The organism is Vibrio sp. La 4.2.2, assembly GCF_027586995.1.
GTDB classification, from domain to species: Bacteria; Pseudomonadota; Gammaproteobacteria; order Enterobacterales; family Vibrionaceae; genus Vibrio; species Vibrio mediterranei.
The window spans coordinates 1-57,498 of sequence record NZ_JAPPTJ010000006.1 but is presented as its reverse complement, the minus strand read 5'-3'; the positions used below and the strand labels follow the sequence as shown (position 1 = coordinate 57,498).

Below are 57,498 nucleotides of genomic sequence, written 5' to 3'. Positions count from 1 at the left end.
AAAGTGGCTAGGCAAAAACCTAGTGACTTACCAAACAGACGCCAATGGTCAGCCAGTTACAAAAATCCTAGTAGAAGAAGCATCAAATATTGCTAACGAGCTGTACCTTGGTGCAGTCGTTGATCGCGCTTCTCGTCGTATCGTTTTCATGGCATCAACAGAAGGCGGTGTGGAAATTGAGAAGGTAGCAGAAGAGACACCTGAGCTGATTCATAAAGCAGCGATTGATCCATTGGTTGGCCCTCAAGCTTACCAAGGCCGCGAGCTTGCATTTAAGCTGGGCCTTGAAGGCGACCAAATCAAACAATTTGTGAAGATCTTTATGGGTCTTGGCAACATGTTTGCACAGTACGATCTTGCTCTGCTGGAAATCAACCCTCTTGTTATTACTGGCGAAGGCAACCTACTGTGCCTAGACGGTAAGATCAATATCGATTCAAACGCGCTTTACCGCCAACCTAAGCTTCGTGAAATGCACGATCCTTCACAAGAAGACGAGCGCGAAGCACATGCCGCACAGTGGGAGCTAAACTACGTTGCTCTTGATGGAAGCATTGGTTGTATGGTTAACGGTGCAGGCCTAGCGATGGGTACTATGGACATCGTAAACCTTCATGGCGGTCAACCTGCAAACTTCCTAGATGTTGGTGGCGGCGCGACAAAAGAGCGTGTTACAGAAGCATTCAAAATCATCCTATCTGACAGCAATGTAAAAGCTGTATTGGTAAATATCTTCGGCGGTATTGTACGTTGTGATCTAATTGCAGACGGTATCATCGGTGCGGTTGAAGAAGTAGGTGTTGAAGTCCCTGTTGTTGTTCGACTTGAAGGTAACAATGCGCCTCTAGGTTCGAAGAAACTGGCAGAAAGTGGTCTTAATATCATTGCTGCAAACTCGCTAACAGAAGCAGCGGAAAAAGTAGTTGCTGCAGCGGAGGGCAAATAATGTCTGTACTAATTAATAAAGATACAAAAGTTATCTGCCAAGGTTTCACTGGTGGTCAAGGTACGTTCCACTCAGAGCAAGCGATTGAATACGGCACACAGATGGTTGGTGGTGTATCTCCTGGTAAAGGTGGTCAAACTCACTTAGGTCTGCCTGTATTTAACACTGTGCGTGAAGCTGTTGAAGAAACGGGTGCAACGGCATCTGTGATCTACGTTCCTGCACCATTCTGTAAAGACGCGATCCTTGAAGCTATCGATGCGGGTATTAAGCTTATCGTGACTATTACAGAAGGCATTCCGACACTTGACCTTCTTGATGTAAAAGTACGTCTCGATGAAGCTGGTGTGGTAATGATTGGTCCAAACTGCCCAGGTGTTATCACTCCTGATGAGTGCAAAATTGGTATCATGCCTGGTCACATCCACAAGAAAGGCAAAGTGGGTATCGTTTCTCGTTCAGGAACACTGACGTATGAAGCGGTAAAACAGACGACTGATGAAGGCTTTGGTCAGTCTACTTGTGTCGGTATCGGTGGTGACCCAATCCCTGGTTCTAACTTTATCGACATTCTTAAGCTGTTTGAACAAGATCCAGAGACTGAAGCGATCGTAATGATTGGTGAAATTGGTGGTACGGCAGAAGAAGAAGCGGCGGCGTTTATTAAAGATAACGTCACGAAGCCAGTAGTGTCTTACATTGCAGGTGTTACAGCTCCTCCAGGTAAACGTATGGGCCATGCTGGTGCGATTATCTCTGGTGGTAAAGGTACCGCTGAAGACAAGTTTGCAGCATTAGAAGCTGCAGGCGTTAAAACGGTTAAGAGCCTAGCCGATATCGGTAAAGGTCTGCGTGAAATTACTGGTTGGTAATTCGACGTATAAAAAAAGCCCCTGCCTTGAAAGAGGCAGGGGCTTTTTTGTGCAAGAGCTTATATTGTAATCTACAGATTAGGCTCTCGATGGAACCAACTGCGCCAACAAGAAAAAACTCGCGGCACTGATGACCACCGATGGGCCTGCCGGCGTGTCATAAAACCAAGATAAACTCAGACCACAAAATACTGAGATGATGCCAATAAATGAGGCGGTGATTGCCATCTGCTCTGGTGTTACGGTAAATTTTCTCGCTGTCGCAGCGGGTATGATCAATAGTGACGTCATGATTAACGCGCCAACGAACTTCATACCTATTGCGATAACTAAACCTACCATCAACATAATGATAAGACGCATTAGGTCGACATTTACGCCTTCTACTGCGGCCAGATCCTCGTTGACTGTGGTAGAGAGCAGTGGTCGCCAAAAGACAAACAGCAAGGCGCCTATGACCGCCACACCAGCATAGATATACATTAAATCAGTTGGTGATACTGCGAGCAAATCACCAAACAAATAACTCATTAAGTCTACTCGAATGTTATCCAAGAAGCTGACGGCAACCAAACCTAACGATAATGCACTGTGCGCGAGAATACCGAGCAGTGTGTCAGTGGCGACCAGTCGTTGTTTTTGCAAGGTTACTAAGATGATAGCTAATGCCATGCAACAGACCGTCAGAGCTAAATAGAGATTGATATCCAGTAGGAAACCCAATGCGAGCCCCATAAGTGAAGCATGGGCCAGTGTATCGCCAAAATAGGCCATGCGACGCCATACTACAAATGAACCAAGAGGCCCAGCAATTAAAGCAATACCTATACCTGCGACAATAGAAGGTAGTAAGAACTCAATCATGACGTATGTCCGTGGTTGTGGTGAGCACATTGTGAAGCGTTACCCTTTACAGGCTCACCGGATAAATCATGATGATGGTGGGTGTGCTGATGTTGATAAAAAGCCAGTGTCTCTTTAGTCGCACTACCAAACAGAGCGATATACGATGGGTGTTGCGTAATGGTTTGCGGGCTGCCTTGGCAGCAAATATGGTGATGCAAACAGATAACGTCGTCGGACTTTGCCATAACGAGATGCAAGTCATGAGAGACCATAAAAACCGCGCAGCCAAAACGGTGACGCAATGTATCTATGAGTTCATACAGGTCAATCTGACCTTGAACATCGACGCCTTGCGCCGGCTCATCTAAAACGAGCAGGTCAGGTCTTTGTAATAGAGCGCGAGCTAGTAAGACACGTTGATTCTCACCGCCGGACAATTGATGCATATTGCTTTTCATTAAGTGCTCTGCACCAACAAGTTTGAGTGCATCTTGTCTTTCTTGCGCGCTGTATTTTCCGGCAAGTGCAAGAAAGCGTTCCACGTTAAGTGGAAGGGTGTCATTTAATTTAAGTTTCTGAGGGACGTAACCAATTCTAAGCTTTTTGGCACGGGTTATGTTTCCCTGAAAGCGAGTTTGCAAGCCAAGTAACACTTTGACTAGTGTGGACTTACCGGCACCGTTTGGGCCAATAAGCGTTAAAATTTGGCCTTTATTTATCGTGAGGTTTATGTCGTCCAAAACCTTACGTTTACTGAACTCAACGGTTACACCGCTCAGCTTTATCAGTTCAGTCATGAATAGAACTCATTTGCAATTGCTTATTGTTATAATGTAACATTTCGAATCATCACACGCTAGTAGACAATTAGAGGGCATATGTACCGTTACATTCCGATCTTGGCACTTACTACACTGCTTCCATTTAAATCGCAAGCATTTGAAGTACTTAATAGTATAAAACCGTTCGAGATGATTTCCCATGAACTGATTCTGGATGACCAAACGGCTTCTTCGTTGTTAAGCGCAAGCGCCTCACCTCATGATTATGCCCTAAAGCCCTCTGATGTGAAAAAACTACAAAGTAGTGAACTGGTCATTTGGTTTGGTAGCGACCTAGAGAGTTTTCTTGAGAAGTCTCTTGAGGGGAAAAATAACGTGCTGGAAATTCAAACTGTTCCTGGCTTAGCGTTGAGAGAATATGGCGATGAAGATGGTCATGATCACGGTCATGAAGGACACAACCACGGTAGCTACGACCCTCACGTATGGTTAGGACCTGCACAGTCGCGACAGGTCGCAAAAGCCATTACTGCGAAATTGATAGAGCTCGATCCTAATAACGAAGCGGGTTATTTGGCAAAACTCAAAGCATTTGAGGCTAACTTAGATGCAACGGAACAGAAGATACAGCAGCAGCTCAAACCAATTCAGTCGGAAGGGTATTATGTTTTCCACGATGCTTATGGCTATTTCGAAAGTTACTTCGACTTGAACAATCTAGGTCACTTTACGGTGAGCCCAGAACGCAAGCCTGGAGCAAAAACACTGATCTCGATTAAAACCACGCTTCGCGAGCAAAATGTGAAGTGCGTTTTTGCTGAACCACAATATACACCTGCCGTGATTCAATCAGTTACTAGGGGCACCAATACCTCCATCGGAACTCTAGACCCACTGGGGACCGATATTAAAGTAGCAGATGGGAGCTATTTCACTTTTCTTGAGTCAATCTCGACCAATATCGTTGATTGCATGACTCAATAATTGATCTGTGCCAGATTAATCCTACTTGATACTTGAGGTGTTGGTCGTTTTCTGAATTCTGCTGATGAGGACCATCACCTTTAGCGTGATCCAACAATCATTTATATGAGTGAAGTCACACAATTACTTTCCCTGACTAAGTAAATCTATTAAATTATCGATAATTATCGACGCAAATTAACTAGGTTTATTTTGACCCATTGCTTTCATTACTCGTCTACGAATGTCTTACCGCTACCTTATAAAAGCGGTGGAAGCAGGGTTTTTTCATCTTACTTGTTTTGCTTTATAGCAAAACTATTGAGCTTAGCTGCGCTGGCGATTTATTCCATCACTACGTTTGCCGTCGAATTACCGCCAATATTCTACCCACTCACTCTGCAAACCGAAGGAAAGTTTCTTGCTGCGAAACAGCTTTTCCCTGGAGAAGAGGGAGGGTTATGGTCTATTGATGTGCATGATAAAGTGCGATTTTTCGATGGTTCTCGTTTTGTTGAGCTCAATGGTGCGTCCTTCGATAGTCGCACCGTTACATTTGCAGATGGCCGGTTTTGGTATGCCAGAGGTAATCAGCTATTGACTCGTTACCCGCTGGGTAAAGAGCAAGTGGCCTATCAAGTAGAAATCACTGGTAGCATAAAACGTATTGGTCATAGTGGACCGCGAGTTTGGTTTGCCGATCAAAAACACCTTTACGTTCAGGATATAAATTCACAAAACTTTTCTCAAGTCGACCTAGCTATCTTTGAACGGTTCTACAGCGGTTCAAATATTGATATACGTGCCGTTTTGAAAGTTGATGGGACTTGGTTTTTAGGGACAAATGTAGGTGTGTTTAAGTGGCAAGACCAAGCCTTGAGTCAACTCAAGACTAGCCATAGAGGCATGGTTACCGAATTATTCTATTCGTCCTCAACACGCCAGCTTTTGATAGGGTATAGTACAGGCGTGGAGCAGTTTTCCTTGGTAAACCAAGAGTCACACTACTATTTACTGAATCGCGCCCATGTACTGACACTCCAAGAATCTACTCAATACTTCTGGGTTGGAACGGAGCATGGTTTGTTCCTAATTGATAAAGCAACCTATCGCGCCGAACGTGTAGAACACAACATTAATGACAAGTACAGCTTATCTGGTGAAAAGATATATTCGCTAGTATCAGACAAAATGGATGGGATGTGGATCGCCACCGATAATGGCATGCGCTATTTCTCGGAATATGGTGATCTATTTCGTCGTTTTACGGTGTCGTTAGAAGATGAACTACAGCGCGTAGAGGTGAAATTGGAAGTCGTAGCAAACCCATTGGGAGGCTACTGGGTTATTACGCCATCTGCACTCTACTCAATAGATCGCAAGGGAATCTCAACACTGGTATTTTGGGGGCGTGTTTCATCACTGACCCAACAAGACAAACAATTATGGTTAGCGACTGATAGAGGACTGTTGCAACTCGATCTCGCCAAATATCGTGTCACGGCTATTCGACAAGATATTGATAGCATCCCAACACACGTTGATCACTTGGCGATAGGGTCAGGTAATAGCCTGTGGTTGAGTGATGGACTAAGGTTGATGAGCGTAAACACAGTGACTAAAAAAGTCACAGACTTTGGTGATGAGTGGGTGGTGAGCAAGCACTTACCTGCAAAGATCACTGAAATCGAAGTTGTTAATCCAGAACTCACCGTTGTTGGGACAGACCACGGACTGTATCTGATTGAAAATGGCAAAAGTCACTTTATTAAGCAGAGTGAGCCCTTTGGCAGCGTTATCGAAATATCCTCCTCTGATGAGCAGATTTGGGTGGCGAGTGGCTATGGAGCCTTTTCGTTATCACTACCTAGTCGAGCCTTTAGGACCCTTCCTCTATTTCACGACAACATTCGTCCAGTATGTATTACGCAAGCGGATGAGCGTGTTTGGCTCGTGACATCAGCGGGGATTTCTGCCTATTCCACCTCAGGAGATATCACGAAACATTTTAGTGCGCCTTATGGGCTAATCAATAATGAGTTTATCAATGGCAGTTGTAGTTACAGTCAAAAAAGTGATGAAGTGATAGTAGGTTCACGCTACGGTATTGTCGAGTTCAGTTCGAAAGCACTACTTGATGCACAGCTGCCTTTGCCAGAAGTACTAGTGTCGAAGGTATCGATCAATAACCAACCCATTCACCTTGGTGGTGTAGCAGGATTAACACCTAAAGTGGAGTTTGGTGATTCAATTGCTTTGCAGTTAGGTTTATGGCCTTTTGCGCAAGGGAATAACTTGGTCTATCGAATCGGTGATTCTAATTGGCAGCAATTGCAGGGACAGCAGTTAAACATTGATAAGCCAAAGCCGGGCAAGCAGCATATCGAAATTGCAATATCAGGCGAGCAAGATAGTCCGAGGACCAAAGTGTTCGAGTTCTATGTACTCACACCTTGGTATATGACCGGGTGGTTTTATACCCTTCTTGGTATAAGTTTTGTTTGTGCAACGGCGATGTTTATCTACTGGCGTTCACGTCGAATACAAGCAATGAATACCGTGCTAAAAACACAAGTCGCGTTGAAGACGGAACAATTGCAACATCAAAGTCGAGTTCTGGTGGGGAATAATCAACAACTTAGAAAGGCATTTAATATACGTCACCAAGTGCTCAGAGAACTCACTGAGCAGGCGATCAGTCACTCTAAACAGTTTAAGCTAGAAAATTCCAGTTTCTCTCACAAAAGCAGTGAAGCGAGTGAAAGTCTAAAAAGTGTTCGTGCTGTGTTTGAGGATAGCAATCAAAAGCCAATGTTATGCTCGGTGACGCGGATCCTAAAGTTCACGCTGGCGGCGTGGCAGAAAGAGTTAGACAGCTATGGCATCAATGTTGAGCTGGTTAATCACGCCAGTCGCGATATTGTGTTAGTAGATAGTTGTGACTTAGACATCATATTTAATTCGATACTTGCTAACGCAATGAGACGTTTGGTTCGTGGGCAAGTCATACGTATTACTCTGGATGATGACCAAGCGAAGCTGAGCGTTTGCTTTGAAGATAGTGGTTTACCACTCCCTAACTTTAGCGAAAGTAATGCAACTCAATTGGATACGATGGCCGTTAATCAGTTGGATTTCAGTCCAAGTAGTCTTCCTTTCCATATACATCACTCTGGTGGCGAGTTGAAACCTGTAGAGCGAAACGGTCGAAATCGAATTACCATGCGCTGGACTCTGTCAGGTGAGCAGTCAACTACGGGACCGGCAGAGGAGAAGGCTCGCTCTTTACTGAATCCAGAGACGGAAACCTCATCGGTTGAAGTAAAAACCGACAAGTATGAAAGTTGGAAACGCCAAGTGACTCAGTTGGTGTCAGTACACTTCAATGACCCTGATTTTAGTACCGCTACGGCGTCTAAATCTTTGTTTATCTCCGAGCGCAGTTTTCAGCGTCGTTTTAAGTCACTTTTTGGTGCGACATTTACCGACTATCTAACGGATGTGAGAATGGAAAAAGCGTGTGAGATGTTGTTACAAGGAGAAAAAGTGGCTGACGTGGCGTTTGCTTGTGGTTTCAACGATCCGTCATATTTCTCGCAACGCTTCAAACTCTATTTCGGTTTGCCGCCCTCGAAGTTTGCTGCCATGGATATAGAAGAAATGAGCGATTAGAGTTCAAAGTACTGATAAAAGGCTCGTTGCTTATGACGTTCGACTTCAAGGTTAGTCAGGTGGAACTCAATGTGGTCGCCAGGTCTTAACTGTGCAAGCCTCGCCAAGTCTCTGAAAGCGACGGTGCCAAGTTTTTTGTAGCCACCTAACGTTTGTCTATCTTGCAGTAGTATAATTGGCATCCCGTCTGGCGGGAGTTGAACAGCTCCGCAAACAATACCTTCTGAGATCATCGAACCAACAGCAGGTAAAGCCGTACTGGTTGATCCGTTTTCGAGTCTGATACCCATGCGATTGCTATTGGCTGAAATTCGATATTGCGATGTCAGTATTTCATTGGTCACCTGCGATGATAATTGATGGTATTGAAAAGTGGGGATGAGCCTGAGTCGATAACTGGATGCATAACGTGGAATTGCCGAATTTGGCATCTTGATGGGGTTGGTATGAGCTTTATCCGTAATGGTCAATATATCTCCCATAGCGAGTGGTTTTCCTTCTCCTAGTCCTCCTATTTGGTTTCTTTCAACCGTTGCGACGCTATGCAGAAAAGAAGGAATTTGGAAATTTCCTTTGACCGAGAAATACGTTCTTAGTCCTTGTCTGGGCGTGGATAGGTGTAGTTCTTCGCCATCATGCAAGCGAAAGGCTTGCCACTGAGGCAAGGCAATACCGCGAGTAGCGTTAATTGCGCGACAATCAGCTCCGGTAAGAACAGCGTCGATATCGCCGACTGCACGCAGCTTTATCCGCCCAAGCAGTATTTCGATGCTGGCGTTGGTAGGCGGGTTACCTAACAGTTTTTGGCCCCAGCAATGGGCGTGTAGATCACTGACTCCACCCGGACTTAACCCAAATTGCCCGCAATGGTGGCGTCCAAGATCTTGAATAGTTGCATGATGTCCTTGATTGAGCACTACCAATTTGGGCATATCTTGCCTCCAAGACTTATGAACTCTTGCTTGTCTATTGCTTCGAATCGAACGTTATTTCCCACCTTCAACTTGCTGTCTTGTGGCTTCTGAGGGTTATAAAGTTCAATAGGACAATTACCGATGATTTGCCATCCGCCAGGCGTATCTTGAGGATAAACCGCCGTTTGATTATTAGCGATACCGATACTTCCTTTTGGAACAAAGTGTCGCGGTGTGACCAGTCTGGGAACTTGGATGGCTTCTGACACCTGAGCTAGAAAAGCAAACCCTGGAGCGAAGCCGATAGCGCAAACGGTATAAAGTGTCTGGCTGTGTATTTCAATAATACGCTCAATTGCAAGAGATAAGTCACGAGACATGCTGTCTAATTCTGGGCCTACCTCTGGGGCGTAGTAGGCTGGTAAAACCGTAATTGATGACGGTGTGGACAGACTGGTTTCGATTACCTTAATGTCTGTGATGAACTGTCGAAGCTGCTGCTCATCCACTCTCAAAGGATGATATTCCACCAATAAGCTGGTGTAGGAAGGGGTGAGGTTGAGTATACCTTCCCCAAACTGTTGCTCTATCCGGTCACAGAACTGACCAATAGCATTTGGTAAAGAGAGTTCAATTTCATCGCCAAAGTACACCATAAGTGCTGACTCAGATACCGCAATGATGCGTAAGTTGGTATTCATGATAAGACCTGAGCGTCAATAAGTGAGCGGATTGCTTTGGCGACTCGAATTGACGCCTCATTATCTCCATGCACACAAAGTGTCTCGGCATCTAACTTCAACGTCTTATTGTCAATGGTTTGTACAGAATGTTGTGAGATTAGGGATGAGGCTTGCCCAAGAATATCGGTTTCAGAGTGAAGCACTGCTCCTTCTAGATTTCGCGGTGCCAGTAAGCCAGAGGTTTGGTAGCGCCTATCAACAAACGCTTCGAATATTAATGATGCTCCACATTGACTCGCCATTTCGGAGTGGGTCATGGCACGATTTGTTGCCAGTAGCATAAGAGGTAAATTCAAAGAGGCTGACACCGTCAACATACATTTCAAAATATCATCGGACTGCATCATATCGTTATATAACGCGCCGTGTGGCTTAAAATAACTTACATGACTGCCTTGATATTCTGTCAGTGCTTTAAGAGCGCCAATCTGATAAATCACGGAGTGAATGAGGGCATTTCGTGTCATTGGTATCGAGCGCCGCCCAAATCCCTCTTTATCGGCATACCCAGGATGGGCACCAATTGTAACCTGATGTGTGACACAGAGTTCGATAGTCTTAATCATGTTGTCAGGATCAGAGGCATGAAAGCCACAGGCAATGTTAGCCATATCAAGCAGTGGGATTAAGGAGGCATCTTGTCCCATTTGCCAAGGGCCGAAACTTTCACCAACATCTCCGTTAAGTTTAAACATAGTGTCCAATTCCATTTGACCATCTATTACTGAGTATGGGGAATAGGTTAATTGTTTACAAATCAGAAAAGTAGACGTGAGAAGGAAGTTTGAGAGACGAGTAAGAAAAAAAATTCGCGGCATAGCCGGGGGACCATACCGCGGGTGCCAATGACACCTTCGCTTGCTGCCGGAGTGATGCGGTTACCCACATCACCTCTGGAATTTCGATTAACAGGAGCAGGTTTGCTCTGTTGGGATTTACTATAAGCAGTTCCACTTATTTTCCTTATAAAAAAAACGGCAACTTATTATGAGTATTACGCCATTGTTTTATGTTTAGTGTAAAGTGTTGATATTTAGTGATTTTATTTTTATTTATCTTTTTTGCTAGTCATCTTCTCGTCATGAAAGTTGGGTTTGTTTTCGGAAATTGACGTAATTGACGGAAACATTTTGACAAATATTGCAGTTGCGTTGGCGCTAAAATTGATTTAGCGCAATGCGAAACCTTAGTTTTTAAATATAAAATTATTGTTAATGTTAATATTTCTCATTACCAATCATAGTTTGGGTGGATTTAATGAAACTTGCTGATTTGAATATCGGAAGCAGTGGAAAAATCACTGCACTGACAGGACTATCGAATGATGTCCGTAAAAAACTGATGGTAATGGGATTATTACCTAATACCGAAGTTAAAGTTATTCGTCGAGCTCCAATGGGTGACCCTCTGCAAATTGAGGTTCGTGGCGTCTCTTTGGCTGTTCGCAATAACATAGCGCAAGCGATAGAAGTGGAGTCAGTGTAATGAACTACACCATTCTGACAGTCGGTAACCCAAACAGCGGTAAAACGACCTTATTCAATGGACTTACAGGTGCTAAGCAACAAGTTGGTAACTGGGCTGGTGTCACGGTAGAAAAGAAAACTGGTCAATATCATCACGCGGGTGATGACTTTCAACTTACAGATTTGCCGGGGATCTACGCGTTAGATAGTGGCAATGATGGTAACAGTATTGATGAATCGATAGCTTCTCGCGCTGTCCTGACTCATCCTGCTGATCTTATCATTAACGTTGTTGATGCTACCAGTTTAGAACGCAGCTTGTATATGACGCTCCAGCTACGTGAGCTGGGTCGCCCTATGGTAGTTGTACTTAACAAAATGGATGCGTTGAAGCGTGAACGAGTAAAATTAGATATTGCCGGGCTTGAGAAAGCGCTTGGCTGTCCAGTGATGACATTATCTGCGACGGATAAAGACCAAGTCAGAAACCTAAAAGAACGTCTACACAAAACCGTTGTTCAAGGTCTTACTCTTGACGCGCTTGCCATTAATTATGGTGCAGAGATGGAACAGGCTATTGCGAAAGTGGAACCTGTTTTTGCTGGAGAAACGGTTAATTCGCGAGCACTAGCGATTCGTGCATTGGAAAAAGATGTGATGGTGTTGAACTCATTGACATCAGAGCAGCGTGACGACATTGAACTGGCTGGCAAGCAAACTCAACTTGATATCGATCTACAGGTTGCTGATACCAGATACACATTCCTGCATGAACAATGTAAGAAACTTCGCCGTAGTGAAGGTAAGCTAAGCCGCAGCTTCACTGAAAAAGTAGACGCACTTATTCTGAACAAATGGGTGGGTGTGCCATTCTTCTTTGTGGTGATGTACCTAATGTTTATGTTCTCCATTAACATTGGTAGCGCATTTATCGACTTCTTTGACATTGGTGTCGGTGCGTTGCTGGTTGATGGTGGACACTATCTACTGGATGGACACTTACCTGTTTGGCTTGTAACGCTTATTGCTGACGGTGTCGGTGGTGGTATTCAAACGGTAGCTACCTTTATCCCAGTGATTGCAGCTCTGTACCTTTTCTTGGCCGTTCTTGAGAGCTCTGGTTACATGTCTCGTGCCGCGTTCGTGCTAGATAAAGTCATGCAAAAAATCGGTCTACCGGGCAAAGCATTCGTCCCACTGGTTTTAGGTTTTGGCTGTAACGTGCCTTCCATTATGGCAACACGTACCCTAGATCAAGAGCGTGAGCGCAAACTCGCCGCATCCATGGCACCATTTATGTCGTGTGGTGCCCGCCTTCCTGTGTATGCCTTGTTTGCAGCGGCTTTCTTCCCGGAAAGCGGTCAAAATGTGGTATTCGCTTTGTACATCCTTGGTATTGTCGCGGCAGTGTTTACAGGTTTAGTACTTAAGCACACCATCTACCCAGGCTCGAGTGATAGCTTAGTTATGGAAATGCCAGACTATGAGCTGCCAACCTTCCAAAACGTCATGATCAAAACATGGCAGAAACTGAAGCGCTTTGTATTGGGTGCAGGTAAAACTATCGTAGTAGTTGTGACTATCTTGAGCTTCCTAAATTCTGTTGGTACAGACGGCTCATTCGGTAATGAAGATAGCGAAAACTCAGTACTGTCGAAAGCAGCTCAAGTGGTTACTCCAGTCTTTGCACCTATGGGTGTACAGCAAGATAACTGGCCAGCAACGGTGGGTATTATCACTGGTATTTTTGCGAAGGAAGCGGTCGTTGGTACACTCAATAGCCTTTACACTTCGAGTGAAGGTGAAGAAAGTGAATATGATTTGATGGGCAGCCTACAAGAAGCGGTTGAATCTATTCCGGCGAATCTAGCTGGTCTTAGCTACTCAGATCCTCTAGGTGTCGATGTTGGTGACCTTACTGATTCCTCTGCCGTAGCTGAAGAGCAGGCCGTAGATACATCAATTTTTGGTAACCTAAAAGGCTACTTTGTCACTGGCAATGCAGCGTTTGCTTACTTGATCTTTATCTTGCTTTACACACCATGTGTTGCAGCAATGGGTGCTTACGTTAAAGAGTTCGGTCAAAAATACGCACGCTTTATTGCGGTGTGGACAATGGGTCTAGCCTACGGAAGTGCAACGCTGTACTACCAGGTTACTCATTTCACGGCTCATCCTATGACCAGTGCTGCTTGGATCGCTGCCATTCTGTTAGTGTGTGTACTGGTGTTCAAGCTACTGCAAAGCGAAGGCCGAAAACAGAGTGCACTAGAGGCGCAAACTGCATGATTCTTACAGAGTTAAAATCATTCATTGAAATGCATCCTGGCGCGAGTCGTCAGGAGATTGCTAAGAAGTTCTCACTCAGTGAAGATGGTGTTGATGCGATGTTGTCCGTATGGATTCGTAAGGGCACAGTATCACGCATGCTTGATACCAATAAATCCGATCAAGTGACGCGTGTGCGTTATGCCATGAATCGTAACGATGGTTTATCGATTACCGTTACTATGTAAAACGTGATTGAGTCATTATATAAATAGCCGCCCAATTAGGGCGGCTTTTTTTATTTATGTTGATTGAGACCTAATAACTTGAGGCCACCACTTAGCAAAACAATTGCACTTGGCAAGACCAGCATTTCCCACTGAAGTTGGTTAAAGTTGATCAACACCAGTTCAAGAAACTTGACGAAGAGGATGATGATAATGACCTCGGCCAGTTTGTTTTTTAAGTGACCGATGTTTGGTGTTTTAATCCAGCTCAGAGTTGAATCTGTCTCTTCGGAGGTTTTATTCTTGATAAATAAGGTGTACACCCCATGTGAAAAAATAAACAGCACTAAAGCGACTAAGAAGGTATCCAAAGATTTAATAAGGTAGCTGATGGCTATATCTGCGCGGTCTAGGTGCAGTAACTCGGAAGGTGGCTCGGCGTTCAACAAGAACACACCAAACGCATTGTAAGTCTTTGTGGCACCAATTAGGAACAATAAGACAGAGCCAGCCATAGAGCCAATGATGGCAATCCAGCTGACATAACGGAATTGAACTAATAATCTTTTGGTCATGACTTGCTCCTATATTTCAATGGGGCAAGTTTATAGAGAAATTGGATTCGTTATAATAATAGGATTTTTTTAAAGATTATTACGAATACGTAATAGTACCCAAGATCTTTATTCGAGCGGAGATCTTGGGTAGGTAGGCCAACGGTCACTCGCTGTTAAAAGGGCGACATTAACCGCGTGTAAACAAGCTGCTTAAGGAAAGGACATTACCGATGCGTGTCATGATGTCCGCTTGTTCTTCATCGCTGCGTTGCTCGCCTTTGGTATTGCCCCATACAGGACCTGGCCACGCGATGTCGTCTTTGAATCGAGCAATATGATGGATATGCAGTTGCGGCACCATATTTCCTAATGCGCCAAGGTTGAGCTTGTCAGGTCGAAAAGTCGCTTCGAGTGCTTGAGCGACGGCTTGAGACTCTAGCAAAAATTGCTGCTGCTCCTTCATTGGTAAGTGATGAAGTTCTTTTAAGTTTTCACGCTTCGGAACCAAGATTACCCAAGGAACTGCACTGTCCTTGCTCAGGAGGGCAACGCAAAGTGGAAAGTGACCGATGACAGTAGTGTCTTTGGCGAGTTGAGGGTGCAGTTCAAAGCTCATGGTGTTAATTCCGTTGTCATAATGAGGGACTTAGTATACGTCAGATAAAACAAAAGGTTGACGCTTTCACGTCAACCTTTGTGTATTCATTACCATTTACGGAGTGGTAATTACATGCGTTCTAGCGTTTCGATACCAAGCAGTTCTAGACCTTGCTGGATAGTCTTCGCTGTTAATGCCGCGAGTTTTAGGCGGCTTTGCTTAACGCTTTCATCTTCAGCAATAAGAATTGGACATGCTTCGTAGAAGCTAGAGAATTGACCAGCAAGCTCAAATAAGTAGCTACACATAATGTGAGGCTGACCTTCACGAGCAACAGATTGCACGGCTTCCTCGAATTGCAGTAGTTTAGCAACTAACGCTTTCTCTTTCTCATCAGTGATCTTAATGTCACCAGAAAGCTCGTCCATTGATACGCCAGCTTTTGCAAAGATAGATGCTACACGAGTGTAAGCGTACTGCATGTAAGGAGCAGTGTTACCTTCAAACGCTAGCATGTTGTCCCAATCAAACACGTAGTCTGTAGTACGGTGCTTAGAAAGGTCAGCATACTTAACCGCTGCCATTGCTACCGTGTTAGCGATATTTGCTTTCTCTTCAGCATCTAGCTCTGGGTTTTTCGACTCGATTAACGCTGTAGCGCGCTCTACTGCTTCGTCTAGAAGATCAGCAAGGCGAACCGTACCGCCTGCGCGAGTCTTGAACGGACGACCATCTTTACCTAGCATCATACCAAATGCATGGTGCTCAAGGCTGGTTGATTCTGGTACATAACCTGCCTTGCGAACGATAGTCCAAGCTTGCTGTAGGTGTTGGTGCTGACGTGAATCGATGAAGTAAAGAACGCGGTCTGCACCAAGCTTCTCGTAGCGATATTTCGCACAAGCGATGTCAGTCGTGGTGTATAGGAAGCCACCATCACGTTTTTGGATGATAACACCCATTGGCTCACCATCTTTATTTTTGTATTCATCAAGGAATACCACTTGTGCGCCGTCATCTTCAACCGCAAGACCTTTCTCTTTCAGGTCTTGAACAATGCCAGGCAGCATGTCGTTATACATACTTTCACCCATCACATCGTCACGCGTTAACGATACATTTAGGCGATCGTAGTTGCGTTGGTTCTGGATCATAGTAACGTCAACAAGCTTCTTCCACATTTCAGCGCAGAACTCATCGCCACCTTGCAGTTTCACTACGTAGCCACGTGCGCGCTCTGCAAATTCAGCATCTTCGTCATACAGCTTTTTAGATTCGCGGTAGAAAGCTTCAAGGTCAGAGAGTTCCATTGAAACTTCACCAGACTCTTGTTGAACACGCTCTAGGTTAGCGATAAGCATACCGAACTGAGTACCCCAGTCACCGATGTGGTTAGCACGGATAACGTTATGACCCAAAAACTCTAGAGTACGAACAACCGCATCACCGATGATGGTTGAACGAAGGTGACCAACGTGCATTTCTTTTGCTACGTTTGGTGCAGAGTAGTCAGCAACGATGGTTTGTTGCTCTTGAGAAGCCACACCTAGGCGTGCATCCGTCAGTGCTTCGTCAGCTTGCTTTGCAAGAAATTCTTCGCTTAGGAAGATGTTAATAAAGCCAGGACCAGCAATTTCAGTTTTGCTTGCAATTCCATCTAGGTCCAAAACGTCCAGAACTTTCTGTGCGAATTCTCGTGGATTTGTACCCAATTTCTTAGCAACGCCCATTACGCCATTTGCTTGGTAGTCACCAAACTGTGGTTTCGCAGATTGGCGAACAGCAGCAGGACTGCCTGCAGGTGCGCCAGCGGCTTCTAGAGCCTGAGATACTTTGTCGTTGATCAGTGCTTGGATATTCACACGCGTTTCCTTCAATTCTTGGAATTGGATTTCATGTTGTTCATGAAACTGTGGCAATTTGGCGCACATAATAGCAACTTTAACGCCAGTGACCTAGAGGGGAAGTTTGTATTTTTTCTGATTCTGGCCGAATCCTGCTACTATCTGGCGTTTGAAGTACAAAATGAGCGCTAAAAAATGGAACAAACCCTGCTACAAAAAGGTCTAGTACCTTCTCAAATGTTGAGTGAAACTGATGCCTTTCTCGATAAAGTTCAGGCATTATGCAGCAAGTTATCTATAGATTTAGCAGATTACCAAGCCGATCATATTGCTTTGCGAATCAATGATTCGGACGTGGCGAAAGCGGCTCATACCGCGTGGCTAGAATATGGCAAGGTCATTTCTGAGGCGAACATAAACGGTCGTCCAATTATCGTTTTGCAATTTGACCAAGCAATAACAAGTCGTGGTTGGTCGATTGAATGTCTGGAATTGCCTTATCCAGCAATAGGGAAGACACACCCTATTGAACACTGGGAGCACGTTGAGTTCGTTGTGCCTTCAAAGGCAACAACAGCGGACGAATATTTAGCTGATTTATGTATCATTTTTCCAGCGTTGGCTCATCGTTTGGAGCAGTTGGATGCTCTTAACATTAAAATGAAGCTATCCAGTCCAAAAGGGGAAGGAGAGCGCTTAGCTAACCCGACGGTGGCATTTAAGCACGATAACATCTGCGTCAAACTTCATCCGCATAGCCTAAAAAACATTGTTGCTTCTGAGCAAGCCGATATCTAGAGTAAAATGGTGTGAGTTATAGTTATTCGGGTAATGACATTAAGTGAAATATCATTACCTGAATAAGGGCTAACTTCACAAAGCCTCGACAGGCTCTTACCGATCAATTTATCGTCAACGACTAAACTTGTAGCTGTAAACCTAGTCTGTAAGGAAACGGCAAGTGATAACAGCTACGATAAATAAATGGGGAGTAGTGCTGCTCCTATCAAGCACCTCTTTTCTAACCTCCGCCGCTGGTTTTGATATTGATAATCCCACCTGTGAAACCAGCACGAGTCGACAAGTCTCTAACGGTCGCCTCGATCTCAATCTACATTTTTGCAATCAATTAGTTCTTGATGATGGTAAAAAAGCACCATGGAGCAAATCTTACATAGCTCCTTATGAGCGCGCGGCTAAGCGATGGCTTGAAGTGCTTACCGCCGTCGATGGCGCTGACAAACATACACTAGACATTAACTTCTATGTGGTACCGCTCGAAGATGCCAATGGCATGGCGGGGCCTGAAGATGAAATTGATATCAGTTGGCGTCTGATTCCTACAAAAGGGTCGGTCTTTATCGGCAGCCATACCTATGAGCCTGGATTTGATCAAGTTGAATTCAACGCCAATATTCTGCACGAAATGGGTCATGTGTTCGGGGTGGGGGCGTATTCTACAGACTATACGCGTCATGACGGACAACTGGGTAAAGTGTTTTTAGTCAATGATAGCCAAGCGGTGAAACGGTTTAATCGACAATATCAGGTAAACTATCGCGAACTGCCAATAAGTGACGATGGTGGCCATTTATATGACTCAAAGTGGAGTGAAGACAAAAAGCGCTACGATAAAAACGGCGTTCCAGTACCAGACATGAGTCAAGAGTTGATGGCAAATGGTACTTTGATTGGACCAGTGACATTAGGTCTATTAGATGACTTGGGCTATCAGGTGGACTATTCGAAAGGGGATCGTTACTCAAATTAACGCTAGTTCCTGAATAAACCGAGTCTGCGTCTATCTGATTAGAGTTAGCGAAAGTCACTCGCTACCATTGCTCAATGATGATTCAACCATGGTAGCGAGTTATAAAGGCTACAGAATGACGGTCTTGTTGCCGTAAACAAACACATGGTCATTAATGACCTTGTTTAACGCTTTGGAAAGTACGTTTTTCTCAACATCTCGTCCAGCTTGAGCCATGTCTGCGGCACTAAAGTTGTGATCCACTGGGATAACGTCTTGTTTGATGATTGGGCCTTCATCCAGATCATTGGTGACGAAATGGGCTGTCGCGCCGATAATCTTCACGCCGCGATCATACGCTTGCTGGTATGGTTTAGCGCCGATAAATGCAGGCAAGAAACTGTGGTGAATGTTGATGATTTTATGATGATATTGTTCCACGAACGTTGGCGTTAGAACGCGCATATATTTTGCCAGCACCAAATAATCGGCCTCATATTGGTCGATCACTTCCAACATTTTCGTTTCATGCTCCTCTCGGCTTAGTCCGTCATGAGAAACGCAGTGGTATGGGATATCAAACTTCTCGGTTAGTCCTTGAAGTATATCGTAATTACCGATGACTGCGGCGATCTCTACATCTAGACTACCATCAAAGTTTTTCATCAGGATATCACCTAGGCAGTGCGCTTCTTTGGTGACCAGAATAACGATGCGCTTACGTGATGAATCGACTAACTTACGTTTTGTGCCTTGTGGGAGTGCTTGGTCTAAATCCGCTAAAAAGGTTTCATCGTTGAAGTAACCTTCCAACTCAGTGCGCATAAAGAAGTGACCACTGGTGTTATCTACAAATTCATTGTTGTGAATAATGTTCAGCTGGTGCTTGTAACAAATGTTGGTGATTTTTGAAATGAGACCAGGCGCATCGTTGCAATGCGTCAATAACGTTTTCTTTTCCATGATTTACTGCTTCCGTGAAATTTAAACTTTGACCTCTTCGTTATTCTGAAACTCGATATTTATGGTCCGGAAGGAGCACAACATATTGATGTGAATCTAAATTTACGAATTTGAGGATTTAAAATGGTGCGTTTGTTGAGGTAGTACGCAATCTAATCAACATTATTAATCTATTCTGGGCAAGGTTTCAACAAAAGAAGTCCGCCACGACGGCATTCCGGCTTGTCTCGATTTGTTGGAGCATCCTCAATTTGGCTTTAGGAGAGTGTTATGGATAAAGAACTACTCGCGCGCAAACTCTACGACCAAAGAGTCTCAGAATTGGTTGGAGATTCGGCCATTGACCAGCATGAGCTTGATGAGCTTTGGAACAGTAAAGTCTCGCCTTCACAAGCAGCAGAACAATTAAAGCAATCGGACAATGTCATCGCCCCAGGATGGCTTACACGTTACCTGAATAAGCACTAGCCACTTTAAATTCTTCCCTGGTTTAAGCGCTCTTATTCTCTGTTCTACGAGCAAGAGCGCTCAATTCAATTTTCAACTGCCAAGCGATTAGGTATACACTAGGCCGATTAATATTAGGTAGCGGCAATCAGTGGTTTCAACAATAAATGGTTTCACGAACAATTAAAAAGGCGTTCGCCTCTGATGGCGCATTGGGAAGGGTTATCCCCGGTTTTCAGCCCAGACAACCACAACTTGATATGGCTGATGCCGTTGAAGAAGCTATTCATAATGAAGATCAGCTTGTGGTGGAAGCGGGTACGGGTACTGGCAAAACCTTTGCTTATTTAGTCCCTGCGCTGTTAAGCGGTAAGAAAACCATTATCAGTACCGGATCGAAAAACTTACAAGAACAGCTCTTTCATCGTGATTTACCTTTGATGGTTGAAGCGTTAGGTTTTCATGGGCAAGTTTCGTTGTTAAAAGGGCGTTCCAACTATTTGTGTCTAGATAGACTGAGCCGCCAAATGGTGGAAAGTCACACCACAGAAACGCAAACGGATTTGTTGTCACAGTTGGTCAAAGTGCGATCTTGGTCCTCGGAAACCAAGTCTGGAGACTTGGGTGAATGTGATGCGATTGCTGAAGATAGCCCAATTATACCCACCATTACGTCCACTAATGACAACTGCTTAGGAAAAGAGTGTCCAAGCTACCAAGATTGCTTTGTATTGAAGGCTCGTAAGCGAGCGTTGGACTCTGATGTCGTGGTGGTAAACCACCACTTATTTATGGCGGATCTTGCTATCAAGGAGACTGGCTTTGGGGAGCTGATTCCAGAAGCGGAAGTGTTTATCTTTGATGAAGCACACCAAATACCAGATATTGCCAGTCAGTATTTCGGGCAATCTATTTCAAGCCGTCAGATCCAAGATCTCGCGAAAGATATTGAGATTGGTTATCGCACTGAAGCCAGAGACATGCGTCAATTGCAAAAAGCAGGTGATAGACTCTCCCAATCAGCGATGGATATGCGTATTGTGCTAGGCGATACAGGTTTTAGGGGAAACTGGCGCGATGCCGTTGCCTCACCAAGTATCAAACGTGAATTAGACCGACTGCTGGATGCCATCAACTTGGTGATTGATGTACTTAAACTCGCTTTAGGTCGAAGTCAGCTATTAGATACCGCATTTGAGCGGGCTAATCTTATTAAAGGTCGTATTGAACGAGTGTGCGATGTCACTATTACCGGTTACTCCTATTGGTACGATACGTCGCCTCGTCATTTTAGTCTGCATATCACCCCGTTAACCGTTGCCGATAAGTTCCATGAGCAAGTGGAGATGAAGGGCGGTGCATGGATTTTTACCTCTGCAACTTTAGCGGTTTCCGATGACTTTGGTCACTTTACCTCTCGATTAGGTCTGATTCCGAAGCAGCAGTTTTCTCTACCAAGTCCGTTTGATTATCCCACTCAGGCTAGATTGTGTGTACCACGTTATTTGCCTGAACCAAATAGCCAAGGATTAGCTCAAAAGCTAGTGAACATGTTGTCTCCGGTCATTGAAGAAAACCAAGGGCGCTGCTTTTTCCTATGCACCTCACACAGCATGATGCGCGAGCTGGGTGAAAAGTTTCGTGAAAGCTTGTCACTGCCCGTATTACTTCAAGGTGAAACCAGCAAACAAAAAACGCTCGCAGAGTTTATGGAACTTGGTAACGCTTTGCTGGTGGCGACAGGGGCATTTTGGGAAGGAATAGATGTTAGAGGTGATACGCTGAGCTGTGTTATCATCGACAAATTACCGTTTACAGCCCCCGATGATCCACTGCTTAAAGCACGGATCGAAGATTGTAAATTACAAGGTGGTGACCCGTTCCAACAGGTACAACTGCCTGATGCCGTAATTACGTTAAAACAAGGTGTGGGCCGATTGATTCGAGATCAGAAAGATCGTGGCGCACTGATTATTTGCGACAATCGATTGGTGACCAGAGAGTATGGAGCGACGTTCTTAGCCAGCTTGCCGCCTATTCCTCGAACGCGCGACCTTGGAACGATAAGACAGTTTCTAGCACTCGACACAGAGTCGGATGCTAAAGAAGAAAAAAATCGAGAAATAAATGACTTATAAAATTCTAGCTATCGATACTGCAACAGAGAACTGCTCAGTGGCTCTGTTGGTTGGTGATACGATTCATACTCGCAGTGAACTTGCTCCTCGCGATCATACGAAGAAAGTACTTCCTATGGTCGATGAGCTGTTAAAAGAGGCAGGATTGACACTTGCAGAACTGGATGCCTTAGCGTTTGCACGTGGTCCGGGCAGTTTTACGGGTGTACGTATTTGTATCGGGATTGCTCAAGGGCTAGGGTTTGGTGCCGACTTACCAATGATTGGAATTTCAACACTCAAAGCAATGGCGCAAGGCTCATATCGTATGAATGGTGCCACTCGTGTGGCTAGTGCTATCGATGCACGCATGAACGAAGTGTATTGGGGGCGTTTCGAACAGCAAGACAATGGCGATTGGCAAGACGTTGACCAAGAACAAGTGATCCCACCGAGCATCTTAGCGGAGAATCTGTCTGCTGATGGCATGCAGTGGACGCAAGCCGGAACGGGTTGGGAAGCTTACGTGGACACAATGAACACATTGGCTATCGATACCATTGCTTCTGAAGTCAAATATCCGCAGGCGCAAGATATCGCATTTCTTGCTAAATTCGAACTAGAGCGCGGTAATACTGTGCCAGCGGAAGAGGCAAGTCCAGTTTATCTTCGCGATACGGTAGCTTGGAAAAAGCTACCAGGCCGCGAATAACGGGAGAAAGCTAGTGCGCGAATAACGCGCTAGCTTAATTAACTCATGGTCTCGATTAACGGCCTTCCTTCTATCCCCAACCAACGCAAGACACAGAAAGCCAAAACGAATAAGGCTGTGTCGAAAGCGTCGACGCCTTCAAGTACTAACGCAACTAATCAAACCACACAAGTCACTAAAGTGGCTCAAGCTGTTGCTCATTCGGTAAAACATTTATCAGACGCTGACGTAGCGCGTGCTCAAGTCCAATATGATTTACCTGAAGGACGCTCCAAAAAGGCATTAGAAGCCTATATGGATGTGATGAATCGAGCCAAACGAGAGGAACTTGAACAGTTACTTGGTGTCGATATTTTTATATGATAATAAGAGTATTTTTCATTTAAGGATAAGAAGTATGAATTTGGTGACGAAAATCGTTAGCCTGATTGGTTTGAGTATAATGTTGTCGGCGTGTGGTAGTTTGCCGGAGCAACTTGCCACAACGAATGAAAACGTTGTTTCCCAATATCAACAGGTGGTTGATGCTAAGGATGGAACTGAAGTTCGCCTTGGTGGTGTGATTGATACGGTTAAAAACTTGCCAAGCCAAACTCGCATTGAGATCGTCAATCTTCCGATCGATAAGTATGGTAAGCCTGACTTAGACCAAGAACCCAATGGCCGTTTTATTGCTTATGTTGATGGATTTGTCGACCCTGTAACGTACTCACGTGGTCGCTTAATTACCGTTGGTGGTCATAAAGGTGGTGTGGAGCGTGGTAAAGTAGGTGAGTTCGAAGCGGACTTTCCTGTTATCAAAGTATATGGGCAGTATCTTTGGCGAGTAGAAGAGCGCTTGATCATAAATCGTAACCCAAGTTCTTTTCATTCCTGCTGGGGTTATTACTGTGACGACTTCTACTACGGACCAACACAGGGAAGAGTTATCAAAGAGGTGAAGTAGCATTGCTTGCAAAAATAGAAGAAAAATCAGTCAAGATAGATGACAGGTACGTGACCTATCTTGAATTGAACCCCAAACTAACGGCCGCTAAGACGGTCGTTTTTATTCATGGTTGGATGGATAATGCCGCCAGTTTCCAATCTTTAATCGAGCAGGCTGCTGCACATCAGGTACCTTGGCGAGTTATTGCGATTGATTTGCCAGGGCATGGTCATTCAACACATAAGTCTGCGCACCATTTTTACAACTTTCACGACTACATCGATGATCTTCACCGCATTTTGCTCAAACTTGAAGCAGTTGATGTATACCTAGTGGGACATTCACTTGGTGCATTAATCGCGAGTTGCTATAGTGCGGCCTTTCCTGAAAAAGTCGCAGGATTAGTTCAAATCGAAGCGCATGTCCCTCTATCTGAATCCCCAGAGCAGAGCGCAGAGCGACTAAGAAACGGCATTGAAAGTCGTGAGCATTGGCGAGAAAAATCACCACGTGCCATTCCATCCAAACAAGATGCGATCAAAATGAGGATGCGAGCAACAAAGTTGCGGGAAGAAACAGTCCTCCCGATTGTTGAACGTGACCTGCAATTGATCGATGGTCAGTGGTTTTGGCGTCATGACAGTAAGCTTAAATGTGAGTCGGTCTATCGTATGACGCAAGAGCACGCAGAGGCCATTATGTCTGCGATTACTGTTCCTCATTTGGTGATTTTAGGGCAGCGTGGTTATCACTATTTACAGAACCCTCAAGTCTTATCTCTTCTTGTCGATGCTCAGATAGAAAAGGTCGAAGGCGATCACCATTGCCATTTAGAGTCGCCAAAAAAGGTATTTGAGCTAATACTTGGACTAGTTAACAAAAATTAAACAAGTGTTTGAGTCTTTCGTGCGCAAACTGGTCTGCTGTGTTGTAATAGCAGGAATAATAAAACATTCATAGAGATTCTAAGTGTTAACAAGTTTTTAAACTCTACACTGATTTAACTGCCAGTCTATGAATACGAAAGAGTGACCTTACACGCAAGGAGTATAATTGTGGATAAACCTTGGCTTTCGCGATACCCAAGTGATGTGCCGGAACAGATTAATCCGGACCAGTATCCTTCTTTAGTAGAAATGTTTGAACAGTCAGTACATAAATTCGCTGACCAACCAGCCTTCGTTAATATGGGATCGGTGATGACATTTCGTAAGTTGGAAGAGCGCAGTCGCGCTTTTGCAGCTTACTTACAAAATGAGTTAAAGCTGAAAAAAGGTGATCGTGTCGCGATCATGATGCCTAACTTGCTGCAATATCCGGTTGCCTTGTTTGGTGTCTTACGTGCTGGCTTGATAGCCGTAAACGTTAACCCACTGTATACACCGCGTGAGCTAGAGCACCAGTTAAACGACGCTGATGCTAAAGCTATAGTTATCGTCTCTAACTTTGCTAGCACGCTTGAGCAAGTGGTCGAGAACACGCCAATCAAGCACGTGGTACTAACCAGCCTTGGCCAAATGTTGCCAAGAGCAAAAGGGACGGTAGTCGACTTTGTCGTGAAATACGTCAAAGGTATGGTACCTAAGTATGATTTGCCAGGTGCAATTTCATTCCGAAAAGCGCTGCATAAAGGCCGCCGCTTGCAATACGTGAAGCCGTTTATGACGGGCGATGACATTGCGTTCTTACAGTACACCGGGGGTACGACTGGCGTAGCAAAAGGCGCGATTTTGACTCATCGCAATATGATTGCCAATGTGATGCAAGCTAAGGGCATGTATGCGCCGGTCTTGAATGAAGGTCGCGAGCTGGTGGTGACAGCGCTGCCGCTGTATCACGTTTTTGCGTTGACGGTTAACTGTTTACTGTTCATTGAAATGGGTGGTCAAAACCTGTTGATCACCAACCCACGTGATATTCCAGGGTTTGTTAAAGAGCTCCAAAAGTATCCGTTTACCGCAATTACTGGTGTTAATACGCTATTTAATGCCCTGATCAATAACGAAGACTTCCATGAGTTGGATTTCCGTGGTTTAAGGTTGTCTGTTGGTGGTGGTATGGCCGTTCAGCGCGCCGTTGCAGAGCAATGGAAAAAGACCACTGGTTGTTTGCTACTTGAAGGCTATGGCCTAACTGAGTGTTCTCCTCTTGTTGCTGCTTATCCGCACGATTTAGAGCAATACAACGGCTCGATTGGTCTGCCAGTGCCATCAACGGAAGTGCGCATTGTTGATGAAGATGGTAACCCTGTGACGGATGACTCGAAAGGTGAGTTGCAAGTTCGTGGCCCACAAGTGATGCAAGGTTACTGGCAGCGTGCAGAAGCAACGAAAGAAGTTATCAACCAAGAGGGGTGGTTATCGACTGGAGATATCGTTCAGTTCGATGAAGACGGCTTCTTGCATATCGTTGACCGTAAGAAAGACATGATTTTGGTCTCTGGCTTTAACGTTTATCCAAACGAGATCGAAGATGTGATTGCACTGAATGATAAGGTGCTTGAAGTGGCGGCAATCGGTGAGGCCAACGAAGCATCCGGTGAGATTGTGAAAGTGTTTGTAGTTAAGAAAGACTCTTCATTAACTAAAGAAGAGATCATTGAACACTGTCGTAAGCACTTAACAGGCTATAAGATTCCTAAGCGCGTGGAGTTTAGAGAGGACTTGCCAAAGACTAATGTGGGTAAGATTTTGCGCCGTGTACTTCGTGAAGAGAACGACGCCAAGTTGACCAAAACCTCAGAAAAAACGGTTTAACGTTAACCTTTAATTACAATCAATGCTAGAATGCCAGCCCTCAAAGCTGGCATTGTTTTTTTAAGAGAGACTGAGTGGAATATCAAATAGTAACCGAGTTGGCCGAACTAGAGTCGGTATGTAACAAGGCTCGTGAATCCGATGTAGTCATGTTGGATACCGAGTTTGTACGTATCCGTACCTTCTACCCTAAACTGGGTCTCATCCAGCTATACGATGGTGAGCAGCTGTCACTTATCGATCCGTTGACTATTAGTGATTTCACCCCTTTTATTGAACTGCTTCAAGACGCCTCTGTACTCAAAGTACTCCATGCCTGCGGAGAAGATTTGGAAGTGTTCGTCAACAGTTTCGGATGCATGCCATTCCCAATGGTCGATACGCAAATCATGGCAGCCTTCTTAGGTCACGGACTATCGACGGGGTTTGCCGCATTGGTTGACGAATACCTTGGTGTAGAGCTCGATAAGAGTGAATCCCGAGCTGATTGGGTTGCGCGTCCACTGACAGATAAGCAACTGGATTATGCAGCGGCTGATGTTTATTACCTATGGCCTCTGTATTTCAAACTGTTTGCTCAAGTGGAAGCAAAGGATTGGTGGGATGCCGCACAGCAAGAATCTGACTTGTTAATGCAAAAACGTGGTAAAACGCCAAATCCAGACAGTGCTTATCTCGACATTAAAGGTGCCTGGCAATTGAAGCGCAAGCAATTGGCCATTCTCAAACCTTTAGCCACGTGGCGAATGAATGAAGCACTCAAGCGTGATCTTGCACTAAACTTCGTCATCAAAGAGCAAGAGCTGTGGAGCATTGCGCGCTTTGCGCTTAAGAAGCCTAAGCAGATGGAAGAAGAGGGCGTGGATCCACGTGCTATTCGTCGTCATGGTGAGCGCATTGCTGCCATCGTCAAACGCGCCCAACAAACACCAGAAGAAGAGTACCCAGATAAAATCGAGCGCCTAATGGATTTTCCGGGTTACAAACAGGTCTTTAAGAAACTCAAAGATGAAGTGAAAAAAGCGGCGCAGCATAGTGGCTTAGCGACTGAGTTTTTAGCATCTAAAAAGCAACTTAATCAGTACCTTTCATGGATATGGAAGTACGACCGAGATCCGGCAAGATTGCCAGATGTGATGCAAGGGTGGCGACTGGAGTTGTTCGGTCAAAACTTAGATAAAGTTATGGATTAAAAAAATGGCTCGCAGTTGCGGGCCATTTTTCTATTCGTTATTCACTCACTTTTCATCTTCTGGTAGCTGAACGTTTAGTTCAAGCACCGAGATGTCATCGTCTTTGTGCTCAAACGACAAGTCCACCATGGATGGATCAACTTCAACGTATTTGGCGATAACTTTAAGAATGTCTTCTTTCAACTGCGGCAGGTACGATGGCGAAGGTGAACCTTCACTGCGACGCTCTGCGACGATAATTTGCAGGCGCTCTTTCGCTAAGTTCGCTGAGCTCTTTTTTTGCGGGCGGAAAAACTCGAGTAATGACATGAATTAACCCCCGAATAGACGTTTGAAGATGCCTTTCTTCTGCTCCGTTAAGAAGCGGAAATCAACTTGTTCACCAAGTAGGCGATTTACTGTATCTGCGTAAGCAAGACCTGCATCTGATTCATCGTCAAAAATGACAGGGACGCCTTTGTTCGAAGCATTAAGAACCGCTTGGCTTTCAGGAATCACTCCAAGTAGAGAGATGTGCAGAATCTCTTCCACATCTTCGACAGACAGCATTTCACCTTGTGTCACACGAGTTGGGTTATAGCGTGTCAGCAGTAGATGTTGCTTAACTGGTTCTAAGCTCTCTTCTGCTCGACGTGATTTAGAGTCCAAGATACCAAGGATACGGTCAGAGTCACGTACTGAAGAAACTTCTGGGTTTGTGGTAACAATGGCTTCATCGGCAAAATACAGCGCCATTAATGCGCCTTGCTCGATACCTGCCGGTGAGTCACAGATAACAAAGTCAAAGCCCATTTCATCGAGGTCATCTAACACTCGACGAACGCCTTCTTTAGTCAGTGCGTCTTTATCGCGAGTTTGTGATGCAGGCAGGATGAACAGGTTGTCAGAACGCTTATCTTTGATGAGTGCTTGGTTTAGTGTCGCTTCACCGTTGATCACGTTAACAAAGTCGTAAACGACGCGACGTTCACAGCCCATGATCAAGTCTAGGTTACGCAAACCGATATCAAAGTCGATGACTGCGGTTTTCTTGCCTTTAAGGGCAAGGCCAGAAGCGATTGCTGCACTGGAAGTGGTTTTGCCAACGCCGCCTTTACCTGACGTTACAACAATAATGCGTGCCATTATCTGTTTTCCTTAAAATTATTATATCGTGAGGATTTCGAAATCGAGTTGGTCGTTGGTCATACCAAACATTACCTTTTTGCCCCAATATTCACGTTCAATTTGATCACTGAGCCAGTAATTTCCTGCGATAGAAACCAACTCAGCTTGTAAGTCGTTACATAGGATCTTAGCTTCACTGGAGCCACTAGCTCCGGCAATCGCGCGTCCTCTAAGCGTGCCATGGACATGGATAGTACCGTCAGCTATTACTTCAGCACCTGCACTCACATGATTTAACACCACAAGGTCTCTGTTTTTTGCATAGATTTGTTGACCGGAACGCACTGGGGTTCGGACTATCATAGTCGGTTCCATCTTCGCGGGTGCTTGAGAAGGGGCTTTACTTGCGGTCATTACAGCAAAGCCAGCTTCAATGGCGAGATTCTGAGTGCGTTTATCTTGGCAACCGGTGATACCTACTGGGATCATACCAAGTTCTTCTACGCCAAGTTTTAGGTCTAGGAAGTTGATATCGCCGTCAACTTTACTGATGTTTAGAACCACAGGAGCCGATGCAAAAAATGTCGGTGCTTGTGAGACTTTTTCTTGCAAAAAATGAACTGCTTTAGAAACATCGTTGTCAGAAAGATGCAACACCGATAAGGTGAAGCTACTGCCTTTCAGATCTGGGGATTGAGACATTGCTGATCAAATCCTTGTGCCAATGACATTGCTTTTTAAATAGGATAATCATGTTATATTTCAACACTACATACAGCAAGCTATCTTGCGCTCAAATGGATAATTAACTCTCAATTTTCCATAAACTAACCAAATACTTTCTTCCGGATGAGAAGATTGGCGACAAAAAGAGATATATCAATGCTTTGTTCTATCTATAAAAGCACGAAAAAGGAAGGGGCGTACCTATACATCGCCAAGAAGGATGACTTTTCACCAGTTCCAGATGCGCTGATGCAGATGTTTGGAAAACCAACTATGGTCATGGTGGTCAACCTTGCAAAACGTACACTGGCTCAAGTGGATGTAGAGAAAGTAAAAGCTTCTATTGAGAATGAGGGCTTTTTCTTACAGCTACCTCCACCACCAGAAAATCTATTAGAGAAATATAAAGAGCAAAAAGCTCAGCAAAAATAGCCTAGATGCTCAGGGGAGGGCACGGTGAAGAGATTATTGTCAGTTATGCTAGGAGCAAGCCTAGCCACGAGCGCATTTGCGCAAGAGAAAGGAACGTTTGAAGAGTACGTTGCTGGGCTTAAAGAAGAAGCTCGCCAACAAGGTATCTCTGAACAAATTCTGACAGAGGCATTTAAAGGTGTCGAGTATAAGCCGAGAGCTGTCACTGCTGACCGTAACCAACCTGAAAAGAAGCTAACGCTGGACGAATATATTCCAAGAGCGGTGCCTGATTGGAAAGTGAAGCAGGCCAAAGAATTGCACAACAAGTATTATGCTGAGCTAAAACGTATCGGTGATGAATACGGTGTTCAACCAAGGTTTATTGTCGCGCTTTGGGGCGTAGAAAGTAATTTCGGACGCTTTACTGGTAATTATCGTGTAATCGATGCCTTATCGACGTTAGCTTATGAAGGACGCCGTGAAGCCTTCTTCCGTAAAGAAGCACTAGCGGCATTAACGATTCTTCAACAAGGGCATATTGCTCCCGATGATATGAAAGGTTCATGGGCGGGTGCAATGGGTCAAAGCCAGTTCATGCCGAGTTCGTTTTTGAACTTTGCCGCTGACGGTAATGGCGACGGGAAAAAAGACATTTGGGATAGTGAAGCCGATGTGTTTGCCTCGACAGCGAATTACCTAGCGAAATCTGGTTGGGACGATAAATATACTTGGGGTCGTCAGGTCAAAGTACCACATGGTATTTCACCCGATTTACAAGGGCGTGAAGCTGAAAAAGGTAAGTATCTTAAGGAGTGGAGTAAGCTCGGTGTCACTCGTTACGATGGTCGACCACTGCCTCAGTTGGACGAAGATATCAAAGCATGGCTTATTATGCCCGATGACGAAAATGGCCGTGTGTACTTGGTATATAACAACTACAATGTCCTGATGAAGTGGAATCGCTCATATTACTTCGCCCTCGCTGTGAGTCATCTAGCAGATCGTATTGCTATGGATTAAATAAAAAGGACTGACGTCAGAGACGCCAGTCCTTTTTTAGAAATTGAACAACCGATTATTTTTTTGCAGTGTGGAACTGTTCGCAGGCAATCATCGTATTTTCAATCAAGCTGGCAACCGTCATAGGGCCGACACCACCTGGGACAGGGGTAATGAAGCTAGCGTTTTCTCTTGCCACATCGTATTCTACGTCACCCACTAAAGTACCGTTCTCTAAGCGGTTGATACCTACATCGACAACAACAGCTCCTTTCTTGATCCAATTACCTGGGACAAAGTTTGGTTTACCGACGGCTACGACAACGATATCAGCTTGACGCACATGGCTTTCAAGATCTTTGGTGAAACGATGACACGTGGTGGTGGTGCACCCGGCAAGTAGCAATTCTAATGTCATTGGACGACCAACAATGTTAGACGCACCAACGATAACGGCGTGCTTGCCTCTCGTTGGTATATTGTAACGATCTAGAAGCGTAATAATGCCTTTAGGCGTACATGAGCGTAGCTTGGGGATACGTTGCGCTAGACGGCCGACATTATATGGATGGAATCCATCAACATCTTTTTCTGGAGTAATACGTTCCAAAACGTGTGTAGTATCGATTCCAGCCGGTAGAGGCAACTGAACCAAAATGCCATCGACTTCTGGGTCTTCGTTTAACTCATCAACGAGAGCGAGTAGTTGAGCTTCACTGGCATTTGCTGGCAGGTCGAAGGATTTGGAAACAAAACCAACTTCCTCACAAGCACGGCGCTTACTACCCACATAAACCTGTGACGCAGGATCTTCACCGACTAAAACGACCGCCAGTCCCGGCGCTCTTAACCCTGCATCCGTTCTCGCTTTAACACGAGCAGCGACTTCAGAGCGTACGGTTTGAGAAATAAGTTTCCCGTCAATGTTTTGAGCAGACATAATTTTCCTTGAGAAAGTTAATTGGCTGTTATTTTTGTGTGCATTGTCCCAGAAAATTATTTCAAAAGCTACAACGCAAACGTTTGCATTGGTGTGTTTTTCAGCTTTTAATGGTATGTTGACTTTTTTTTGGGCACTTAAACTAGTATGAGTCACAAAGCCATTGATTTACCAGTCTTAACTCGTATAATCCTTTCCCTATAGCGCGCCCTTAGCTCAGCTGGATAGAGCACGTCCCTTCTAAGGATGTGGTCGTAGGTTCGAATCCTACAGGGCGTGCCATTCTCCTCTCTTGCTATTCAATCTCTGTCTGTTTTACCCTGTTAGCTGATCTAGTGCTGCTTTTCGCATTGTTGAACTGTTTTCGCAATATTATCGTTTTGGTTGTTCAAATGGTTATAAATGGCAAAAGAGTAACCGGCTAAGCACGATTACTCTTTATTGTTAAGACTTTGGACTTTGTACGGTTTAGAAGTCAGGCTCTTGAGAGTACATGACCAAAGAGCTTAAAGACCCCACATCTGTTGCAAATCCCTGATTTATATACTCATCAGACGTTGTAAATACTTTCACCATGGTCGTAAAGCCATCAGTCGCTGTAATATAAAGCTGATGCTCATATTCTATGCCTTTCTCGGTTAGAGTCAGCAATAATGCACCATCGTCATTGACTTTCCATTCCCCGGAACTGTCTAAAGCATCATCTTTGTCGCGTATTTCAAACTCATACCAGCCTGTGTTGACTGAGCTAGGAGTATTGTCAAATACAAATCGCTCATAATTGCCTTCACCATCGCCACTATAGACATCTTGTGCTTTTATCAATCTTGCTTCATCGAATTTGGCGAATTTGCCACCTAGCGTTACTCTGCATTGGTCGGTGATAATCGTGTCGAACTCGGTTTTTGTGACCGCATGTTCATCGGTAAGGTTGTTTTCAAAGTTAGGATTGTCGCGCTGTTTACATTGGACTGGCGTATAAGCCTTAGCAAATAACGAGCTGTAATACGTGGTTTCGTATTGCGACGTATCGTCATCAAAGTAATATTCGTAGATGAGTGCTGATATTGATTGCGCATCCTCATCAATAACATTAATGAGAATATAACCGTCTTTTGGATCCAGCCAATCAAAGCGGGTCGAACCATTGGATTCACTGGCAGTCCCTGACTCACCTCCCGCACCAATATAATGATAGATAAACTTCCCATCACTTTGAGCTTCGAATGACCTAACCTGTCCCTTATTGTTAATTCTGAAGTACGTCGTATCTTTAGCTAGGGTACTTTGAACTGAGGTACTCTGAGCTTGGGCATTTTGACTGCTGGAAGGTGAGCACGTTGCAACAGCGGCTTGGTAATCATTCTCTGTTGGGTCAACAGGATCATCGAATGAGCAGGCAGATAGTGTGGATAACTCAAGTTTACTGGTGCTCAATGCATCGCCGTCCGATGAATCTGAATTACAGCCAACTAGAAAAATAGTCAATAGTGAGGAGGCTAAAAGCCCTTTTCTCGCGCGAATAGACATGACAATTCCCTTTGTAAATGTTGTTAGTGTGTTTGTTTTTTTAACCGTAAAGGCCGTATTAAAAACTACAAAACTAACCACAAATAACCTATCCCCTAAGAGGGGGGGTAGACAGGACTAGTCAGCAATGTTGCTATTAAGTCGGACTGGGAATGACTGCCGGTTTTGATGAATATCGATTTAATATGATCTTTAATCGTGTGGGTGGAGCGCTCTAAAAGAGCCGCAATTTCATTGCGGGTATAGCCACTGGCGATGAGTTCACACACCTCAGTTTCCGCATCAGTTAGGCCGAAAATCGCTTTGAGAAACTCTGAATTGACATGTATTGGGTGTTGTCGGTCATAGATGTAGACGATGGCACCTATTTCATAGTCTTTAAGTATAGAATGATCTTGGTAGGGCGTTGGGTGCTCGATACCGATAGGAACTAATAGAATAGTGATTGGTGAAAGTTTGTTGGAAAGATGAGTGACTTTGCAGGCGAGATTGTTGTTTTCCCCGCGCTTTAACACGGTGAATAGGTTGGCAATGTATTCACGTTTCACAGAGATATCCTTGATGGAAAAACGTTGTTGGTTCACCTCTAAGTCATCATGAAGCTCGCCAAGTTCGATAGCTTTTTGGTTTACGGAGAGCAGTGCTCCTTTGCTGTCATACAATAAGGCTCCATGGGGAAGTTGAGCTATCAAGTGATGTAAATTAGCTGTTTCATTAAGAATTTCTTTAAACTGTTGGTAGAGACTAAACGCGCGTTGAATGTGGGGAATGAGCTCATTTAGGATCAGCACATCGTCTCGCGAGAATGCCTGGGCGCTCATATCGCGATGAATACTGAGCATCGCGATCTGGTTCTCTAATCTGCCAATTACAGCCGAAGAGACGTCAAGCATCTGATTACTATCAAACCATTTCTCGACCAATTTTTGACTAGATGTCAGATACTGGGGGGCTGGTCGGCCTATATCACCTAACAGTGTGTAAAAGCGGCTAGGCGGAGCGTTATCAATATAGTCGTGAATATAGTTACCTTCCTCAAGGTTGTTTTCAATAAACTCAATGATGACATCGGTCTTTGGTCCTGCAATCCAAGCCGCTTCTATGGCATCACTGGTCGTATTTTGAATATGAAGAACGGCATCTGCTAAATTGAATTCCGAAACGAGTAGCTCCAAAAATGGCTGAAAGCCGTGTTGATGAGTTGGTGCTTGGTAGAGTAAATCGATTAGTTCACTGAAACGCAGCAGTGTGGCTTTTTCAATAGTGTCCATAGTAGTCCTTTGTCGCCATAGTGACACCAGCGAATACATCGAGTCCAATTCAACATATTAAGAACCACGTCTGCTGGTAATAAAATTAATAGTGGGGAAGTTACGTACTACTATATTAAATATTCAACTTGATGAAATGCCGATTTTTTGACCGGATTCACGTCTGTTAGTGTGATTGTTGTTTCATAATTGAGATATTTGTGAATTGACTCTGAGAATAGCGTGAGTAATAGAATCAGGCCTTAAGGAGATAGCCTACTAGTACTCGTCTTTTCACATGTTTTTCTTACCCCCCTGTTCAGGGGAGATAAAATGGCCTCCGCTATTGGTTATTCTTGTTATCAGGAGCGATAATAGAGGTGATAAATGAAAGCGGAACAGCAATTTCGTTTAGCAAATTTTATAGTTAGTGATTTGCAAACGTTGAACTATAAATTGTTTCTTAACGTGGAATTAGTTGAAGGTTCGCCATTCTTGTCTGGGGTTACACCAAAGGGTAGGCCATTTGTTTTTGATGTGTTTATTGCTGAATTTGATGATGAATATGAACACTTGGTAGAGAGAATTATAAAAATAAAAAACGATTACCCTAATTCAGATGTTGCTTTGGGACTACTGACGCCATTCACTCAGAGGCAAGTTATCAAGAAACTGCTGGAACCGTTATTCATTCATGGTATTCGTTTGTGCTATTTAAAGGTGTTTGCTAACTATTGATAGTATAAGGTCGGTAACTGGTTGAGTTATCTAGTCCAGTCCTATACAATTCTTGCTCCTGGGCTGTTGGTCCAGCCAGGAAGCGCCCTTAGCTCAGCTGGATAGAGCACGTCCCTTCTAAGGATGTGGTCGTAGGTTCGAATCCTACAGGGCGTGCCATTATTTAAGACCCCTGATAGCTCTTTGAGATGTCAGGGGTTTTGCGTTTTATGGACGTATGTCTGCTACACTATCTGCAATTTCACCTTCAAGAGAGTTCACCATGTCCTTTTCTAAACTAGGGTTAAGCCAACCATTACTAGATGCTATCAAAGAGGTTGGTTATCAAAAACCAACAACTATCCAGACTAAGGCGATTCCTATTGTTTTGAAAGGCAGCAATCTTATCGCTGCGGCGCAAACTGGAACGGGTAAAACAGCGAGTTTTGTTTTGCCTATTTTAGAGAGACTTAGTGCAGGTCAAACTGAACGTAAAAAGCGTGCACGAGCGATCATCTTAACGCCAACTCGTGAACTGGCTCTTCAGGTGAACCAGAGCATTGAAGCTTATGCACAGTTTACGTCAATAAAATCTATGGCGATGTTTGGTGGCGTTGATTACGCACCGCAGAAGCAAGCTTTAATTGATGGTGTGGATATTGTTGTAGCAACTCCAGGTCGTTTGATAGACCTATACGGTCAGCGTGCAATTCACTTTGATGAAGTCGAGACTTTGGTGTTGGATGAAGCTGACAAAATGCTGGATATGGGCTTTATCGAAGCGATCAACAAGATTATTGCTCGTGTACCAGAAGATGCTCAAAGTTTGTTGTTTTCAGCGACATTGTCTAATCCTGTCCGCGACCTTGCTAAATCTGCGATAGACAACCCAGAAGAAATTGCTATCACTAAGCACAGTGCTTCTAAGAGCAATATTAAGCAGTGGATAGTCACTGTCGATAAAGACATGAAGTCTTCACTTTTAAGTCATCTATTGCAGCAGAATCAATGGAAGCAAGCGCTTATTTTTATTGAAACCAAGCATGGTGCAGCTAAGCTTGTCAGCCAATTAGAAAAACGTGGCATTGCTGCTGAAGCGTTCCATAGTGGTCGTAACCAAAAAGTTCGTCAGCAACTTATCGAGTCATTCAAAGTCGGTGAGATTCAATACTTGGTGGCAACTGGTGTAGCTGCACGCGGTATTGATATTGAAAACTTGCCAGTGGTGATTAACTACGACTTACCTTATCCAGCAGATGAATATGTTCACCGAATTGGACGTACTGGTCGTGCCGATGCTGCGGGTGAGGCGTTATCGTTGGTATCAAAAGATAACTTCAAAAACCTGTGTATGATAGAAAGCCGATTAGGCCATTTGCTTGAGCGAGTTGAAATTGAAGGCTTTGTACCAAGAAAACCGGTGCCGATTTCTATCCTCAATTATGTACCTAAGCATAAACGTGACGAACAGCGATAATCTCATTTAGAAATACCAATGAAATTAAAAGGACTCTTGCTCGCTATTTACTAGTTTACTTTTAACAAAACGTAGAGTGAGCTGAACCGTGAAAAGGATTTTATTGGTAATTTTGCTAACATTCTCTGCACCTTCGCTGTCGGAGGTGTTCGATGGTTTTCCAGATGCGTTAGTGTGTGAGGTCGGTAAGCCTTACCGTGCGGGTGCTATCGTTCTACTGGTGGATTATCAAGACGAGCGCAAAACTGTTTTTTATCGAAGTTTAGACGGTACACACGTGGTGAAGCTTGACAAGAAAGGACTGGTTTCTGCAGTGGGTCGCTCAAGTCGAAATAGTTGTGTAGGTAAAACATTAAGTGCGCTAATAAATAAAGGAATGGTCTACTCCTTTACGCCTTTTGAAACAAAATAGACACCTACTTGAGGTGTCTATTTTGCTTTATTCTGCTTTCTCAATCAGAAGGGTTATTCCATCGACATCTATCACTCTGACCAAGGTACCACTAGGTAAGTCAGAGTCAGAGTATGCGGACCAGGAAGTATCGCCAAGTTTGATTCGACATTTTCCCCTGGTAATATCTTGCTCCAACACCGACGTTTGACCTATGAGCTGTTTGTCTTTCTGATTTAGGCTTCGCTGCTTATCTGATTGCTTATCAACTCGATGTTGTTTACGCCACCATAGCCAAGTCAATGCCAACGCAAACACCCCAAAGCTAATCCATTGCAGTTGCCAACTGATAGGAATAAAGGCGAGCACAATACCCACCAACATTGCTGCGATGCCAATCCACAACATGTAGCCAGCGGTACCGAGTAACTCGCCACATAGCAGTAATAATCCTAGAGCCAACCAGTGCCAGTAATTGACTTGGCTAAGCAGTTCTATCACGCGTTATCCTTCTTTTGTTGAGGCTTTGACTGATTAAACATTTCTGCAACACCAGCTACAGATCCCATGAGTCCAGTTGCTTCTATCGGCAACATGATAATTTTACCATTCTCCGCCTGACCAATCGATTTCAAAGCCTCAGTATAGCCTTGAGCAATAAAGTAATTCACTGCTTGCATATCGCCCTGTGCAATGGCAGTTGAAACCATCTCAGTTGCTTTAGCTTCCGCTTCTGCGGCACGTTCACGTGCTTCTGCTTGAAGTATAGCAGCCTGTTTCTCACCTTCGGCTTTGAGGATTTCAGATTGCTTATGACCCTCGGCTTTAAGGATCTCTGCTTGTCGCACACCTTCTGCTTCTAGAATGTCGGCACGTTTATTACGTTCTGCTTTCATCTGAGCATTCATCGCTGCGGTTAGGTCTGCTGGTGGTTGTACGTCGCGGATCTCAATACGAGTCACTTTAACGCCCCATGCGTTAGTTGCTTCATCGACAATCGCAAGCAGTTTGGTATTGATAGAGTCACGTTGGCTTAACATTTCATCCAGTTCCATTGAGCCAAGCACGGTACGCATGTTGGTCAATGTCAGGTTACGAATAGCATGCTCAAGATCGTTCACTTCATACGCAGCTTTTGCCGCATCGATGACTTGAACGAAACATACTGCATCAATGACCACGTTAGCGTTATCTTTGGAGATGACCTCTTGTGGCGGAATATCTAGAACTCTTTCCATCATATTGATTTTACTGCCAATAGAATCAATGAAAGGGATAATCAAGTTCAGCCCAGGTCTAAGCGTATGGGTATAGCGACCGAATCTTTCTACGGTCCAGTTGTTGGCTTGTGGTACGGTTTTGACCCCGGCCACAATAAAAACAATTGCGACCAGAATGAAACCACCTATGGTGACCATTGCATCAATATCCATGAGTCTATCCTTGTATTAAAAATGTACAATCCTAAACAGTATACAGCGTTGTTAAGACAATACTGTGTAAAGGTATGTATTTTTTCGACGAGTAATCATTAAATTTATCATGGAGTTAAACTGATTACTGATAGGTAGGATGAGCGGTTCGACGAAATAAATTGGCGTAATAAGAAAAAGGGAAGCCTGCGCTTCCCTTAGAATAGAGTGTGACTAAGTTATTAGTAGAGCAGAGAATACAACTGACGGCGATACTTAGCGGCGATAGGGTTACCTTGACCTAGCGCAGACAAGATATCCATAAAGGCTTTTTTCAGGTCTCCATCAAGCGCATTCAAATTACGGCTCAGAGGCGTCCATATCAGAGCAAGTGCTTCTTCATCACGATTCACTTGGTGGTACTGAAGACCAAGTTCTGCGACCAGTTTAAGATCCTCAGGGTTTGCTAGTAATGCCGCTTCTAAAGATTGAATCTCAGGGCTATCAGCTGCCTGTTTGTGCAGTTCTAATTTCGCCACTAAGCTCTTATAGTGGTTGTCTTTGTATTCCATTGGAATAGTGTTGAGTACTTGTTCTGCACGTTCAAATTGATTGGTTTCAAGCAAGCAATTGGCAACTGCCAATTTGATTTCACCTTTATTTTGATACTCTTCGGAAAGAGTCCCAAATGCAGAAATAGCAGCTTCAAACTCACCTTGTTGTGATAACTCTAGCGCTTTGCGAGCGTTAAGTTCATCTTCACTTGGAAGATGTTTGGTCAGCATAGCTTTGACCGCTTCAATTGGTTGTGGACCACCTAGTCCGTCTACAGGTTGGCCATTCACGAATAACGCAATCGTAGGAAGTGCTTGAACACCGAATTGTCCAGCAATCGCTTGTTGCTCTTCACAGTTCAGCAATGCCAGTGTATAGGCGCCGGCGTATTGTTCTGTTAATGCCTTTAAAGCAGGAATTAACTGAGCGCTTTCTTCACTCATAGGTGCCCAAAAGTGGATCAGCACGGGAGCTGTCATTGAGCCTTCGAGGACTTCGCGGAAATTTTGCTCATTTAAATCAACAATGTACGCTGGTTGCATTGAATTATCCTTATTAAGTGATTCGCATTGTTCTATTTTCAAGATTGGTATTGGTGAACCAAAAATCAAGGTTTGTCGAAGAGATTACAGAATTTAGATGCCAAAACGCCGCACTATGAAGCGCGGCGTTTATGGATTTCAGAAATGCAGCAAGCGAAGGTGTTTAAAACATTACAAAGTATGCAAGTGTTACACCCACAGCCAGCCAGTTTAGCTGATTTAGCGTCATTTTTAGAATTCCAAATTGATATCGCTGTGAGCAAGGTGTTAGAGAGATGATTCCAACTTGTGTAGGGTATGGTTTCGTCTCTTGTATTTAACTACGTTGAGCAATATATCCTTCATATGTGACACTAAAATTACAAATGATCATTTTTTATGCGGCTTTTCGCAGAATCGGATCTAACCATTTGCTTGGAAGTAGACGTTTTAGTACCGCAAATATCTTCGTTGGTGTGGTGACTCGATAGCGTAACTTGGGTTTGTCTGACTCGAGAGCATGTAAAAGTGGCACAACGCAAGATTCCGGCGGCAGCACGAATTGATTATTTGAGCCTTCCGCTGATAATCGGCTTAGTTGTTGCTGGTAATGCGTTTTATGTACGCTTGCATCAATATCAATCCATTTTAAAAACGCGGCCTTGGCATTGGCTCTAAATTGTGTCTCAATAGGCCCTGGTTCTATGAGTGATACTTTGATGTTTGTTTGGTATAACTCAAGTCTGAGAGTGTCGGTCCATCCCTCGAGGGCAAATTTAGAGGCATTATACGCTCCACGGTATTTCATCGCAGCAAACCCGAGGACAGAGCTGTTTTGAATAATACGACCGTCGCCTTGTTTTCGCATTACCGGTAGTACTTGTTTCGTCAGTTCATGCCAACCAAAGAAGTTTGCCTCAAATTGTTCTCTTAGTGCATCGGTTGGCAGGTCTTCTAGGGCTCCGGGTTGGCCGTAGGCACCATTGTTAAACAAGGCATAAAGGCTCCCCTCACATAAAGCGAGTGCTTTTTGGACTCCCAATTTAATGCTCTTGCTATCGGTCAGGTCGAGTTGAATACAAGTCAGTCCTTCTTGGTTGAGCCTATCCACATCTTTTGGGTCGCGGCACGACGCAATGACCTTGTAGCCTTTATTCTGCAACTCATGTGCTGCAACGTAACCGATTCCCGTAGAACAACCTGTGATAAGAATGGCCTTTCCCATTTTTGCGCTAACCCTATGATTTATTCCCTTTCAGTAAAGGTTAACGCTAATGGTAGACGAGGTCTAGCGCGAGTTTGCGATGATGTTTTTCAGCGCTGAGTCGATATGAGGGAAGGAGAAGTTAAAGCCGATCTCTGTGAGCTTTTTAGGTTTTGCTCTCGTGCTATCAAGCAGTAAGCATGAAGATTCTCCCATAGCGAGTTTAATCGCCCACTTAGGAGTAAATAAAAAATGAGGGCGGCCCAATGAATTTGCCAGTGTTTTACTGAAAACTGCGTTAGTGACGGCATGAGGTGCACAGAAATTATATGGCCCGCTAGCGTGTTCAGTTTCCAGTAAACAAACAATCGCTCGCACCATATCTAGTATATGTATCCAAGGAATATATTGTTTTCCGTTACCAATCGGTCCACCGAGCCCCAGTTTATAGGGCAGCAGCATCTTAGCTAATGCTCCGCCACCTTCGCCAAGCACAACACCAGTGCGCAATAGACACACTCTTGTTTGATCGGACTGTGCTCGCAAGGCGATGTGTTCCCAACGTTCACAGACGTTGTGAGCAAAGGTATCCTGACTGACATGCAGACTCTCGTCGAAAGGATGATCTTGTTGATCTCCGTAATAACCGACAGCTGAGCCACTAATAAAAATTGCAGGAGGTTTCGTGCTGGCGTGAATCAGCTCCACAAGAGTTTCGGTGATCTTCCAGCGGCTATCACAAATACGTTTTTTTTGAGCCTCGCTCCAACGTTTATCTGCAATCGGTTCTCCAGCGAGATTTATGATGGCATCAAATTCATTGAGGTCGTTAAAGCTATCTAATGAATCGACATAGTGAATATTGCCACAGTCAGTGTGATGTAGCGTTTGTCTTGCTGTTTGTTCATCACGGGTCAGCAGAGTGATGGAGTAGGTGGTTAGGTGTTTCAGTAACTCTCGACCAATAAACCCTGTGCCACCTGTTACAAGCAAATTCATCTCTGTCCTTCTCCTCAGTAATTGACAACTTACCGATATGACTCAGTTGCTGAATAAGTAAATATAGCAATGAATCAGAGGATTAACTAACGTTGTTGTGGCTGTAGCGCATGTTGTACTAGTCACACTCTTGGGGATTGACGCGAGCATTGCGCAATATTGCCATTATTGTCACATCTTCTTACATTTAATGTGTGCCATCATGAAACTATCGTATGGAAGCGGGGGAAAGCGATGCAGGGATTGAAAGCGCTTCTTCATTCAATGGCCAGTAGTTTCAAAGATCTACTACCCATCGTTTTGGTCGTGCTGTTTTTCCAATTGGTCGTACTGCAAGAGCCGCTTCCTAATGTTCTCTCTATCTTATTTGGCCTATTGCTTGTAGTCCTAGGGCTGACCTTTTTTGTATTTGGGTTAGAAATGGGGTTATTTCCCATCGGTGAGTCCATGGCTCAGTCGTTTGCACGAAAGGGCAGCGTCTTCTGGCTGATGGTGTTTTCGTTCTGTCTAGGCTTTGGGACTACCATTGCCGAGCCTGCGCTAACAGCGGTATCTGCTGAAGCAGCTGAAGTGGCGGCGGAAGGGGGGAAAATTCCGATGACGGAAGAGGCCATGCAAGACTATGCGGATGGCTTGCGCTTGGCCGTTGCCATTTCAGTTGGGCTTGCCATTGTATTAGGTGTGCTGCGCATACTTAAAGGTTGGCCTATCCAGTGGATGATTATTGGCGGTTATGTCGGTGTAGTGATACTGACAGGGTTCGCACCGGAGTACATTATCGGTGTGGCTTACGATTCAGGTGGCGTAACTACATCAACAATAACAGTACCATTAGTCACCGCTCTGGGGGTAGGGCTAGCCAGTACCATTAGGGGGCGTAACCCTATGCTAGATGGTTTTGGTCTCATCGCCTTTGCGTCGCTGTTACCAATGATGTTCGTTATGGTTTACGGGATGATTGCAGTATGACTATCATCTTGGATTTTCTCACCACACTGTTGCTCACGGTTCGTGACGTTACACCGATCATGGTGATCATTTTCGGATTTCAGTTTGCGATCTTGAAGAAGCCAATTACTAACCCGTTAAAAGTTCTACTTGGCTTTGGCTATGTGATTCTCGGGCTTAGTTTGTTTTTAGTGGGATTAGAACTTGCTCTGTTCCCGTTAGGTGAAACCATGGCGATGCAGTTAACGGCACCTGAATTCTTGCAAGAATTTAAGGTGACGGTAGGCCTGTCATTGGAGTGGATCGACTATTATTGGGTTTACCTGTTTGCTTTCTGTATAGGGTTTAGTACCACGATTGCTGAACCATCGTTATTGGCGGTTGCTATCAAAGCGAATCAAGTTTCTGCAGGTTCGATTTCAGTAAATGGGTTAAGAATCGCAGTGGCGCTGGGGGTGGCTGTTGGTATCTCCCTTGGCAGCTATCGTATTGTTGTCGGAGACCCCATTCACTACTACATCATCGCAGGCTACATCTTGGTGGTGATTCAAACCTATTTTGCTCCCAAATTTATTATTCCGTTAGCGTATGACTCTGGCGGGGTGACGACCTCAACGGTCACGGTCCCTTTGGTGACGGCGTTGGGGTTGGGGCTAGCTTCCACCGTACCGGGACGAAACCCTATGATTGATGGGTTTGGTTTGATCGCGTTTGCTAGCTTATTTCCTATTATTTCCGTGATGGCGTATGCACAGTTGATTCAATTTTTGAGTCAACGTTCAAAGCATCGCGATCTAGCTTCAAAGGAGAAGAACAATGCGCTTTAAGCTCATTCTGGCATTTGTTGAAGACAGTAAAACAGACTCCGTTCTTGATGCGGCTCGTACAGCGGGAGCCACAGGAGCAACGGTAATTAATAACGCGAGAGGGGAAGGGCTTAACAAAAAGCAAACCTTCTTTGGACTTACCTTAGAGGTTCAAAAAGATGTGCTGTTGTTTGTAGTAGAAGAGCACTTATCGCGGCAGATATTAGAGACCATTAATAAGGTCGGAGAGTTTGACCAAACTTCGGGACAGGGGATTGCGGTGCAGATCGATATAGAGGATGCGGTAGGTGTCGCTCACCAAGTTGAGACATTAACTAAAGTAGTAGAGGATGAGCTATGAGCCGACATGAGAAAGTCTGTGTGCGTGATGTCATGGCAAACAGTTATGTGATGGTGGATGGGTTAAAGACAGTGCATGAGGGTATCGTTTTAGCTCGTGAGCATCGGGTAAAAGCACTGGTTGTCGAAAAGCGTCATGATGATGATGAATACGGGATCGTTTTGATGAATGACATTGCCAAAAAGGTGCTGGCGAAAAACCGCTCAGCCGAGCGAACAAACATCTATGAGATTATGACTAAGCCTGCACTGTCTGTTGACCCTAATATGAATGTGAAATATTGCGCTCGCTTATTCGAGCGGTTTGGGATTAGTCGTGCGCCTGTCATTGAACACGGTAAGGTGATTGGCATGGTTAGTTACAATAACATTGTTGTGAATGGTATGGCTAAAGAGGAATGAGACAGGCGAACTGGGTTTAGCTGAGTTACAATACTCCCCCATTAGTAATGGTGGAGATAAACCAGTGAAACTATTTTTCGCTTCTGATTTGCATGGCAGTCTTGATGCCACTGAACAGGTTCTAGCAGAGTATCATCGCTCAGGTGCGGAGCATTTAGTGATTTTAGGTGATGTGCTTAACCATGGGCCGAGAAATCCAGTACCAGAGAGCTATAACCCACCTAAAGTAGCTGAACGGCTTAATGAGCTCAGCACCAGTATTATTGCGGTACGAGGCAATTGCGATAGTGAAGTCGACCAGATGCTCTTAGACTTTCCTATGATGAGTGACTATGCATGGGTAATGTTGGCAAATGGACAGCGATTGTTCTTAACTCATGGGCATCTTTACAACACAGATAAACGACCTGCGTTAAAGCAAGGAGACGTGATTGCTCATGGACATACACATATACCAGTAGCCGAGTGGCAAGGAGAGCAAATTATCTTCAACCCAGGCTCTATCACATTCCCACGAGATGGCTATGCTGCGAGCTATGGATTGTTTGAAGATAATACTCTCAGTGTAAAAACATTTGCTGGAGACGTTTTAGCATCAATCTCGCTATCAAGGTGAGTAGATAACAAGGCAATTAACTTGTTCAGACAAGTCGCAGACATAAAAAAACGCAGCCAAGGCTGCGTTTTTTCTACGTCGAGATTAACTAATTACTTAGTTACGCGTAGTACTGGCGTTTCACCAACAGTTACAGAACCAGCAAGCTTGTTCAGCTCTTTGATTTCGTCCATGTTAGAGATAACAACAGGAGTTAGCGTTGACTTAGCTTTCTCTTCTAGAAGTGCTAGGTCGAATTCGATGATAGTGTCACCTGCTTTTACTGATTGGCCTTCTTCAGCGATACGCTTGAAGCCTTCACCTTTCAGTTCAACAGTGTCGATACCGAAGTGAACAAATAGCTCGATGCCGTCGTCAGACTCGATAGAGAACGCGTGGTTCGTCTCAAAGATCTTACCGATAGTACCGTTAACAGGAGCTACCATCTTGTCACCAGCTGGCTTGATTGCAATACCGTCACCAACGATTTTCTCAGCAAATACGACGTCTGGCACATCTTCGATGTTTACAATTTCACCAGAAAGAGGTGCGATAATTTCGATTGCACCAGTGTCAGCGCTGTCGTCAGATACTAGCTTCTTCAGTTTGTCAAACAGACCCATGTTGTGCTCCTAAAGGTTTGATTTTGTTCTGCTCAATTATATTAGCAGTTTGTCTTTTCTGCGATAAATTTTTCGACGTGTGCCTCAATTTCTGCAGCAGTCGCCATTTCTAGCGCTTCATCAGCCATTGCTTTTACTTCTGCGAAGTTAGCGTTGCGGATTACTTTCTTAACCTTAGGAATTGAAATACCGCTCATACTAAACTCATCTAGGCCCATGCCCAGTAGAAGTAGAGTCGCACGCTCGTCGCCAGCAAGCTCACCACACATACCAGTCCACTTACCTTCTTTATGCGAAGCGTCGATCACTTGCTTAATTACTGTAAGTACAGCAGGTGAAAGTGGGTTGTATAGGTGAGAAATAAGCTCATTACCACGGTCTACTGCTAGAGTATACTGAGTTAAGTCGTTAGTACCAATACTAAAGAACGAAACTTCTTTCGCTAGGTGGTGAGCAATCGCTGCCGCAGCAGGAGTTTCAACCATTACACCGATTTCGATGTTTTCGTCAAATGCTAGACCTTCAGCACGAAGTTCTGCTTTGTACTCTTCGATAGCAGCTTTCAGTTCACGAATCTCTTCTACAGAGATGATCATTGGGAACATGATGCGCAGCTTACCGTGTGCTGATGCACGTAGGATACCACGTAGCTGGTCACGAAGGATTTCACGACGATCCAAGCTGATACGAACTGCACGCCAACCAAGGAATGGGTTCATCTCTTCTGGAAGGTCTAGGTAAGGTAGATCTTTATCACCACCGATATCCATAGTACGGATAATTACCGCGTGACCGTGCATTGCTTCCGCAACTTCTTTGTAAGCTTGATACTGTTCTTCTTCAGTAGGAAGAGCAGTACGGTCCATGAATAGGAATTCTGTACGATACAGACCAACACCTTCACCGCCGTTACGGTTGATGCCATCGCAGTCTTTCACTGTACCGATGTTACCGCAAACTTCTACACGGTGGCCGTCTAGAGTTTCTGCTGGTAGGTCTTTAAGTTTTGCTAGTTCCTCTTTTTCTGCAAGGAACGCTTCACGTACCGCTTTAGCTTCGTCAATCTCAGCTTGAGTTGGGTTTACGATGATCTTGTTGTTCATCGCGTCAAGAACCAACATGTCGCCGTTGTTCACTTTCTTAGTGATGTCGTTAGTACCAACAATCGCAGGAAGTTCTAGTGAACGTGCCATGATAGAAGTGTGCGAAGTACGACCGCCGATGTCACATGCGAAACCTAGTACGTAATCAAGGTTGATTTGCGCAGTTTCAGATGGAGTTAGGTCGTAAGCTACTAGGATAACTTCTTCATCGATATCACCTAGTGAAACGATGTTGATGCCTAGTGCGTTCTTAACGAAACGAGTACCGATATCACGGATATCAGTTGCACGTTCTTTAAGGTATTCGTCATCTAGAGATTCTAGTGCAGTCGCTTGCTCTTCGATTACTGTGTGAATCGCGTTGTCTGCAGATAGTTTGTCTTTCTTGATGAGTGCTAGGATTTCTTCTTCTAGCTCTTCATCTTCAAGAAGCATGATATGGCCTTCGAAGATAGCCTCTTTCTCTTCACCAAAAGTCTCAAGCGCTTTTTGCTTAACGACTTCTAGTTGTTGAGCTGACTTGTTGCGAGCGTCAAAGAAACGCGCAACTTCTGCTTCAACTTGGTCATCTGAAATAGTCGACGTGTTTAGAACAATCTCGTCTTCTTGAAGTAGTAGTGCTTTACCAATAGCAATACCAGGAGATGCTAGGATGCCTGAAATCATAGCTTTACCTTTATTTGGTCTAATGTATTAAAGATTGGATAGTTATTAGCTACTTATTATGTGTAGCTGATAGCTAGAGCTATTTCCAATAAAGCCATTCTGTTTTCACAAAATGGCTTTAAGGAGAACTGGGTTCTTAGTGAAGCTCAGGGATTAGAGCTACTAGGTGGTCAACTGCTTGTTGAGCTTGTGGGCCTTCAGCAGAGATTGTGATAGTAGTGCCTTTAACTAGACCTAGAGTTTGTAGTTTGAATAGGCTTTTTGCGCTAGCGCTTTTGCCGTTAGTAGCCACAGTGATGTCAGCGTCAAATGCTTTTGCTTCTTTAACGAACTGAGCAGCCGGACGAGTGTGAAGGCCGTTTTCTGCTGTGATTTCTACTTGCTTCTCGTACATTTTTTATACCCCAATTGATTTATTTTATGTTTAGTTTCTAAACCAAACAAAGCTTATCGTTAAATGTTACGCCTCGCTATAGTACGAAAGTCATAACTGTTAAGAATTGTGTCGGTCTAGAATTGTAGGACATGATTGCAGTCTTCGCTGTATACCTGTCTTACGAAATTCTGTAATTAGCCTATTTATTTTTTGGCTTAAAATAAAACTGACCTGATATTACCAAAGGCTGACAGAGTTTCAACAAAAAAGCCCCTTAAAGGGGCTTTTTTCGTGCAAAAATTGATTTGGCAACATATTACTGCTGAATCTCTTTGTCAGTAAATATACCGGCAAACAATGCAGAGCTTAGGTAGCGTTCACCTGAACTTGGGAGTACGGTGACAATGGTTTTACCTTTGAATTCAGGGAGTTCAGCAAGCTTGTTAGCCGCTACAACAGCTGCGCCTGATGAGATACCAGCTAGGATACCTTCTTCTTCCATTAGGCGACGCGCCATTTCGATGGCTTCTTCAGAAGTAACCAGTTCGACACGGTCAACAAGCTCAAGATCCAAGTTCTCTGGGATGAATCCTGCACCGATGCCTTGGATTTTGTGAGGAGCTGGTTGGATCTCTTGACCTGCTAGCACTTGAGAAATGACAGGTGATTCTGCTGGCTCAACGGCAACTGAAACAATTGCTTTACCTTTTTCGCCCTTAATATAGCGGCTAGTACCTGTGATAGTACCACCTGTACCTACACCAGCGACAAATACATCGATCTCACCATCCGTTGCTTCCCAGATCTCTGGACCCGTTGTCTTTTCATGAATGGCTGGGTTTGCTGGGTTGTTGAACTGTTGAAGTAGCAGATATTTTTCTGGATTTGAAGCGACAATCTCTTCTGCTTTAGCGATAGCCCCTTTCATGCCTTTCGCTGCTTCTGTGAGTTCAAGGTTAGCACCTAGTGCCTTGAGAAGCTTACGACGCTCGAGACTCATAGATTCAGGCATAGTAAGTGTGAGTTTGTAGCCACGTGCAGCTGCAACGAAAGCAAGAGCAATACCTGTGTTACCACTGGTTGGCTCAACTAGCTCTACGCCTGCTTTTAGACGACCGTCTTTTTCCGCTTCCCAGATCATGTTTGCACCGATACGGCACTTAACGCTGAAGCTTGGGTTGCGTGCTTCAACTTTAGCAAGCACGTTACCATTACTTACTTTGTTTAGGCGAACTAGAGGGGTGTTACCAATTGTCAGTGAATTATCTTCGTAAATCTTGCTCATTATAATGTTCCTTCATTCAACCGTGGTGGTTATTGATTACCAGATAAGAATATGATTTTGTTTGGCAAGGGAAAAGAACCAAATAGTTATATATTATGGAAGAAAGTTTATGAAGCGCGCTTTTCGATGGGATTTTCTCGGTAAGAAGACCAGCTCGGCCATTGATACTAAAGGAGTTCAATGGCCGGTGTATAAGAGGTGATTACTTGTTGCGTCTAATGATACCAAAGCCTAGGCAAAGTAATACCCACGCATATAAAGGCCAAGTTCCTACTTCACGATACCAAGTTGTTCCGTCGGTTGGAGTGACATCAGTTCTAAGCACAGCGGTTTCAAACTGAGGGATTTGAGCAGTAATCTTACCTTTGTGATCGGTAACGGCAGTCACACCATTATTGGTCGAACGAATAAGTGGTAAGCCAAGCTCTAATGCGCGCATTCGTGCTATTTCCATATGCTGCAATGGCCCAATAGAGCGCCCAAACCAAGCATCATTGGACAGCGTTAACAGGTAATCGGTGTCGTCAGTAACGTTCTGCCTAACTTGTTCCCCAAAAATAATCTCATAACATAATGCTGGCGCTAGATGCATACCGTTAGCCACAATATTAGGCTGTACGTAGGCACCACGGCTGAATGAAGACATAGGCAAGTTAAAAAACGGGGCAATAGGTCTTAATAGATCTCCAAATGGCACGAATTCACCGAATGGTAGCAAATGGTGCTTGTGATAACGTTCATCGAGATCCATTTCGTAATCACCGTAAGGTGTCTGCCCTACAACCAATATGCTGTTGTAATACTCACCGGACTCGGTTTTGTTGATGACTCCAGTGATGATCGCAGAATCATTCATTTTAGCCGCAGAGTCCAAGTTACGCAGAAATGAAGGTAATTCGAATTCCATTGCGGGAATTGCAGCTTCTGGCCAAATGATAATGTCCGCATCCCAGTTTTCACGACTTAGATCGGTATATTTCATTATTGTTGGCCATCGGTGATTGGGCATCCACTTCATGGCTTGATCGATATTACCTTGAATCAATGCGACCGATTTGGTGCGACTTGGAGCGGGCGTGACCCAGTCGTAGTTACGTAGGCCGAATCCAGTGGCGAATATGACTAGAGGGATGATAGCGAGTTGCCACTGCTTAGTTACGGTTAAGTAAGTTAGGCTGGCAGCCATTACGATCAGTAGCAAGGTAATGAGTTCAACGCCACCAATAGGTGCAAAGCTCGCTAACGGTGAATCAATTTGACTGTACCCTAACCACAGCCAAGGGAAACCCGTCATCACCCAACCGCGAGCCCAATCAAAGATCAACCAGAGTGCCGGCGCTGCGACAAAATAACGAGTTTTATTGTCTGACGGGAAGAATCGGTTTAGAGACCAAGCAAACAGAGCTGAGTAAATGGATAGGTAGCCGACTAAGAGTGCCATTAAGAACACGCTGGCTATCTTCGGCATACCACCAAAGGTATCGATACTGACGTGAACCCAACTGATGCCAGTGGCAAATTGACCTATTCCCCATGCATAACCTGTCCAAAGTGCACTTTTTGTGCTGCGACCTCTGATAAGGAGGAGAAGGAGAAATGGGCTCAGAATAGCCAAGGGCCATAGCTGATAGGGAGCAAATGCGAGAGTGGTGCTAGCACCAACAAAAGCGGCCCCGATGGGCCGCAATATGCGAAGATTTTTCTTCATTTAAATATCATCTCACTTTTTTGGTGAGCAGCAAGTGGTGAGGTTACTCCTCTACACTTGAAGCCGTTTCTTGGTCAGGTATTGTGACTTGGACCTGAACCACACGACGATTATCCGCCGCTGTCACCTTAAAGTTGTAATTTTCTATTTCAACCACTTCACCACGTGAAGGTAAGTGACCGAATGCAGTCATGACTAGGCCACCTACAGTGTCGACTTCCTCATCACTAAAGTTAGAGCCGAATGTTTCATTGAACTCTTCAATAGTAGTGAGCGCTTTCACCGCAAATGTGTGCTTACTCAGTTTTCTGATATCAAGCTCATCATCGTCATCGAATTCATCTTCGATTTCGCCAACGATTTCTTCGAGAATATCTTCGATGGTCACTAGACCTGATACTCCACCAAATTCATCGACGACAATGGCCATGTGATAACGCTCTTCACGAAACTCCTTCAGTAGGCGATCAACGCGCTTACTTTCAGGAACTACAACCGCTGGGCGAATCACTTCTTCAATATCAAACGGGGCGCTTTCTGAGCCCAAATAACGGAGGAGGTCCTTAGCTAAGAGGATGCCTTCTACATGGTCTTTATCTTCACTGATAACAGGGTAGCGAGAATGCTGTGCATCTGTCATCAGTTCGATTAGCTTATCGAGGTTATCGGAACGCTCGATAGTAACCATTTGCGAGCGTGGCAGCATAATGTCGCGCACTCGCATTTCAGAAATTTCCATGACACCTTCGAGCATATCGCGGGTATCGTGGTCAATTAGGTCGTTTTCTTCAGAGTCGCGGATAACATCTACAAGCTCTTGGCGGTCTTTTGGTTCGCCTTGAAAAATTTGACCTAGGCGCTCAAAGAAGGACTTTCTACTCGGACCTTCCGACTTTTTACTGTTTCCCTCTGGTTGAGAGGGAGAAGACTCTTCGTTCATGACTTCTCAATTCAGAATGCTATCAGATGTGTGATAGCGCACATGCGTAAACAGATTCTTTTTAGCGCAAACGCCAGCGAAATGTGCTTACTCCTTTTCTACTAAATATGGGTCATCAAAGCCCATATCAAGCATGATTTCGGTTTCCAAAGCTTCCATTTCTTCTGCTTCGTCATCCTCAATATGATCATAACCTAGCAGATGAAGACTCCCATGTACAACCATATGTGCCCAGTGTGCAATCAAAGGCTTGGATTGCTCAATGGCCTCTTTTTCGACAACTTGACGACAAATGATCATGTCACCAAGCAGATCCATTTCTACACCTGGAGGAGCTTCAAAAGGAAAGGAGAGCACATTGGTTGGTTTATCTTTACCACGGTAGTCGCGGTTAAGCTGTTGGCTCTCTTCTTCATCGACTATACGAATCGTCAACTCAGCATCTTGTTGAAACGGAGTAATGGTTTTGTCCAACCAGCCTTGAAATTCGTCAGCACTTGGTAACCCTTGTTCTGATTCGACTGCAATTTGAAGATCGAGTTCAATCGCCATTACTTTCCATCCACCGTTGCGCTAGCAGATGCTGCATCAAGCAGCTTTTGCGCCGCTTCACGTTCTTCACGTCGCTTACGCTCAATTTCTTTACGTTCTTTGGCATCTTTCGCTTCCCATTTCTCGTAAGCATTTACGATGCGCGCAACGACAGGGTGACGAACGACATCATCTGACTGGAAGAAGTTAAAGCTGATTTCGTCAACTTCACTCAGCACTTCAATCGCATGACGAAGGCCAGATTTTGCGCCACGCGGCAAGTCGATTTGTGTGACGTCACCAGTGATAACTGCGCGCGAGTTAAAGCCGATACGCGTCAGGAACATCTTCATTTGTTCAACGGTGGTGTTCTGGCTCTCATCGAGAATAATGAAGGCATCGTTAAGTGTGCGGCCGCGCATGTAGGCGAGGGGGGCAACCTCAATAACATTGCGTTCAATGAGTTTCTCTACGCGCTCAAAACCAAGCATTTCAAATAACGCATCGTATAGAGGTCGAAGGTACGGATCGACCTTCTGACTTAAATCACCTGGCAGGAAGCCTAGTTTTTCACCCGCTTCTACTGCTGGACGAGTCAGTAGGATACGGCGAATCTCTTGGCGCTCCAGTGCGTCTACTGCAGCAGCTACTGCTAGGTAAGTTTTACCTGTACCAGCTGGCCCAATACCGAAGCTAATATCATGAGTGACCATATTCACTAGGTACTGAGCTTGATTAGGTGTACGCGGTTTGATGATGCCTTTCTTGGTCTTTACGAAGACTTCTTTTCCGTGAGCGATTTCTGATTCGGTATTTTGCTCAAGTACACCAGATTCTTTAACGGCTAAGTGAATTTGCTCTGGCTCAATATCAGGGATCTGGCCACGCACAGGTGCTGTGTCGACATAAAGCGTTTTGATGATATCTAGAGCTGCGGCGCTAGTGTGCGGCTTGCCCACGATCGTAAAGAAGTTGCTTCTGTGGTTGATCTCGACACCTAAGCGGCGTTCTAAATGTTTGATATTGTCATCGAAAGGACCGCACAAGCTTGACAGACGGCGGTTGTCTGAAGGTTCTAGATGAATTTCTAGAGTTACGATTTGATTACTCAATGTTGCCTCACATTTTGCCCTTAAGGGCGATGTATGAAGCCCGACTGTGACCGGGCTTCGCATATTTTTACCCAACTAACTCCAAAATAGCACATTGAAGCTGTTTGGGTATAGGCGCTAAGGCGTAAAGGTCGCTACACCTAGCTCATCTTCGCGTTTGGTTTTTGCCATCATTTGTGTTGGAGAAATAACACTGCGAAGATCCATATCTTTTTCTGTTCTTACTAGCTCACCACGTAGGGAGTTTGCGAACACGTCTGTGATTTTCACGTCAACAAACTGGCCGATTAGCTCTGCACCACCTTCGAAGTTAACCACACGGTTGTTTTCGGTGCGCGCACGAAGCTCCATCAGGTTCTTCTTAGATGGACCTTCAACTAAAACACGTTGCTCAGTGTCTAGCATCTGACGTGAATAACGCATTGCCTGCGAGTTTACAGTTTGTTGTAGCTCGTATAAGCGGTCTTTCTTAGTTTGCTCAGGAAGATCACATGGGTAATCTGCTGCTGGCGTACCTGGACGAGGAGAGAAGATAAAGCTAAAGCTCATATCAAAATCTACGTCCTTGATCAGTTTCATCGTGTCTTGGAAATCTTTGTCAGTTTCACCTGGGAAACCAACAATGAAGTCTGAACTGATTTGAATATCAGGACGCGCTTTGCGAAGTTTACGAATGATAGACTTGTATTCAATCGCTGTGTGTGGACGCTTCATCATAGTCAATACACGGTCTGAACCACTTTGTACTGGTAAGTGCAGGAAGCTAACAAGCTCAGGTGTGTCTTCGTAAACAGCAATGATGTCATCAGTGAACTCTAGCGGGTGACTTGTCGTAAAGCGGATACGATCAATACCATCAATAGAAGCAACCAGGCGTAATAGCTCGGCAAAAGAACAGATATCACCATCGTGCATTGGACCACGATAAGCATTCACGTTTTGGCCAAGTAGGTTTACTTCACGAACGCCTTGATCGGCAAGCTGAGCAATTTCAAACAATACGTCATCCATTGGACGGCTTACTTCTTCACCACGAGTATATGGAACAACACAGTAAGTACAGTACTTACTGCAGCCTTCCATAATTGAAACAAACGCTGTTGCGCCTTCCGCACGTGGTTCCGGCAGACGGTCAAACTTCTCGATCTCTGGGAAAGAGATATCCATTACTGGCGCTTCATCGCTTTGTGACTGCTTGATCATTTCAGGCAAACGGTGAAGAGTTTGTGGGCCAAAGATAACGTCAACAAATGGCGCACGTTCACGAATATGGTCACCTTCTTGAGTCGCTACACAGCCACCCACACCAATAACAACGCCATCTTTTTTGTCTTTTAGGGTTTTCCAACGACCAAGTTGGTGGAACACTTTCTCTTGCGCTTTTTCACGGATAGAGCAAGTGTTCAAAAGTAGTACGTCTGCTTCCTCTGGATCTTCTGTTAGCTCATAGCCATTTGCCGCATTAAGCAGATCGGCCATTTTTGATGAATCGTATTCGTTCATCTGGCAGCCCCAGGTTTTAATTAGCAGTTTCTTACTCATCACTATCGCTCGTCAGTTATTTAAATCTTTTTCTTGCACAGGCGCTGTATTGCGAAAACAACGAAGCGGCTGCTTAAATTATGACCACCATCTTGGCGGTAAGCGGCGTATTGTACTGCTTTAAAAAGCGCCTGACTAGGGGGAGTGTAAAATCTCTTTGAGAGCTTATATTTCAATTGCTGTAAGCGGTTATTAGGCCTCACAAAAGCAGGGTTTTTCGAAGGAATTCGCTCGCGATTTTAGAGCGGGCTACGTACAATGAACACACATTGAATTTAGGGTAGTAAGAAGACGATGGAACAGTTTGAAATTGCAGTTGTTGGTGGTGGCATGGTGGGAGCAGCGATGGCGCTGGGTCTTGCTAAACAAGGGTGCTCAGTCGCTGTTATCGAAAAATTTACCCCTCAAGCTTTCGAAAATTCGCAGCCAATGGACCTGCGTGTTTCTGCTATTTCTCATCGTTCTGTTGATTTACTGACATATCTCGATGCTTGGAACGCCATAGAGGCGATGCGTGTGTGCCCTTATGCACGTCTTGAAACATGGGAAGCGGAAAACTGTCGAATTCGTTTCAATGCCGAATCTCTGCATCTAGAGCAATTGGGCTACATTGTTGAAAACCGAGTGATCCAACTAGGGTTATGGCAGCAGTTTCATCGTTTCGATAACTTGAAAGTGATTGAAGGTGATGGTGTTGAAAGCTTAACGCTTGATGATGAAGGCTCAACCATCATCTTAGAATCCGGGCGTGAAATTGCGGCGACTCTGGTCGTTGGTGCGGATGGTGCGAATTCAAGAGTACGACAAGCCAGTGGCATTGGGGTGACAGCATGGGATTATCGTCAAGAGTGCATGCTGATTAATGTTGAGACGGAACTCCCTCAACAAGACATCACGTGGCAGTGGTTTACCACGTCAGGGCCTCGTTCATTTTTACCACTATGTGGAAACCAAGGCTCATTAGTTTGGTACGACTCCCCTAAACGGATTAAGCAGTTAAAGAATATGAGTCACGCCCAGTTAGAGCAGGAGATTGTTGAGTACTTTCCACCTGAACTGGGTAAGGTTAGCGTATTACAGCACGGTTCATTCCCACTGACACGTCGACATGCACAGCGATATTATAAACACGGTTGTGTATTAGTAGGGGATTCAGCACACACGATAAATCCGTTGGCTGGTCAGGGCGTTAATCTTGGCTTTAAAGATGTAGAAGCCTTGTTGAAAGCGTTTGAAGATAAAGGGGTTTCTATTGAGGCATTGCGTCGTTATGAGCTAGAGCGTCGTCCAGATAACCTGTTAATGCAAACGGGCATGGATGTATTCTATAAAGGGTTTAGTAGTACCTTACCACCGCTGGCATTTGCTCGAAATGCTCTACTGAAAGTGGCAGAGCATTCTGGGCCGATTAAAGAGCAAGTCTTAAAATACGCGATTGGCCTTAAATAACTTAATAAATGACTAGACATACTGGGGCAGTGATAGGATCTGATACTGATTCTAGCGTTGGTGCCCCAGTTGCTTCATCGACGGTAAACAAAGCTAAATTGTCAGAATGCTGGTTTGCTGTCATAAGATACTTTCCATCCGGCGAAAGACACAAATCTCGTGGGAACTGTCCCCCTGAACTGACAAAGCCTTGATAAGCAGGTACTGCAGGGTCACTTAATTCAAACCAAGAGACGATAGACTCTCCGCGACCTGTTAAATAAACAAAGCGATTGTTCGGTGAAAGCTTAACAGCCGCCGCCGCTTCATGACTAATATGTTCAGGAAACGCTGAAGTAGAGTAAATTAGCTGCCAAATCCCATGATCGCTACGCTTGATAACATGCAGTGATTCATCGAGTTCACACAACACATACCCAAATTTACCATCTTGAGAGAAGTCTACATGTCGAGGACCACTTCCCAACGGCATTACCAAAGACTGAGATAGAACCGCATCAGTTTTGTTATATTCGTAAAAGCTCAATGTGTCGATGCCTAAGTCTACCGTGACGAACTGTTGGCTATTGGGGATAAACTGTAACTGGTGCCCATGGGGGGCTTGCTGGCGAGTAGGATGAACGCTAGAGCCTTCATTAGCCAGCTTGGCTATACGTTCTCCAATAATGCCATGTGCCTTTAGGGCAAATATCTCGAAGTTACCTGTTCCATAATGGGCAACGCCTAATAATTCTTTATTCGGAGATATTGCAAGGTGGCATGGGTAATCACCATCAAGCAATCTTACTTGATGATCTTCACTGTTTGTAGGCACGAATATAAGGGCCGATCCTTCCTGTTGAGAACATTCGGAAACGAGATAATGTCCTTGCTCTGTATACAGAAGATAAGAAGGGTTGAAAGCATTTGTTATCGCTGAAGATATTGTAAGGTCATGAGGAGTGTTGAAATGCGCCGTCTTGAAACCTAAATCATCGCCTTTTGAATACTGTCCAATAGCAACGGAGCAATCTTGGAAAGTCATAAATATCCTTGAAGATCAGTGTATTGACCTAAGGTTGCCTGTCTATCCTAGAATGAACAGTAGCAAAATACTTTTCTGTGAGCCAATAGAAGAAATTAACAATATTGAAGAAACTTTCAAAGATTCAACTAACGTAATTGTCAGCGAGGAATAGATAGAAAAAAAGCCCGTCAAATGACGAGCTTTCTTAATAATGGTGCGGAAGGAGAGACTTGAACTCTC

General features: G+C 44.5%; 59 protein-coding genes and 2 tRNA genes (1 of these 61 only partly in view). 30 read left to right on the top strand and 31 right to left on the bottom strand.

Annotated elements, in window-relative coordinates:
• Both sucC and sucD read left to right on the top strand, forming a co-directional pair.
• Positions 1-946: the 3' portion of an ADP-forming succinate--CoA ligase subunit beta gene (gene sucC / locus OH456_RS14885; protein WP_038225388.1), read on the top strand. 221 nt of this gene lie to the left of the window's left edge; 946 of the gene's 1,167 nt are visible here — the last part of the coding sequence; the start codon falls outside the window, past its left edge; its stop codon occupies positions 944-946.
• The gene (gene sucD, locus OH456_RS14880) at positions 946-1,818 is read left to right on the top strand and encodes a succinate--CoA ligase subunit alpha (protein ID WP_006074269.1); all 873 of its coding nucleotides are present in this window, start codon (positions 946-948) and stop codon (positions 1,816-1,818) included. The genes sucC and sucD overlap by 1 nt, the downstream gene beginning before the upstream one ends.
• 78 nt (positions 1,819-1,896) lie before the next feature.
• Here sucD and znuB read toward each other — a convergent pair whose 3' ends face one another.
• On the bottom strand, positions 1,897-2,682 hold the full coding sequence (gene znuB, locus OH456_RS14875; protein WP_107306272.1) for a zinc ABC transporter permease subunit ZnuB: 786 nt from the start codon (positions 2,680-2,682) through the stop codon (positions 1,897-1,899).
• The gene (gene znuC, locus OH456_RS14870) at positions 2,679-3,461 is read right to left on the bottom strand and encodes a zinc ABC transporter ATP-binding protein ZnuC (protein WP_006074271.1); all 783 of its coding nucleotides are present in this window, start codon (positions 3,459-3,461) and stop codon (positions 2,679-2,681) included. The genes znuB and znuC overlap by 4 nt, the downstream gene beginning before the upstream one ends.
• 81 nt (positions 3,462-3,542) lie before the next feature.
• Between znuC and znuA the strand changes: the two genes are divergently transcribed.
• Positions 3,543-4,430, top strand: a complete 888-nt coding sequence (gene znuA, locus OH456_RS14865) for a zinc ABC transporter substrate-binding protein ZnuA (protein ID WP_270033751.1) — start codon at positions 3,543-3,545, stop codon at positions 4,428-4,430.
• 300 nt (positions 4,431-4,730) lie between these two features.
• Complete coding sequence (locus OH456_RS14860) at positions 4,731-8,081, top strand: AraC family transcriptional regulator (RefSeq protein WP_270033750.1); 3,351 nt, start codon at positions 4,731-4,733, stop codon at positions 8,079-8,081.
• Here OH456_RS14860 and OH456_RS14855 read toward each other — a convergent pair.
• Genes OH456_RS14855 through OH456_RS14845 form a run of 3 tightly spaced genes read right to left on the bottom strand, consistent with a single transcriptional unit; the run spans position 8,078 to position 10,433 of the window.
• A complete protein-coding gene (locus OH456_RS14855) occupies positions 8,078-9,013 on the bottom strand; it encodes a biotin-dependent carboxyltransferase family protein (protein ID WP_270033749.1) in 936 nt (311 codons plus the stop codon). The genes OH456_RS14860 and OH456_RS14855 overlap by 4 nt on opposite strands.
• Positions 8,998-9,696, bottom strand: a complete 699-nt coding sequence (gene pxpB, locus OH456_RS14850) for a 5-oxoprolinase subunit PxpB (protein WP_252038765.1) — start codon at positions 9,694-9,696, stop codon at positions 8,998-9,000. The genes OH456_RS14855 and pxpB overlap by 16 nt, the downstream gene beginning before the upstream one ends.
• Positions 9,693-10,433, bottom strand: a complete 741-nt coding sequence (locus tag OH456_RS14845) for a 5-oxoprolinase subunit PxpA (RefSeq protein ID WP_124940713.1) — start codon at positions 10,431-10,433, stop codon at positions 9,693-9,695. The genes pxpB and OH456_RS14845 overlap by 4 nt, the downstream gene beginning before the upstream one ends.
• A 562-nt stretch (positions 10,434-10,995) precedes the next feature.
• On the opposite strand from OH456_RS14845, the gene OH456_RS14840 reads away from it, so the two are divergent.
• From OH456_RS14840 to OH456_RS14830, 3 genes are read left to right on the top strand one after another with little or no spacing between them, the layout of a single operon-like run.
• A complete protein-coding gene (locus OH456_RS14840) occupies positions 10,996-11,223 on the top strand; it encodes a FeoA family protein (RefSeq protein ID WP_006074277.1) in 228 nt (75 codons plus the stop codon).
• Positions 11,223-13,493, top strand: coding sequence for a Fe(2+) transporter permease subunit FeoB (feoB, locus tag OH456_RS14835; protein ID WP_270033748.1), 2,271 nt, complete (start codon positions 11,223-11,225; stop codon positions 13,491-13,493). Before OH456_RS14840 ends, feoB begins: the two co-directional genes overlap by 1 nt.
• Positions 13,490-13,720 (top strand): FeoC-like transcriptional regulator, encoded by a 231-nt coding sequence (locus OH456_RS14830; protein WP_006074279.1) that lies wholly within the window; start codon positions 13,490-13,492, stop codon positions 13,718-13,720. Before feoB ends, OH456_RS14830 begins: the two co-directional genes overlap by 4 nt.
• Positions 13,721-13,770: 50 nt before the next feature.
• Here OH456_RS14830 and OH456_RS14825 read toward each other — a convergent pair whose 3' ends face one another.
• The 3 genes from OH456_RS14825 to argS form a co-directional block, all read right to left on the bottom strand.
• Positions 13,771-14,274, bottom strand: a complete 504-nt coding sequence (locus tag OH456_RS14825) for a YqhA family protein (protein ID WP_006074280.1) — start codon at positions 14,272-14,274, stop codon at positions 13,771-13,773.
• Positions 14,275-14,443: 169 nt separating this feature from the next.
• The gene (locus OH456_RS14820) at positions 14,444-14,872 is read right to left on the bottom strand and encodes an HIT family protein (protein ID WP_038225377.1); all 429 of its coding nucleotides are present in this window, start codon (positions 14,870-14,872) and stop codon (positions 14,444-14,446) included.
• 110 nt (positions 14,873-14,982) lie between these two features.
• The gene (gene argS / locus OH456_RS14815) at positions 14,983-16,716 is read right to left on the bottom strand and encodes an arginine--tRNA ligase (RefSeq protein ID WP_006074282.1); all 1,734 of its coding nucleotides are present in this window, start codon (positions 16,714-16,716) and stop codon (positions 14,983-14,985) included.
• 177 nt (positions 16,717-16,893) lie between these two features.
• Here argS and OH456_RS14810 point away from each other — a divergent pair, with 177 nt between their 5' ends.
• A complete protein-coding gene (locus tag OH456_RS14810) occupies positions 16,894-17,496 on the top strand; it encodes a VOC family protein (protein WP_096441735.1) in 603 nt (200 codons plus the stop codon).
• A gap of 163 nt (positions 17,497-17,659) precedes the next feature.
• Positions 17,660-18,469: a hypothetical protein gene (locus tag OH456_RS14805; RefSeq protein ID WP_051647398.1), complete on the top strand. Its 810-nt coding sequence runs from the start codon at positions 17,660-17,662 to the stop codon at positions 18,467-18,469.
• Between the two features lie 108 nt (positions 18,470-18,577).
• On the opposite strand, the gene purU is transcribed toward OH456_RS14805, so the two are convergent.
• On the bottom strand, positions 18,578-19,411 hold the full coding sequence (gene purU / locus OH456_RS14800; RefSeq protein WP_006074285.1) for a formyltetrahydrofolate deformylase: 834 nt from the start codon (positions 19,409-19,411) through the stop codon (positions 18,578-18,580).
• Positions 19,412-19,681: 270 nt separating this feature from the next.
• Here purU and OH456_RS14795 point away from each other — a divergent pair, with 270 nt between their 5' ends.
• The 8 genes from OH456_RS14795 (at position 19,682) to rnd (ending at position 27,564) form a co-directional block, all read left to right on the top strand.
• Entirely contained in the window at positions 19,682-19,879 is a 198-nt protein-coding gene (locus tag OH456_RS14795; protein ID WP_031494254.1) for a hypothetical protein, read from the top strand.
• A gap of 146 nt (positions 19,880-20,025) precedes the next feature.
• Entirely contained in the window at positions 20,026-21,996 is a 1,971-nt protein-coding gene (locus OH456_RS14790; protein WP_270033745.1) for an ATP-dependent DNA helicase, read from the top strand.
• Positions 21,986-22,687, top strand: a complete 702-nt coding sequence (gene tsaB / locus OH456_RS14785) for a tRNA (adenosine(37)-N6)-threonylcarbamoyltransferase complex dimerization subunit type 1 TsaB (protein WP_006074288.1) — start codon at positions 21,986-21,988, stop codon at positions 22,685-22,687. The genes OH456_RS14790 and tsaB overlap by 11 nt, the downstream gene beginning before the upstream one ends.
• Before the next feature lie 45 nt (positions 22,688-22,732).
• On the top strand, positions 22,733-23,050 hold the full coding sequence (locus OH456_RS14780) for a hypothetical protein (protein ID WP_006074289.1): 318 nt from the start codon (positions 22,733-22,735) through the stop codon (positions 23,048-23,050).
• A gap of 34 nt (positions 23,051-23,084) precedes the next feature.
• Positions 23,085-23,633 (top strand): Slp family lipoprotein, encoded by a 549-nt coding sequence (locus OH456_RS14775; protein ID WP_006074290.1) that lies wholly within the window; start codon positions 23,085-23,087, stop codon positions 23,631-23,633.
• Positions 23,634-23,635: 2 nt separating this feature from the next.
• Positions 23,636-24,502 carry an alpha/beta fold hydrolase gene (locus tag OH456_RS14770; RefSeq protein ID WP_198557426.1) on the top strand — a complete coding sequence of 289 codons (867 nt, stop codon included), beginning with the start codon at positions 23,636-23,638 and terminating at the stop codon, positions 24,500-24,502.
• A gap of 168 nt (positions 24,503-24,670) precedes the next feature.
• Positions 24,671-26,371: a long-chain-fatty-acid--CoA ligase FadD gene (gene fadD / locus OH456_RS14765; RefSeq protein ID WP_006074292.1), complete on the top strand. Its 1,701-nt coding sequence runs from the start codon at positions 24,671-24,673 to the stop codon at positions 26,369-26,371.
• A 74-nt stretch (positions 26,372-26,445) separates the two neighbouring features.
• Positions 26,446-27,564, top strand: coding sequence for a ribonuclease D (rnd, locus tag OH456_RS14760; protein WP_031494239.1), 1,119 nt, complete (start codon positions 26,446-26,448; stop codon positions 27,562-27,564).
• 45 nt (positions 27,565-27,609) lie between these two features.
• Here rnd and minE read toward each other — a convergent pair whose 3' ends face one another.
• The 3 genes from minE to minC are packed head-to-tail and all read right to left on the bottom strand — an operon-like array spanning position 27,610 to position 29,373.
• The gene (gene minE, locus OH456_RS14755) at positions 27,610-27,873 is read right to left on the bottom strand and encodes a cell division topological specificity factor MinE (protein WP_031494240.1); all 264 of its coding nucleotides are present in this window, start codon (positions 27,871-27,873) and stop codon (positions 27,610-27,612) included.
• 3 nt (positions 27,874-27,876) lie between these two features.
• Positions 27,877-28,689 carry a septum site-determining protein MinD gene (minD, locus tag OH456_RS14750; protein ID WP_252038770.1) on the bottom strand — a complete coding sequence of 271 codons (813 nt, stop codon included), beginning with the start codon at positions 28,687-28,689 and terminating at the stop codon, positions 27,877-27,879.
• A 21-nt stretch (positions 28,690-28,710) separates the two neighbouring features.
• Positions 28,711-29,373 carry a septum site-determining protein MinC gene (gene minC / locus OH456_RS14745; RefSeq protein ID WP_270033743.1) on the bottom strand — a complete coding sequence of 221 codons (663 nt, stop codon included), beginning with the start codon at positions 29,371-29,373 and terminating at the stop codon, positions 28,711-28,713.
• Positions 29,374-29,553: 180 nt separating this feature from the next.
• Between minC and OH456_RS14740 the strand changes: the two genes are divergently transcribed.
• Positions 29,554-29,829 (top strand): YcgL domain-containing protein, encoded by a 276-nt coding sequence (locus OH456_RS14740; RefSeq protein WP_006075752.1) that lies wholly within the window; start codon positions 29,554-29,556, stop codon positions 29,827-29,829.
• A gap of 24 nt (positions 29,830-29,853) precedes the next feature.
• On the top strand, positions 29,854-30,831 hold the full coding sequence (locus tag OH456_RS14735) for a lytic murein transglycosylase (protein ID WP_031494242.1): 978 nt from the start codon (positions 29,854-29,856) through the stop codon (positions 30,829-30,831).
• Between the two features lie 55 nt (positions 30,832-30,886).
• Here OH456_RS14735 and folD read toward each other — a convergent pair whose 3' ends face one another.
• A complete protein-coding gene (gene folD, locus OH456_RS14730) occupies positions 30,887-31,750 on the bottom strand; it encodes a bifunctional methylenetetrahydrofolate dehydrogenase/methenyltetrahydrofolate cyclohydrolase FolD (RefSeq protein ID WP_038225364.1) in 864 nt (287 codons plus the stop codon).
• 205 nt (positions 31,751-31,955) lie between these two features.
• Between folD and OH456_RS14725 the strand changes: the two genes are divergently transcribed.
• Positions 31,956-32,032 (top strand) — tRNA-Arg (locus OH456_RS14725).
• Between the two features lie 186 nt (positions 32,033-32,218).
• Here the strand turns inward: OH456_RS14725 and OH456_RS14720 are convergent.
• Positions 32,219-33,280: a hypothetical protein gene (locus OH456_RS14720; protein WP_270033742.1), complete on the bottom strand. Its 1,062-nt coding sequence runs from the start codon at positions 33,278-33,280 to the stop codon at positions 32,219-32,221.
• Positions 33,281-33,375: 95 nt separating this feature from the next.
• Positions 33,376-34,551, bottom strand: a complete 1,176-nt coding sequence (locus tag OH456_RS14715; protein ID WP_270033741.1) for a helix-turn-helix transcriptional regulator — start codon at positions 34,549-34,551, stop codon at positions 33,376-33,378.
• Positions 34,552-34,917: 366 nt separating this feature from the next.
• Between OH456_RS14715 and OH456_RS14710 the strand changes: the two genes are divergently transcribed.
• The 4 genes from OH456_RS14710 (at position 34,918) to OH456_RS14695 (ending at position 37,136) form a co-directional block, all read left to right on the top strand.
• Entirely contained in the window at positions 34,918-35,268 is a 351-nt protein-coding gene (locus OH456_RS14710; protein WP_124940722.1) for a hypothetical protein, read from the top strand.
• An 82-nt stretch (positions 35,269-35,350) separates the two neighbouring features.
• Positions 35,351-35,427: transfer RNA gene (locus OH456_RS14705), tRNA-Arg, on the top strand.
• A gap of 103 nt (positions 35,428-35,530) precedes the next feature.
• Positions 35,531-36,724: a DEAD/DEAH box helicase gene (locus OH456_RS14700; protein ID WP_252038772.1), complete on the top strand. Its 1,194-nt coding sequence runs from the start codon at positions 35,531-35,533 to the stop codon at positions 36,722-36,724.
• An 88-nt stretch (positions 36,725-36,812) separates the two neighbouring features.
• Positions 36,813-37,136, top strand: coding sequence for a hypothetical protein (locus OH456_RS14695; protein ID WP_270033739.1), 324 nt, complete (start codon positions 36,813-36,815; stop codon positions 37,134-37,136).
• Positions 37,137-37,163: 27 nt separating this feature from the next.
• On the opposite strand, the gene OH456_RS14690 is transcribed toward OH456_RS14695, so the two are convergent.
• From OH456_RS14690 to OH456_RS14670, 5 genes are all read right to left on the bottom strand, one after another.
• Positions 37,164-37,616 carry an NfeD family protein gene (locus tag OH456_RS14690; protein WP_198557427.1) on the bottom strand — a complete coding sequence of 151 codons (453 nt, stop codon included), beginning with the start codon at positions 37,614-37,616 and terminating at the stop codon, positions 37,164-37,166.
• Positions 37,613-38,548: an SPFH domain-containing protein gene (locus OH456_RS14685; RefSeq protein WP_270033738.1), complete on the bottom strand. Its 936-nt coding sequence runs from the start codon at positions 38,546-38,548 to the stop codon at positions 37,613-37,615. The genes OH456_RS14690 and OH456_RS14685 overlap by 4 nt, the downstream gene beginning before the upstream one ends.
• A 221-nt stretch (positions 38,549-38,769) precedes the next feature.
• Entirely contained in the window at positions 38,770-39,624 is an 855-nt protein-coding gene (locus OH456_RS14680) for a co-chaperone YbbN (protein WP_270033737.1), read from the bottom strand.
• Positions 39,625-40,000: 376 nt separating this feature from the next.
• Positions 40,001-40,828 (bottom strand): SDR family oxidoreductase, encoded by an 828-nt coding sequence (locus OH456_RS14675; RefSeq protein ID WP_006075622.1) that lies wholly within the window; start codon positions 40,826-40,828, stop codon positions 40,001-40,003.
• Between the two features lie 63 nt (positions 40,829-40,891).
• Positions 40,892-41,806, bottom strand: a complete 915-nt coding sequence (locus tag OH456_RS14670) for a TIGR01777 family oxidoreductase (RefSeq protein ID WP_270033736.1) — start codon at positions 41,804-41,806, stop codon at positions 40,892-40,894.
• Between the two features lie 234 nt (positions 41,807-42,040).
• Between OH456_RS14670 and OH456_RS14665 the strand changes: the two genes are divergently transcribed.
• From OH456_RS14665 to yfcE, 5 genes are all read left to right on the top strand, one after another.
• Positions 42,041-42,775, top strand: coding sequence for a DUF1538 domain-containing protein (locus OH456_RS14665; protein WP_124940727.1), 735 nt, complete (start codon positions 42,041-42,043; stop codon positions 42,773-42,775).
• A complete protein-coding gene (locus tag OH456_RS14660) occupies positions 42,772-43,581 on the top strand; it encodes a DUF1538 domain-containing protein (RefSeq protein ID WP_270033735.1) in 810 nt (269 codons plus the stop codon). Before OH456_RS14665 ends, OH456_RS14660 begins: the two co-directional genes overlap by 4 nt.
• Entirely contained in the window at positions 43,571-43,921 is a 351-nt protein-coding gene (locus tag OH456_RS14655) for a P-II family nitrogen regulator (RefSeq protein ID WP_006075626.1), read from the top strand. The genes OH456_RS14660 and OH456_RS14655 overlap by 11 nt, the downstream gene beginning before the upstream one ends.
• A complete protein-coding gene (locus tag OH456_RS14650) occupies positions 43,918-44,322 on the top strand; it encodes a CBS domain-containing protein (protein WP_006075627.1) in 405 nt (134 codons plus the stop codon). Before OH456_RS14655 ends, OH456_RS14650 begins: the two co-directional genes overlap by 4 nt.
• Positions 44,323-44,386: 64 nt before the next feature.
• Positions 44,387-44,938, top strand: a complete 552-nt coding sequence (gene yfcE / locus OH456_RS14645) for a phosphodiesterase (RefSeq protein WP_006075628.1) — start codon at positions 44,387-44,389, stop codon at positions 44,936-44,938.
• A 92-nt stretch (positions 44,939-45,030) separates the two neighbouring features.
• Here the strand turns inward: yfcE and crr are convergent, their stop codons facing one another.
• The 9 genes from crr to miaB all read right to left on the bottom strand — a co-directional run bounded on the left by crr (position 45,031) and on the right by miaB (position 54,803).
• Positions 45,031-45,540 carry a PTS glucose transporter subunit IIA gene (gene crr, locus OH456_RS14640; protein ID WP_031494205.1) on the bottom strand — a complete coding sequence of 170 codons (510 nt, stop codon included), beginning with the start codon at positions 45,538-45,540 and terminating at the stop codon, positions 45,031-45,033.
• A 41-nt stretch (positions 45,541-45,581) separates the two neighbouring features.
• Positions 45,582-47,309, bottom strand: coding sequence for a phosphoenolpyruvate-protein phosphotransferase PtsI (gene ptsI / locus OH456_RS14635; RefSeq protein ID WP_038225348.1), 1,728 nt, complete (start codon positions 47,307-47,309; stop codon positions 45,582-45,584).
• 136 nt (positions 47,310-47,445) lie between these two features.
• A complete protein-coding gene (locus OH456_RS14630; RefSeq protein ID WP_006075478.1) occupies positions 47,446-47,703 on the bottom strand; it encodes an HPr family phosphocarrier protein in 258 nt (85 codons plus the stop codon).
• Between the two features lie 298 nt (positions 47,704-48,001).
• Positions 48,002-48,970 (bottom strand): cysteine synthase A, encoded by a 969-nt coding sequence (gene cysK / locus OH456_RS14625; RefSeq protein WP_006075477.1) that lies wholly within the window; start codon positions 48,968-48,970, stop codon positions 48,002-48,004.
• A 202-nt stretch (positions 48,971-49,172) separates the two neighbouring features.
• Entirely contained in the window at positions 49,173-50,678 is a 1,506-nt protein-coding gene (gene lnt, locus OH456_RS14620; protein ID WP_124940730.1) for an apolipoprotein N-acyltransferase, read from the bottom strand.
• Between the two features lie 43 nt (positions 50,679-50,721).
• Positions 50,722-51,618, bottom strand: a complete 897-nt coding sequence (gene corC / locus OH456_RS14615) for a CNNM family magnesium/cobalt transport protein CorC (protein WP_006075474.1) — start codon at positions 51,616-51,618, stop codon at positions 50,722-50,724.
• 87 nt (positions 51,619-51,705) lie between these two features.
• The gene (gene ybeY, locus OH456_RS14610) at positions 51,706-52,170 is read right to left on the bottom strand and encodes an rRNA maturation RNase YbeY (RefSeq protein ID WP_006075473.1); all 465 of its coding nucleotides are present in this window, start codon (positions 52,168-52,170) and stop codon (positions 51,706-51,708) included.
• Positions 52,170-53,261, bottom strand: a complete 1,092-nt coding sequence (locus OH456_RS14605; protein ID WP_006075472.1) for a PhoH family protein — start codon at positions 53,259-53,261, stop codon at positions 52,170-52,172. The genes ybeY and OH456_RS14605 overlap by 1 nt, the downstream gene beginning before the upstream one ends.
• 117 nt (positions 53,262-53,378) lie before the next feature.
• Positions 53,379-54,803 (bottom strand): tRNA (N6-isopentenyl adenosine(37)-C2)-methylthiotransferase MiaB, encoded by a 1,425-nt coding sequence (miaB, locus tag OH456_RS14600; RefSeq protein ID WP_006075471.1) that lies wholly within the window; start codon positions 54,801-54,803, stop codon positions 53,379-53,381.
• A 294-nt stretch (positions 54,804-55,097) separates the two neighbouring features.
• On the opposite strand from miaB, the gene OH456_RS14595 reads away from it, so the two are divergent.
• Positions 55,098-56,252 carry a 2-octaprenyl-3-methyl-6-methoxy-1,4-benzoquinol hydroxylase gene (locus OH456_RS14595; RefSeq protein ID WP_270033733.1) on the top strand — a complete coding sequence of 385 codons (1,155 nt, stop codon included), beginning with the start codon at positions 55,098-55,100 and terminating at the stop codon, positions 56,250-56,252.
• 1 nt (position 56,253) lies between these two features.
• Here the strand turns inward: OH456_RS14595 and OH456_RS14590 are convergent, their stop codons facing one another.
• The gene (locus tag OH456_RS14590; RefSeq protein WP_270033732.1) at positions 56,254-57,276 is read right to left on the bottom strand and encodes a lactonase family protein; all 1,023 of its coding nucleotides are present in this window, start codon (positions 57,274-57,276) and stop codon (positions 56,254-56,256) included.
• Between the two features lie 42 nt (positions 57,277-57,318).
• The coding region (locus tag OH456_RS14585; RefSeq protein WP_270033731.1) for a hypothetical protein at positions 57,319-57,498 on the bottom strand (180 nt) is incomplete at its 5' end.

Excerpts from the sequence above, each read along its gene's own strand:
- sucD (WP_006074269.1), top strand. The coding sequence starts at position 946 with ATGTCTGTACTAATTAATAAAGATACAAAAGTTATCTGCCAAGGTTTC.
- znuB (WP_107306272.1), bottom strand. The coding sequence starts at position 2,682 with ATGATTGAGTTCTTACTACCTTCTATTGTCGCAGGTATAGGTATTGCT.
- znuC (WP_006074271.1), bottom strand. The coding sequence starts at position 3,461 with ATGACTGAACTGATAAAGCTGAGCGGTGTAACCGTTGAGTTCAGTAAA.
- znuA (WP_270033751.1), top strand. The coding sequence starts at position 3,543 with ATGTACCGTTACATTCCGATCTTGGCACTTACTACACTGCTTCCATTT.
- OH456_RS14855 (WP_270033749.1), bottom strand. The coding sequence starts at position 9,013 with ATGCCCAAATTGGTAGTGCTCAATCAAGGACATCATGCAACTATTCAA.
- pxpB (WP_252038765.1), bottom strand. The coding sequence starts at position 9,696 with ATGAATACCAACTTACGCATCATTGCGGTATCTGAGTCAGCACTTATG.
- OH456_RS14845 (WP_124940713.1), bottom strand. The coding sequence starts at position 10,433 with ATGTTTAAACTTAACGGAGATGTTGGTGAAAGTTTCGGCCCTTGGCAA.
- OH456_RS14840 (WP_006074277.1), top strand. The coding sequence starts at position 10,996 with ATGAAACTTGCTGATTTGAATATCGGAAGCAGTGGAAAAATCACTGCA.
- feoB (WP_270033748.1), top strand. The coding sequence starts at position 11,223 with ATGAACTACACCATTCTGACAGTCGGTAACCCAAACAGCGGTAAAACG.
- OH456_RS14830 (WP_006074279.1), top strand. The coding sequence starts at position 13,490 with ATGATTCTTACAGAGTTAAAATCATTCATTGAAATGCATCCTGGCGCG.
- OH456_RS14825 (WP_006074280.1), bottom strand. The coding sequence starts at position 14,274 with ATGACCAAAAGATTATTAGTTCAATTCCGTTATGTCAGCTGGATTGCC.
- OH456_RS14820 (WP_038225377.1), bottom strand. The coding sequence starts at position 14,872 with ATGAGCTTTGAACTGCACCCTCAACTCGCCAAAGACACTACTGTCATC.
- OH456_RS14810 (WP_096441735.1), top strand. The coding sequence starts at position 16,894 with ATGGAACAAACCCTGCTACAAAAAGGTCTAGTACCTTCTCAAATGTTG.
- purU (WP_006074285.1), bottom strand. The coding sequence starts at position 19,411 with ATGGAAAAGAAAACGTTATTGACGCATTGCAACGATGCGCCTGGTCTC.
- OH456_RS14795 (WP_031494254.1), top strand. The coding sequence starts at position 19,682 with ATGGATAAAGAACTACTCGCGCGCAAACTCTACGACCAAAGAGTCTCA.
- OH456_RS14790 (WP_270033745.1), top strand. The coding sequence starts at position 20,026 with ATGGTTTCACGAACAATTAAAAAGGCGTTCGCCTCTGATGGCGCATTG.
- tsaB (WP_006074288.1), top strand. The coding sequence starts at position 21,986 with ATGACTTATAAAATTCTAGCTATCGATACTGCAACAGAGAACTGCTCA.
- OH456_RS14780 (WP_006074289.1), top strand. The coding sequence starts at position 22,733 with ATGGTCTCGATTAACGGCCTTCCTTCTATCCCCAACCAACGCAAGACA.
- OH456_RS14775 (WP_006074290.1), top strand. The coding sequence starts at position 23,085 with ATGAATTTGGTGACGAAAATCGTTAGCCTGATTGGTTTGAGTATAATG.
- minE (WP_031494240.1), bottom strand. The coding sequence starts at position 27,873 with ATGTCATTACTCGAGTTTTTCCGCCCGCAAAAAAAGAGCTCAGCGAAC.
- minD (WP_252038770.1), bottom strand. The coding sequence starts at position 28,689 with ATGGCACGCATTATTGTTGTAACGTCAGGTAAAGGCGGCGTTGGCAAA.
- minC (WP_270033743.1), bottom strand. The coding sequence starts at position 29,373 with ATGTCTCAATCCCCAGATCTGAAAGGCAGTAGCTTCACCTTATCGGTG.
- OH456_RS14740 (WP_006075752.1), top strand. The coding sequence starts at position 29,554 with ATGCTTTGTTCTATCTATAAAAGCACGAAAAAGGAAGGGGCGTACCTA.
- folD (WP_038225364.1), bottom strand. The coding sequence starts at position 31,750 with ATGTCTGCTCAAAACATTGACGGGAAACTTATTTCTCAAACCGTACGC.
- OH456_RS14720 (WP_270033742.1), bottom strand. The coding sequence starts at position 33,280 with ATGTCTATTCGCGCGAGAAAAGGGCTTTTAGCCTCCTCACTATTGACT.
- OH456_RS14715 (WP_270033741.1), bottom strand. The coding sequence starts at position 34,551 with ATGGACACTATTGAAAAAGCCACACTGCTGCGTTTCAGTGAACTAATC.
- OH456_RS14710 (WP_124940722.1), top strand. The coding sequence starts at position 34,918 with ATGAAAGCGGAACAGCAATTTCGTTTAGCAAATTTTATAGTTAGTGAT.
- OH456_RS14700 (WP_252038772.1), top strand. The coding sequence starts at position 35,531 with ATGTCCTTTTCTAAACTAGGGTTAAGCCAACCATTACTAGATGCTATC.
- OH456_RS14685 (WP_270033738.1), bottom strand. The coding sequence starts at position 38,548 with ATGGATATTGATGCAATGGTCACCATAGGTGGTTTCATTCTGGTCGCA.
- OH456_RS14680 (WP_270033737.1), bottom strand. The coding sequence starts at position 39,624 with ATGCAACCAGCGTACATTGTTGATTTAAATGAGCAAAATTTCCGCGAA.
- OH456_RS14675 (WP_006075622.1), bottom strand. The coding sequence starts at position 40,828 with ATGGGAAAGGCCATTCTTATCACAGGTTGTTCTACGGGAATCGGTTAC.
- OH456_RS14670 (WP_270033736.1), bottom strand. The coding sequence starts at position 41,806 with ATGAATTTGCTTGTAACAGGTGGCACAGGGTTTATTGGTCGAGAGTTA.
- OH456_RS14665 (WP_124940727.1), top strand. The coding sequence starts at position 42,041 with ATGCAGGGATTGAAAGCGCTTCTTCATTCAATGGCCAGTAGTTTCAAA.
- OH456_RS14660 (WP_270033735.1), top strand. The coding sequence starts at position 42,772 with ATGACTATCATCTTGGATTTTCTCACCACACTGTTGCTCACGGTTCGT.
- OH456_RS14655 (WP_006075626.1), top strand. The coding sequence starts at position 43,571 with ATGCGCTTTAAGCTCATTCTGGCATTTGTTGAAGACAGTAAAACAGAC.
- OH456_RS14650 (WP_006075627.1), top strand. The coding sequence starts at position 43,918 with ATGAGCCGACATGAGAAAGTCTGTGTGCGTGATGTCATGGCAAACAGT.
- crr (WP_031494205.1), bottom strand. The coding sequence starts at position 45,540 with ATGGGTCTGTTTGACAAACTGAAGAAGCTAGTATCTGACGACAGCGCT.
- ptsI (WP_038225348.1), bottom strand. The coding sequence starts at position 47,309 with ATGATTTCAGGCATCCTAGCATCTCCTGGTATTGCTATTGGTAAAGCA.
- OH456_RS14630 (WP_006075478.1), bottom strand. The coding sequence starts at position 47,703 with ATGTACGAGAAGCAAGTAGAAATCACAGCAGAAAACGGCCTTCACACT.
- cysK (WP_006075477.1), bottom strand. The coding sequence starts at position 48,970 with ATGAGCAAGATTTACGAAGATAATTCACTGACAATTGGTAACACCCCT.
- lnt (WP_124940730.1), bottom strand. The coding sequence starts at position 50,678 with ATGAAGAAAAATCTTCGCATATTGCGGCCCATCGGGGCCGCTTTTGTT.
- corC (WP_006075474.1), bottom strand. The coding sequence starts at position 51,618 with ATGAACGAAGAGTCTTCTCCCTCTCAACCAGAGGGAAACAGTAAAAAG.
- ybeY (WP_006075473.1), bottom strand. The coding sequence starts at position 52,170 with ATGGCGATTGAACTCGATCTTCAAATTGCAGTCGAATCAGAACAAGGG.
- miaB (WP_006075471.1), bottom strand. The coding sequence starts at position 54,803 with ATGAGTAAGAAACTGCTAATTAAAACCTGGGGCTGCCAGATGAACGAA.
- OH456_RS14595 (WP_270033733.1), top strand. The coding sequence starts at position 55,098 with ATGGAACAGTTTGAAATTGCAGTTGTTGGTGGTGGCATGGTGGGAGCA.
- OH456_RS14590 (WP_270033732.1), bottom strand. The coding sequence starts at position 57,276 with ATGACTTTCCAAGATTGCTCCGTTGCTATTGGACAGTATTCAAAAGGC.